52 protein-coding genes and 5 pseudogenes (2 of these 57 running past the window's edge) are annotated in these 57,671 nt (G+C 40.2%); 22 read left to right on the plus strand and 35 right to left on the minus strand.

Features of this window, described 5'->3' with window-relative positions:
* Positions 1-293, plus strand: partial view of an IS4 family transposase gene (locus tag AC6H44_RS17440; RefSeq protein ID WP_500735106.1) — the final stretch only. Its footprint begins 913 nt before the window's first position; the window shows 293 of its 1,206 coding nt (coding positions 914-1,206); the start codon falls outside the window, past its left edge; it ends in the stop codon at positions 291-293.
* A gap of 4 nt (positions 294-297) precedes the next feature.
* The gene (locus tag AC6H44_RS17445) at positions 298-1,071 is read left to right on the plus strand and encodes an ISAs1 family transposase (protein ID WP_500738475.1); all 774 of its coding nucleotides are present in this window, start codon (positions 298-300) and stop codon (positions 1,069-1,071) included.
* 21 nt (positions 1,072-1,092) lie between these two features.
* On the opposite strand, the pseudogene AC6H44_RS17450 reads toward AC6H44_RS17445, so the two are convergent.
* The 4 genes and pseudogenes from AC6H44_RS17450 to AC6H44_RS17465 form a co-directional block, all read right to left on the minus strand.
* A pseudogene (locus AC6H44_RS17450) lies at positions 1,093-2,097 on the minus strand (AMP-binding protein); the annotation flags it as partial.
* A complete protein-coding gene (locus AC6H44_RS17455; RefSeq protein ID WP_500738476.1) occupies positions 2,094-2,747 on the minus strand; it encodes a thermostable hemolysin in 654 nt (217 codons plus the stop codon). The gene AC6H44_RS17455 and the pseudogene AC6H44_RS17450, both read right to left, overlap by 4 nt.
* 86 nt (positions 2,748-2,833) lie before the next feature.
* Entirely contained in the window at positions 2,834-3,862 is a 1,029-nt protein-coding gene (locus AC6H44_RS17460) for a sensor domain-containing diguanylate cyclase (protein WP_500738478.1), read from the minus strand.
* A gap of 197 nt (positions 3,863-4,059) precedes the next feature.
* The gene (locus tag AC6H44_RS17465) at positions 4,060-4,401 is read right to left on the minus strand and encodes a hypothetical protein (RefSeq protein ID WP_500738479.1); all 342 of its coding nucleotides are present in this window, start codon (positions 4,399-4,401) and stop codon (positions 4,060-4,062) included.
* 263 nt (positions 4,402-4,664) lie between these two features.
* Between AC6H44_RS17465 and AC6H44_RS17470 the strand changes: the two genes are divergently transcribed.
* Genes AC6H44_RS17470 through AC6H44_RS17480 form a run of 3 tightly spaced genes read left to right on the plus strand, consistent with a single transcriptional unit; the run spans position 4,665 to position 7,553 of the window.
* On the plus strand, positions 4,665-6,476 hold the full coding sequence (locus tag AC6H44_RS17470; RefSeq protein ID WP_500738480.1) for a glycoside hydrolase family 3 protein: 1,812 nt from the start codon (positions 4,665-4,667) through the stop codon (positions 6,474-6,476).
* Position 6,477: 1 nt separating this feature from the next.
* Positions 6,478-7,209: a 5-oxoprolinase subunit PxpA gene (locus AC6H44_RS17475; RefSeq protein WP_500738482.1), complete on the plus strand. Its 732-nt coding sequence runs from the start codon at positions 6,478-6,480 to the stop codon at positions 7,207-7,209.
* A 5-nt stretch (positions 7,210-7,214) separates the two neighbouring features.
* Positions 7,215-7,553: a glutamate cyclase domain-containing protein gene (locus AC6H44_RS17480; protein ID WP_500738483.1), complete on the plus strand. Its 339-nt coding sequence runs from the start codon at positions 7,215-7,217 to the stop codon at positions 7,551-7,553.
* 101 nt (positions 7,554-7,654) lie between these two features.
* On the opposite strand, the gene AC6H44_RS17485 is transcribed toward AC6H44_RS17480, so the two are convergent.
* Both AC6H44_RS17485 and AC6H44_RS17490 read right to left on the minus strand, forming a co-directional pair.
* Positions 7,655-8,227 carry an NAD(P)H-dependent oxidoreductase gene (locus AC6H44_RS17485; RefSeq protein ID WP_500738484.1) on the minus strand — a complete coding sequence of 191 codons (573 nt, stop codon included), beginning with the start codon at positions 8,225-8,227 and terminating at the stop codon, positions 7,655-7,657.
* Between the two features lie 62 nt (positions 8,228-8,289).
* Positions 8,290-8,649 carry a MerR family DNA-binding transcriptional regulator gene (locus tag AC6H44_RS17490; protein ID WP_500738486.1) on the minus strand — a complete coding sequence of 120 codons (360 nt, stop codon included), beginning with the start codon at positions 8,647-8,649 and terminating at the stop codon, positions 8,290-8,292.
* A gap of 226 nt (positions 8,650-8,875) precedes the next feature.
* Between AC6H44_RS17490 and AC6H44_RS17495 the strand changes: the two genes are divergently transcribed.
* The gene (locus tag AC6H44_RS17495; protein WP_500738487.1) at positions 8,876-10,900 is read left to right on the plus strand and encodes a S9 family peptidase; all 2,025 of its coding nucleotides are present in this window, start codon (positions 8,876-8,878) and stop codon (positions 10,898-10,900) included.
* A gap of 549 nt (positions 10,901-11,449) precedes the next feature.
* On the opposite strand, the gene AC6H44_RS17500 is transcribed toward AC6H44_RS17495, so the two are convergent.
* Positions 11,450-13,051: an isocitrate lyase gene (locus AC6H44_RS17500; protein ID WP_500738489.1), complete on the minus strand. Its 1,602-nt coding sequence runs from the start codon at positions 13,049-13,051 to the stop codon at positions 11,450-11,452.
* Positions 13,052-13,289: 238 nt separating this feature from the next.
* On the opposite strand from AC6H44_RS17500, the gene AC6H44_RS17505 reads away from it, so the two are divergent.
* The gene (locus AC6H44_RS17505) at positions 13,290-15,467 is read left to right on the plus strand and encodes a malate synthase G (RefSeq protein ID WP_500738490.1); all 2,178 of its coding nucleotides are present in this window, start codon (positions 13,290-13,292) and stop codon (positions 15,465-15,467) included.
* A gap of 122 nt (positions 15,468-15,589) precedes the next feature.
* Here AC6H44_RS17505 and AC6H44_RS17510 read toward each other — a convergent pair whose 3' ends face one another.
* The 4 genes from AC6H44_RS17510 to AC6H44_RS17525 form a co-directional block, all read right to left on the minus strand.
* Positions 15,590-16,315: a YebC/PmpR family DNA-binding transcriptional regulator gene (locus AC6H44_RS17510; protein WP_500738491.1), complete on the minus strand. Its 726-nt coding sequence runs from the start codon at positions 16,313-16,315 to the stop codon at positions 15,590-15,592.
* Between the two features lie 463 nt (positions 16,316-16,778).
* Positions 16,779-17,396 carry an HAD family hydrolase gene (locus tag AC6H44_RS17515; protein ID WP_500738492.1) on the minus strand — a complete coding sequence of 206 codons (618 nt, stop codon included), beginning with the start codon at positions 17,394-17,396 and terminating at the stop codon, positions 16,779-16,781.
* A gap of 263 nt (positions 17,397-17,659) precedes the next feature.
* Positions 17,660-18,154, minus strand: coding sequence for a DUF6702 family protein (locus tag AC6H44_RS17520; protein ID WP_500738493.1), 495 nt, complete (start codon positions 18,152-18,154; stop codon positions 17,660-17,662).
* A 2-nt stretch (positions 18,155-18,156) separates the two neighbouring features.
* Positions 18,157-20,589, minus strand: a complete 2,433-nt coding sequence (locus AC6H44_RS17525; RefSeq protein ID WP_500738494.1) for a M1 family metallopeptidase — start codon at positions 20,587-20,589, stop codon at positions 18,157-18,159.
* A gap of 393 nt (positions 20,590-20,982) precedes the next feature.
* Between AC6H44_RS17525 and AC6H44_RS17530 the strand changes: the two genes are divergently transcribed.
* The 4 genes from AC6H44_RS17530 (at position 20,983) to AC6H44_RS17545 (ending at position 26,847) form a co-directional block, all read left to right on the plus strand.
* A complete protein-coding gene (locus tag AC6H44_RS17530) occupies positions 20,983-21,219 on the plus strand; it encodes a hypothetical protein (RefSeq protein ID WP_500738495.1) in 237 nt (78 codons plus the stop codon).
* Between the two features lie 67 nt (positions 21,220-21,286).
* Positions 21,287-22,534 carry an exonuclease SbcCD subunit D C-terminal domain-containing protein gene (locus AC6H44_RS17535; RefSeq protein ID WP_500738496.1) on the plus strand — a complete coding sequence of 416 codons (1,248 nt, stop codon included), beginning with the start codon at positions 21,287-21,289 and terminating at the stop codon, positions 22,532-22,534.
* Positions 22,531-26,181, plus strand: coding sequence for an SbcC/MukB-like Walker B domain-containing protein (locus AC6H44_RS17540; RefSeq protein ID WP_500738497.1), 3,651 nt, complete (start codon positions 22,531-22,533; stop codon positions 26,179-26,181). Before AC6H44_RS17535 ends, AC6H44_RS17540 begins: the two co-directional genes overlap by 4 nt.
* 9 nt (positions 26,182-26,190) lie before the next feature.
* Entirely contained in the window at positions 26,191-26,847 is a 657-nt protein-coding gene (locus AC6H44_RS17545) for a class I SAM-dependent methyltransferase (protein ID WP_500738499.1), read from the plus strand.
* 81 nt (positions 26,848-26,928) lie between these two features.
* On the opposite strand, the gene AC6H44_RS17550 is transcribed toward AC6H44_RS17545, so the two are convergent.
* The 5 genes and pseudogenes from AC6H44_RS17550 to AC6H44_RS17570 all read right to left on the minus strand — a co-directional run bounded on the left by AC6H44_RS17550 (position 26,929) and on the right by AC6H44_RS17570 (position 28,510).
* Positions 26,929-27,138 (minus strand): cold-shock protein, encoded by a 210-nt coding sequence (locus tag AC6H44_RS17550; protein ID WP_500738501.1) that lies wholly within the window; start codon positions 27,136-27,138, stop codon positions 26,929-26,931.
* Positions 27,139-27,319: 181 nt separating this feature from the next.
* The gene (locus AC6H44_RS17555; RefSeq protein ID WP_008463923.1) at positions 27,320-27,529 is read right to left on the minus strand and encodes a cold-shock protein; all 210 of its coding nucleotides are present in this window, start codon (positions 27,527-27,529) and stop codon (positions 27,320-27,322) included.
* Between the two features lie 234 nt (positions 27,530-27,763).
* Positions 27,764-27,831 (minus strand): annotated as a pseudogene (locus AC6H44_RS17560) (hypothetical protein); the annotation flags it as partial.
* Positions 27,832-27,855: 24 nt separating this feature from the next.
* Positions 27,856-28,053: pseudogene (locus AC6H44_RS17565) on the minus strand (DUF6942 family protein); the annotation flags it as partial.
* 1 nt (position 28,054) lies between these two features.
* Positions 28,055-28,510, minus strand: a complete 456-nt coding sequence (locus tag AC6H44_RS17570) for a YaiI/YqxD family protein (protein WP_500738503.1) — start codon at positions 28,508-28,510, stop codon at positions 28,055-28,057.
* 68 nt (positions 28,511-28,578) lie between these two features.
* On the opposite strand from AC6H44_RS17570, the gene AC6H44_RS17575 reads away from it, so the two are divergent.
* Positions 28,579-29,112: a lipocalin family protein gene (locus AC6H44_RS17575; protein ID WP_500738504.1), complete on the plus strand. Its 534-nt coding sequence runs from the start codon at positions 28,579-28,581 to the stop codon at positions 29,110-29,112.
* 229 nt (positions 29,113-29,341) lie between these two features.
* Here AC6H44_RS17575 and AC6H44_RS17580 read toward each other — a convergent pair whose 3' ends face one another.
* From AC6H44_RS17580 to AC6H44_RS17590, 3 genes are read right to left on the minus strand one after another with little or no spacing between them, the layout of a single operon-like run.
* Positions 29,342-29,683: a DUF3325 domain-containing protein gene (locus AC6H44_RS17580; RefSeq protein WP_500738506.1), complete on the minus strand. Its 342-nt coding sequence runs from the start codon at positions 29,681-29,683 to the stop codon at positions 29,342-29,344.
* Positions 29,680-31,269: a PepSY-associated TM helix domain-containing protein gene (locus AC6H44_RS17585; RefSeq protein ID WP_500738507.1), complete on the minus strand. Its 1,590-nt coding sequence runs from the start codon at positions 31,267-31,269 to the stop codon at positions 29,680-29,682. The genes AC6H44_RS17580 and AC6H44_RS17585 overlap by 4 nt, the downstream gene beginning before the upstream one ends.
* Positions 31,266-31,610, minus strand: coding sequence for a hypothetical protein (locus tag AC6H44_RS17590; RefSeq protein ID WP_500738508.1), 345 nt, complete (start codon positions 31,608-31,610; stop codon positions 31,266-31,268). The genes AC6H44_RS17585 and AC6H44_RS17590 overlap by 4 nt, the downstream gene beginning before the upstream one ends.
* A gap of 530 nt (positions 31,611-32,140) precedes the next feature.
* On the opposite strand from AC6H44_RS17590, the gene arfB reads away from it, so the two are divergent.
* Entirely contained in the window at positions 32,141-32,554 is a 414-nt protein-coding gene (gene arfB / locus AC6H44_RS17595) for an alternative ribosome rescue aminoacyl-tRNA hydrolase ArfB (protein ID WP_500738510.1), read from the plus strand.
* 57 nt (positions 32,555-32,611) lie between these two features.
* Here the strand turns inward: arfB and AC6H44_RS17600 are convergent, their stop codons facing one another.
* The 6 genes from AC6H44_RS17600 to AC6H44_RS17625 all read right to left on the minus strand — a co-directional run bounded on the left by AC6H44_RS17600 (position 32,612) and on the right by AC6H44_RS17625 (position 39,440).
* On the minus strand, positions 32,612-33,661 hold the full coding sequence (locus AC6H44_RS17600; protein WP_500738511.1) for a DUF2955 domain-containing protein: 1,050 nt from the start codon (positions 33,659-33,661) through the stop codon (positions 32,612-32,614).
* 11 nt (positions 33,662-33,672) lie between these two features.
* Positions 33,673-34,737: an HlyD family secretion protein gene (locus tag AC6H44_RS17605; RefSeq protein ID WP_500738512.1), complete on the minus strand. Its 1,065-nt coding sequence runs from the start codon at positions 34,735-34,737 to the stop codon at positions 33,673-33,675.
* Positions 34,738-34,739: 2 nt separating this feature from the next.
* Positions 34,740-35,216 carry a MarR family winged helix-turn-helix transcriptional regulator gene (locus tag AC6H44_RS17610; protein WP_500738513.1) on the minus strand — a complete coding sequence of 159 codons (477 nt, stop codon included), beginning with the start codon at positions 35,214-35,216 and terminating at the stop codon, positions 34,740-34,742.
* 298 nt (positions 35,217-35,514) lie between these two features.
* Positions 35,515-36,411: a spermidine synthase gene (locus tag AC6H44_RS17615; RefSeq protein ID WP_500738515.1), complete on the minus strand. Its 897-nt coding sequence runs from the start codon at positions 36,409-36,411 to the stop codon at positions 35,515-35,517.
* Positions 36,404-37,024 (minus strand): fused MFS/spermidine synthase, encoded by a 621-nt coding sequence (locus AC6H44_RS17620; protein WP_500738516.1) that lies wholly within the window; start codon positions 37,022-37,024, stop codon positions 36,404-36,406. Before AC6H44_RS17620 ends, AC6H44_RS17615 begins: the two co-directional genes overlap by 8 nt.
* A 334-nt stretch (positions 37,025-37,358) precedes the next feature.
* On the minus strand, positions 37,359-39,440 hold the full coding sequence (locus AC6H44_RS17625) for a TonB-dependent hemoglobin/transferrin/lactoferrin family receptor (protein ID WP_500738517.1): 2,082 nt from the start codon (positions 39,438-39,440) through the stop codon (positions 37,359-37,361).
* A 139-nt stretch (positions 39,441-39,579) separates the two neighbouring features.
* Here AC6H44_RS17625 and AC6H44_RS17630 point away from each other — a divergent pair, with 139 nt between their 5' ends.
* Genes AC6H44_RS17630 through azu form a run of 5 tightly spaced genes read left to right on the plus strand, consistent with a single transcriptional unit; the run spans position 39,580 to position 43,409 of the window.
* Positions 39,580-40,389: a heme/hemin ABC transporter substrate-binding protein gene (locus AC6H44_RS17630; RefSeq protein ID WP_500738518.1), complete on the plus strand. Its 810-nt coding sequence runs from the start codon at positions 39,580-39,582 to the stop codon at positions 40,387-40,389.
* Complete coding sequence (locus AC6H44_RS17635) at positions 40,386-41,438, plus strand: FecCD family ABC transporter permease (protein WP_500738520.1); 1,053 nt, start codon at positions 40,386-40,388, stop codon at positions 41,436-41,438. The genes AC6H44_RS17630 and AC6H44_RS17635 overlap by 4 nt, the downstream gene beginning before the upstream one ends.
* The gene (locus AC6H44_RS17640; protein ID WP_500738521.1) at positions 41,435-42,223 is read left to right on the plus strand and encodes a heme ABC transporter ATP-binding protein; all 789 of its coding nucleotides are present in this window, start codon (positions 41,435-41,437) and stop codon (positions 42,221-42,223) included. Before AC6H44_RS17635 ends, AC6H44_RS17640 begins: the two co-directional genes overlap by 4 nt.
* Positions 42,220-42,963 carry a HugZ family pyridoxamine 5'-phosphate oxidase gene (locus AC6H44_RS17645; RefSeq protein WP_500738522.1) on the plus strand — a complete coding sequence of 248 codons (744 nt, stop codon included), beginning with the start codon at positions 42,220-42,222 and terminating at the stop codon, positions 42,961-42,963. Before AC6H44_RS17640 ends, AC6H44_RS17645 begins: the two co-directional genes overlap by 4 nt.
* Positions 42,960-43,409, plus strand: coding sequence for an azurin (azu, locus tag AC6H44_RS17650; RefSeq protein WP_500738523.1), 450 nt, complete (start codon positions 42,960-42,962; stop codon positions 43,407-43,409). The genes AC6H44_RS17645 and azu overlap by 4 nt, the downstream gene beginning before the upstream one ends.
* A 48-nt stretch (positions 43,410-43,457) precedes the next feature.
* Here azu and AC6H44_RS17655 read toward each other — a convergent pair whose 3' ends face one another.
* Positions 43,458-44,387: a ChaN family lipoprotein gene (locus tag AC6H44_RS17655; protein WP_500738524.1), complete on the minus strand. Its 930-nt coding sequence runs from the start codon at positions 44,385-44,387 to the stop codon at positions 43,458-43,460.
* Between the two features lie 446 nt (positions 44,388-44,833).
* Between AC6H44_RS17655 and AC6H44_RS17660 the strand changes: the two are divergent.
* Positions 44,834-44,929 (plus strand): annotated as a pseudogene (locus AC6H44_RS17660) (LysR family transcriptional regulator); the annotation flags it as partial.
* A gap of 37 nt (positions 44,930-44,966) precedes the next feature.
* Here AC6H44_RS17660 and AC6H44_RS17665 read toward each other — a convergent pair.
* Genes AC6H44_RS17665 through AC6H44_RS17690 form a run of 6 tightly spaced genes read right to left on the minus strand, consistent with a single transcriptional unit; the run spans position 44,967 to position 53,066 of the window.
* Positions 44,967-46,046, minus strand: a complete 1,080-nt coding sequence (locus tag AC6H44_RS17665) for a heparan-alpha-glucosaminide N-acetyltransferase domain-containing protein (RefSeq protein ID WP_500738525.1) — start codon at positions 46,044-46,046, stop codon at positions 44,967-44,969.
* Positions 46,030-46,668, minus strand: a complete 639-nt coding sequence (locus AC6H44_RS17670; protein ID WP_500738526.1) for a hypothetical protein — start codon at positions 46,666-46,668, stop codon at positions 46,030-46,032. The genes AC6H44_RS17665 and AC6H44_RS17670 overlap by 17 nt, the downstream gene beginning before the upstream one ends.
* Positions 46,661-49,009: a GNAT family N-acetyltransferase gene (locus AC6H44_RS17675; protein WP_500738527.1), complete on the minus strand. Its 2,349-nt coding sequence runs from the start codon at positions 49,007-49,009 to the stop codon at positions 46,661-46,663. Before AC6H44_RS17675 ends, AC6H44_RS17670 begins: the two co-directional genes overlap by 8 nt.
* 24 nt (positions 49,010-49,033) lie before the next feature.
* Positions 49,034-50,212 (minus strand): MFS transporter, encoded by a 1,179-nt coding sequence (locus AC6H44_RS17680; protein WP_500738528.1) that lies wholly within the window; start codon positions 50,210-50,212, stop codon positions 49,034-49,036.
* The gene (locus tag AC6H44_RS17685) at positions 50,209-51,528 is read right to left on the minus strand and encodes a lysine N(6)-hydroxylase/L-ornithine N(5)-oxygenase family protein (protein ID WP_500738529.1); all 1,320 of its coding nucleotides are present in this window, start codon (positions 51,526-51,528) and stop codon (positions 50,209-50,211) included. The genes AC6H44_RS17680 and AC6H44_RS17685 overlap by 4 nt, the downstream gene beginning before the upstream one ends.
* Positions 51,528-53,066 carry a pyridoxal phosphate-dependent decarboxylase family protein gene (locus AC6H44_RS17690; protein ID WP_500738530.1) on the minus strand — a complete coding sequence of 513 codons (1,539 nt, stop codon included), beginning with the start codon at positions 53,064-53,066 and terminating at the stop codon, positions 51,528-51,530. Before AC6H44_RS17690 ends, AC6H44_RS17685 begins: the two co-directional genes overlap by 1 nt.
* 293 nt (positions 53,067-53,359) lie before the next feature.
* Here AC6H44_RS17690 and AC6H44_RS17695 point away from each other — a divergent pair, with 293 nt between their 5' ends.
* Positions 53,360-53,809: a GyrI-like domain-containing protein gene (locus AC6H44_RS17695; protein ID WP_500738531.1), complete on the plus strand. Its 450-nt coding sequence runs from the start codon at positions 53,360-53,362 to the stop codon at positions 53,807-53,809.
* Between the two features lie 109 nt (positions 53,810-53,918).
* On the opposite strand, the gene AC6H44_RS17700 is transcribed toward AC6H44_RS17695, so the two are convergent.
* Positions 53,919-54,479, minus strand: a complete 561-nt coding sequence (locus tag AC6H44_RS17700; RefSeq protein WP_500738532.1) for an NUDIX hydrolase — start codon at positions 54,477-54,479, stop codon at positions 53,919-53,921.
* A gap of 598 nt (positions 54,480-55,077) precedes the next feature.
* On the opposite strand from AC6H44_RS17700, the gene AC6H44_RS17705 reads away from it, so the two are divergent.
* Entirely contained in the window at positions 55,078-56,388 is a 1,311-nt protein-coding gene (locus AC6H44_RS17705; protein ID WP_500738533.1) for a DKNYY domain-containing protein, read from the plus strand.
* Positions 56,389-56,502: 114 nt separating this feature from the next.
* On the opposite strand, the pseudogene AC6H44_RS17710 reads toward AC6H44_RS17705, so the two are convergent.
* Positions 56,503-56,595: pseudogene (locus tag AC6H44_RS17710) on the minus strand (haloacid dehalogenase type II); the annotation flags it as partial.
* A gap of 287 nt (positions 56,596-56,882) precedes the next feature.
* Here AC6H44_RS17710 and AC6H44_RS17715 point away from each other — a divergent pair.
* Positions 56,883-57,425 carry an ISAs1 family transposase gene (locus tag AC6H44_RS17715; RefSeq protein ID WP_500738534.1) on the plus strand — a complete coding sequence of 181 codons (543 nt, stop codon included), beginning with the start codon at positions 56,883-56,885 and terminating at the stop codon, positions 57,423-57,425.
* A gap of 2 nt (positions 57,426-57,427) precedes the next feature.
* Here the strand turns inward: AC6H44_RS17715 and AC6H44_RS17720 are convergent, their stop codons facing one another.
* Positions 57,428-57,671, minus strand: partial view of an ISAs1 family transposase gene (locus AC6H44_RS17720; protein WP_500737093.1) — the 3' end only. It continues 890 nt past the right edge of the window; only the last 244 of its 1,134 coding nucleotides appear in the window; its start codon lies off the right edge, out of view — the gene reads right to left on this strand; it ends in the stop codon at positions 57,428-57,430.

The raw sequence follows: 57,671 nt of genomic DNA on the forward strand, positions 1-57,671 counted from the left end.
TTGGCATTAGTTTAGCCTTTGCAAATTCAAGAAGCGCAGAAAGGTTTGATAATTTATTGCTCATAGCGGCGTTAATGTTGTTTGTCTTATGGTGCATAGGGTACACCGTGTCGGCACAACAAGGGGATGCGGCATTACAAGCGAATACAGAGAAAAAACGACGAGTATTGTCCTATATTTATCTTGGCAAAGAAGTGGTTGATGATCCTAGGTATGAGCCTGATGGGCAGTTCATTATTTATGTGTATAGCCAGTTGTCACTTCTGACTATACAAATTGATAATTTAGGCTAAATTCGTGGGGATCTCTCAGCATTTAGTCAGTGCATGGTCTGTTGAGAATAATTTTTGTTTAGGACAAGTTAAGGTTGCTGATAAATCGAATGAAATAACCGCTATCCCCATTTTGCTTGAGCTCCTTGACATAAAAGGAGCAACAATTACAACAGATGCCATGGGATGCCAGTATAAAATCGGTGAGCAAATAATCTCTAACGAGGGTAACTATGTGCTTGGACTTAAGGGGAATCAAGGGGAGATTTATGATGACGTTAAACTACATTTAGATACCCAGCTCAACACGCAATTTAAAAATATCCCACACAGCGTGCATCGTTCACTAAATGGTGATCACGGGCGAATAGAAAATAGAGAGGTTTGGTTAACGACAGAAGTAGATTGGTTGGTAGCACGACATCCACGATGGAAAAGCTTAAAAAGTATTGCCGTAATATGCTCAACACGAGAGGTAAATGGTGTAAGTTCGAATGAGAAGCGGTATTATCTTAGTAGCCATAAAGATAAAGACGCTGCATTTATTGCTGATGCTATCCGTAGTCATTGGCATGTGGAGAATAAATTACATTGGCAACTCGACGTTAGCTTTAATGAAGACCAAAACCGTTTACGCAGTGGGTATGCAGCTCAAAACATCGCGTTAATTAATAAAATAGCACTTAATCTATTGAAGAACGAAAAAAGTGCAAAGGTTGGAGTGAAAAGCAAGCGGTTGAAAGCGGGTTGGGATAATGTTTATATGATGAAAGTGCTAACCGTTGGGCTAACTGTATAAAATCAACCCGTTTGCCCTGTCACCCTTTATGTACAGCTGGCCTTTTTCGACTTTGGTTTGTATGTGCGGGAGTACTGTGCCGGCACTCTTTAAATCATCATTTTTGGGCGTATTTAAACTTACAACAGATGCCGCCTCCGATAACCCATACCCCTGATAAACAGGTAAATTAAGCTCTCTAGCGGTGGCTATTAAAGTATCACTCACGAGCGCCCCACCAACCGCAATAAACTGTAATGACGTTGGTGGCTGCCAACCTTGTTTTGCAAAAGCAATTAAACAGGTTAACAACTCAGGTACTAAAATAAGGGTATTAGGCTTTACACTGTCGATTGCACTAATGAGTTTTTCAGGATTTTTTAATCCTGAACCAACAAAACCTAATTCGTTTAACGGCATTAAATGAACACAACCGCCACTTAATAATGGAGCATAAATACCTGCAATATTTTCCAGTAATACTGGCAGTGGCAGTAAACATAAATGAATTGGTTTGCTTATATTTATTCGTTCACACAACGACTGTGCAACTTGCATTTGACTATGCGTTGACAAACACACCCCTTTTGGCTCGCCTGTAGAGCCAGACGTAAAGGTAATTTTTTGCGTGCCCTCAAAGTAACTAATCGGTGCTTTAACGTCGAGCTGATAAATATACAAGGTGTAATGATCAAACAAAGTAATACATACTGTATACGCACCTAAAGAAAGCCTTGGCGTATCACTAATAAACAGCTGTGCACCACACTGCGCTAATACATATTGCGTTTGTTGCTGACTAAAAAAATGGGCAATCGGTACAGCCACTTTGTTGGCAACGCTTGTTGCTGCATCAAGCACTAACCAAGCAGGTGTATTATCAAGTTGAAATGCAATTGCATCGGCATTTGAATTTGCAAAAATCCCCGCTACTTTATTAATTTCTTTGAGTAGCTCAGCGCCTGTTAATTGGTGTGCTTGTTTTGCAAAATGCGCGACAACCGCCGGCTGAGTAGCTAAGTCATTTAAGCTATTTAATAGACTCATATCGCCTCCAGCGCACTGATTAATGCGGTAATTTCATTTTCATTTTGTTGTTTAATATCAAGTAGCGTTGGCGTATTAAGGACTTGTCGATGTGCTTGCTCTAAATTAACTATGCAGACTGTGGGCTGATTCGCGTAGTAGCTTCCCCAGCTTTTTGGTTGCTCAACAACACGGCTATTAGCTAATGCGATTTCATTACAGGTCACCCCTAATAAACGCAATAAGGCACGTACATGTTTGGTGGCACAAAAAACCAGGTTAGTAGCACCAATGGCACTTAAAGCTTCATTAACAATAATAAAGTGCGATAACGTGGCTTTTCTGTGTGTTGAATAAAGATTACCTAACTCAAACACGTTACTGCGCTGTGCGCCCGTTGGTAAAAACTGCTCAATGGGCGCTGCTAAATATTGTTCGATAAATAAAGGAGAAGTGGCGTTTCTAAGCCCTAATGTGCAATGCCCTTGCTGAGTTTTATACTGACAGAGTAATGGCATAAATGAAGTGAGACTTGCATTATAAGCAGCTAAGAAGCCTTGTTTTACTGTATTTTCAAGGCGCTGGCGGTGTTCATCACATTCTCTCGCGCTCACAAACTGTGTAAACGGTTGAAAAAGTGTTGATGATGACTGTTGTTGAGCTAATTGCATAAAAGCATCGCCTGTATTAAATCTATAGGTAGAATTTAATAGACGAAACTTAAATAAAACTTAAGGTAAGTTAAATTTTAAAAAAATTAACTAATATCTGCTACAACGCTTTTATTACGGCCTGTTTCTTTTGCATGATAGAGCGCTTTGTCAGCACATTTGTATACTTGATCAATAGTATCGCTATGCTGTGGCCAGGTTGCTATACCAATCGATACATTTACATAGCCTACTTTAGGCATAGTCGTTGTGGCTATTTGGTTACGTAACCGCTCTGCAATCACAAACGCGCTATCACTATTTTCATTGGGCAATACCAATAAAAATTCTTCGCCTCCGGTGCGCGCCACAATATCATCCTTACGTGATACTGTTTTTATAACATTAGTAAGCACTTTTAACACCTCATCACCTACATCATGGCCAAAAGTGTCATTAACACGCTTAAAAAAATCAATATCAATTTCCAAAACTGCAAACGGTATATTTTGGTGCATAAGCTTTTCAAGCAATCTGTTCAAACCGCGTCTATTATGAGCACCGGTTAGCGGATCGGTTATAGCGTCTTGGCGCAACTGTCCCATTTGCGATTGCAAAATGTGAACCCCCTCAAGCATTGCTGATTTGAGTTGCTGGCTTTCAAAATACCACGATTTAATGCGTTTAAGCTGAGCTACGCTCTCTTTATCTGTAGATAAATTACCGCTGTCAGCTAATAATCTAAGCGGTTTAGCAATAAGATGTGCCAGTAAGCCGATTAAAAAAAAGGTCACTAGTACAATAGGTAGCATGCGCTTAATAACCTGCCCCTGAAATGTGTCTAGTGTGGCAAGCGTTGCCGTTTCACTTCGCTGCGCTATTATGCCCCAATTAGCAAATTTAACGGGAGAAAAACCGGCAAGCATAAGCTCCCCCTGAGAGCTTAAAACGCGCGTATATCCGTCTTCACCTTTTAGAACACTTTCTATTACGGGGTTATTATCTACAACTTCACCAATACGCTTCGCAAGAGGATGATAAAGCAAGGTTTTATTATCAGAAACTACGTAAAAGTATGCCCCGCCTTCGTAACTATGCTGCTTTAACAACGCATTTAAAATACTTTGTTGTTCCAAATATAAGCTCCCCCCAATATAACCGTAATAATTTCCGGCTTTATCAAACAAGGGATAAGAAATAATCACCATTAAGTTATTTGCAAGCGATACAAAAGGGCGGCTAATAAGTGGATGTTGAAGCTTAAATGCGCGTTTAGAATGAGGTGAATCAACCGCTTTATCTATAATATTGAGCGAAACAGGTGAAGCTGCTTTTAAAATACTAACTTGTTAATCACAACAGAATTAAAACTATCCGTTTGCTTTAACAGGCGATCGGTTTCTGCTTGTAATAGCTCAGTATTATCGATATTTTTAGAAATAATATTGGCAGAAAATTGCAGCTGCTGCATTGCTGCAATTAAAAAATTATTTGTTGCTGAGGCGAGTTTACTGGCAAATACATGGTTGCTTTTGAGGGTGTCTTCAATTACGCGTTCTTTTTGTACTTGGTTACTTATGAACAACCCACTAAATAGAATAGTGGTAGCAGCAGGGACAGCTAACAGCAGAATTAATTGCCTAAGGTTAAAGGTAAATGGTAATTGAAAACGCAAATTAATATAATCCTCAGCAAATAAAAACAATTACATATAATTAATATAATACATAAATGAAACTAAGTAGCCTAATTTTTGTTGTTTGCAGGCTAACAAAGTAGTATTGGATTTTTATACGCTTTGCCAGTAAATATGCTTGGAGTTTTGCAGTTAAGCTCAATAATAGTTAAGCTGCATTTACTTTAATTTGTTTAGCCTTGAGGTGTATGTTGCTAAATAAGACCGTGTTGACGTTTTCTTTTTTTTTAATCGGATGTTTCATGCCAATAAAACCTTCATTTGCCGATTCTTCGCTGTCAATTGAGCAGCAACTTGGGCAAAAACTTATGCTTGATTTACGCTATTTTTGCCACCAAGGCAATAGTGAGCGCTGTAGAAAAGCGTTAACCGAGTTACCCGAAATACTTGCCAAAGCGATTAGCCGCTATGATATTGGTGGGGTGATTTTATTTTCTGAAAACACCCAAAGCATAGAACAAATAATTAGCCTTAATCAGCAACTGCAACACGCTGCCTCGAACTCAAAATCGGGTTTACCGCTTTTTATTTCAATTGACCAAGAAGGTGGTCGCGTAGCTCGGCTGCCTCGTGATATGGCCACTTCGTTTACCGGTAATATGTCAATTGGCGCAACCTACCCTGAGCATGGCACTTATTTTGCGACTCAAACAGCAAATGTATTGGCCACTGAACTCTTAGCATTGGGAATTAACGTAAATTACGCGCCAACCGTTGATGTTAATATGAACCCTGATAACCCTGTGATTAATGTACGCTCTTTTAGTGAAAACCCAGATGATGTAGCAGCACTAGGCGCAGCACAAGTGAGTGAATTTGAAAAAAACGGCCTGATTAGTGCGCTAAAACACTTTCCTGGCCATGGCGACACCAATGTAGATAGCCATACCGGCTTACCTAAAGTAATGCATTCAAAAGAGGTGATTTACGCGCAAGATTTAGCACCCTTTAAACACATTATTGAGCAACACAGCCCAGGGATGATAATGACCGCACATATTCAATATCCAGAGCTCGACAGCAGCACCTTGACTAATGTAGACGGTAAGCAAATGATCAAACCTGCGACCATGTCGCGTAAAATCATGACCGACATTCTTCGCAAAGAGCTTAACTATCAAGGTGTGATAGTAACCGATGCACTTGATATGGCGGGTATAAGTCACTTTTTTAGTCCAACGCAAGCGGTTATAAACACCTTTGCCGCTGGGGTTGATATTGCGCTTATGCCAATAGAAATTAGAACCCCAGATGACATTAATAAACTTGATGCGCTTATAAATTCTCTAGTCAGTGCGGTTAAAACAGGGCAACTAAACGCAGACGAAATTGCCTATTCGGCGCAGCGTATTACTTCACTTAAAAGTAAGTTTAAATTAAACGCTTTGCCTAATTCCATTAATGCATTAGCCAATGCCAAACACCTTATTGGTAATAAAGCACATCGCGAATTAGAAGCCTCACTCGCATTAGCAGCGATCACCCAAATAAAAAATAACAGCAACACTTTGCCACTTAAGCTCAATGCAGGCCAACATATTCATATTATTATGCCCGACACCCGCAAGTGTATGGCCATGCAACAAGCCATTACTGCGTTAAGTTCACAGCCATTAAATTTTAGTTGTAGCAGCTTACAAGGCTTTGACCCCGTCGATGCGCAGCGCAATATAAACTACGCTGATATTATTATTGCCGCACATGCGACGCCAAATCAAAGCGCGGTGGAAATTGGTGGCATGGACGATTTAGCCGATAACCCAAATTTTGCCCTTAATAATGCAGAGCAACCTAAGGCGCTTGAATCATTACTTAAAATGGCTAATAAGCAACAAAAGCCTACCGTGTTTATTAGTTTGCGTGCTCCTTATGACATTGCTCAATTTGGTGACGCTGCCGATGCAGTCTTAGCTTCATACGCTTATAATGTTGATGTAGACAAAAACGAGCAAGTATCTGGGCCTGCATTTACAGCACTGGCTAAAGTATTACTCGGTCAAGCCCCTGCTAAAGGCCAGTTACCGGTGACCATTAAACAATCAAAGAGCCACTAATATGAAGCTCAATTGTGATTTAGGTGAAAGCTTTGGTGCATGGAAAATGGGGCTTGATGAGCAGGTAATGCCACATATTGATATGGCAAATATCGCCTGTGGTTTTCATGGCGGTGATAGTGATGTGATGGCCAACACCTTAGCGCTTGCCAAACAACATAAGGTACTGATAGGCGCTCATCCAAGCTATCCTGATAAACAGGGCTTTGGCCGTCGCTCCATGGCGTTAACGCCGCAAGAGCTAACCAACTGCCTGCATTATCAAATAGCCGCAATTGAAGGCATGGCAAAAGTACAAGGCCTCACTTTAGAGTACGTAAAACCACATGGCGCGTTATATAACGATATGATGGTTGATGAGACAATTTTACATACCGTCATGCAGGCTGTTGCTAGTTATTGCGCAGATTTGCAACTAATGATTTTAGCTACAGCAGAAGCTGAACAACATAAGCAGCTTGCTCAGCAATATAAGCTAACCCTCATTTTAGAAGCGTTTGCTGATCGTCAATATACCGATAAAGGTTTACTCGTTTCTCGAAAAATGGCTGATAGTGTCCATGATAAACCCGCATTGCTCGCACAGGTTAAACAGTTACTCGCCACCGGCTGTGTAACAACCCGCTCAGGTAAGCAATTACCATTGCATGCAGATAGTTTATGCGTACACGGCGATAACGCCGCAGGTATTATGCTTATTCAAGAGATCAAAGCACTCTGTCACAGCAACTAAGTGATGTGCAATTAAGTCAAGCCATCGAAACCATAATGGTAGAACAAAACCTATGTGGTATGCAAAATCTCTTCGCCTATCAACAGACAGATACTTATCTGCGCGGGGCAAAGTCGTTATTTGCTGCTAAAAGCACGGGGCTCATTGGTACCGGTTTTGCCGTCAAGCAAACCTTTGAAACCGATGGCCCTGTTGGCGCCATTGCTTTATACAATGCTTTAATTGTGCTGGGTAAAAACCTTATTTTAGTTTGTGGCAACCCCCTTTACAGCGTCCTTAAAAATGACTTTAATTGCTTTGAGTTACCACTTAATAACTTTACTGAAGTACTGACATCCGGTTAGAAATATAAAAACGCACACCTACTCTCACTTATATTATTGTTATTAGGTGCGGCTCTAAACTCTTACAAGCTATAAAATACCGCGATAGCAACGCTATATTCTCATTTCATCGCCATTTTGGCCATCTGCTTTAACCATTTAGCCCGCTGCTCTGCTGTTGAACTGATAATTGGGCCAATATAGGTCATCGAAACAACTTTAATGCCACAAAAGCCTAAAATAGTATGCTTTAACTGCTTTGTTACACAGTCACCTTGCAGATAACGATAATAAAACGGCGGGGTATCAAGCGTTAAAACAACCTCTGCAGTGCGCCCTTTTAGCAGTTTATCGGGAATGGTCTTATTTGGTTGATATTTAAACGCAAAATCAGATAAAAAAGTACGGTCAATCAACCCCTTAAACTTAGCAGGCAAACCGCCCCACCATACGGGGATCACAAATACGATATGTTCAGCCCATTGTAGCTGCGCTTGAAAATCAACTAAGTCGGGTTCAAGCGCCTGTACGCTGTCATAACCATCACTTAAGTTAGGGTCAAACGACATAATACTAAGTGAAAGGCTGCGCACCTCACTCTCACTGCTACAGCTTTGACTATAAGTTGTTGCTAAAGCGTCACAAAAACTAGCTTGCTTGGGGTTTGCATCGATTACTAAAATGTGTTTTTTCATATTAACTACTCCTTTAAAAGCAGTAGCATACACCCTGCCCTAAAGGGTAGAGTCAAGTATAATTAACCGGCATTTTGGTTATCCAAACATATTTTTATATCGTGGTGATAAAACTCTAACAGCTCTTTTTGTTGCTCAAGTGCAATAATATCTATCAACACTTGCTGCTTCTTATTTTCAAGTAAAGCCATTACCGCAGGCCAATCCAAATCATGGCGAGCAATTTTTAGCTGTTTGAGTTGAGTTAAGCTTAACCCTAATAACTGTGCTCGTTTAATTAGCGTCACAAACTCCACATCAGCGTTTTCATAAATACGGTAACTTCCTTGTCGCTTAATATCACTCAATAGACCTATTTTTTCATAATGCCTAATTGCTTTAATTGACACTCCTGAACGCTTTGCCATCTCACCAATATACACCAGTCATTCCTTACTCTGTTTGCTCATAATATTAATAAACTTAACCATTAAAAAGATTGATGGCGGCTAGACTCATCTAACTAGCCACCATTTCGCTTACTCATGAAAAATAGAGTTTCATTATTAATTGCTATTCATTTTAAAGGTATTCATCGCATCATAGTGTACCTTTGGGTTTTGTTATTCTATAACGGTTAGGTGCGATAATTAATAACAAGGAATTAAAATGAAATTGATTGCCCCCGCAGTCCTACTAACCTCACTGTGCTTTTCAGTATTAGCCAATAATAACCTGCAGACTCTACAACTTGAAAACGTATTCAACCTTGAATATGCTAATCAAATTGAAATGACCAATGATGGTAAAACGGTGTACTTTGTTCGCAATCGCATGGATATTAAGAGCGATAGAAAAGTCAGTAATATTTGGTCTGTAGATAGTAAATCAAAGCAACTACAACCACTTACATCTGGCGTACATATGGACTATGCACCAGTACTTTCTCCAGATCAATCACGCTTAGCGTTTATTTCCACTCGCGATGGCAGTAGCCAAATTTACGTAAAGTGGCTAAAAACAGGCGCGCTTGCAAAAATTAGTAACCTGACCCAAAGCCCCTCTAATTTGCAATGGTCACCCAATGGTCGACAACTGCTGTTTAGCCAATTTGTCCCGAGCAAAGTTAGCTCCCCTATTAATTTACCAGGCAAGCCTGAAGGTGCCAGCTGGGCAGAGCCTGCTAAATTTATTGATGATGTTTATTATCGCGCCGATGGCGGCGGTTATACCAAGCCTGGTTTTCGTCATTTGTTTACACTTGATGCCAATGGCGGTAATGCTCGGCAGTTAACTTCTGGTGATTTTGACCATAGTGGGCCCGTTAGTTTTGCTGATGAGGGAAATACTCTCTATTTTTCGGCAAATCGACATGCTGAATTTAAGCTCAAACCAACTAACTCAGAAATTTATCAACTAACATTAAATGACTTACAGATTAGTGCAGTTACCGAGCGAGTTGGCCCCGATAACCAACCTCAAGTATCACCGAATGGCCGCTACCTCGCTTACACCGGCTATGATGATAAACTGACCAATTATGAAAATAGCCAATTGTATATTCGCGATTTAAAATCGGGGGAAACCACTAGCTTAACCCGTGATTTCGACCGTAGTGTTGGCCAAATAAAGTGGGCTGATAACTCCAATGGGGTATTTTTTAGTTATGCTAGCGAAGGGCAAACCGTGCTTGCTTATCAACCGCGCAGTGGCAAGCGTAAAGTTATTACCGAAAAAATAGGGAGCGTGTCTTTTGGTCGCCCGTATTCTGGTGGCGATTTTGATATCAGTGATGACGGTGATGTGGCAATTACCCTAGCTGATACCCAGCGCCCTGCAGATGTCGCCATAGTTAACAATGGCAAAACGCAGCGTTTGACCAATTTAAATTCAGATGCCTTAGGTAGCAAGCAACTCGCAAAAATTGAAGAGCTATGGCTTAAATCAAGCCACGATGAACTGCCCATTCAAGGCTGGGTTGCTTATCCTCCCGGTTTTGATAAATCAAAAAAATACCCACTGGTGCTTGAAATTCATGGTGGCCCTGTGGCTAATTATGGCCCGCACTTTAGTGCAGAAGTACAGTTATTTGCAGCCAGAGGGAATGTGGTTTTATATATGAATCCACGTGGCAGCGATTCATATGGTAAAGAGTTTGCGCAAACCATTCACCATAATTACCCAAGTAATGATTACGATGATTTAATGACGGGTGTTGATGCGCTCATTGCAAAAGGGTTTATTGATGAATCTAAATTATTTGTAACCGGTGGTTCTGGCGGCGGCGTATTAACAGCATGGATTGTAGGTCATACAGATCGTTTTGCTGCAGCCGTGGTGGCAAAACCGGTGATTAATTGGATCAGCTTTGTACTAACTGCCGACTTTTATCCATTCTTTGCTGACTACTGGTTCCCAGGCAAACCATGGGATCATATTGAACATTACATGCAGCGCTCACCTATTAGCTATGTCGGTAATGTAAAAACCCCTACAATGCTACTGACAGGTGAAGCTGATTATCGTACGCCAATATCTGAAACAGAGCAGTTTTACCAAGCACTGAAACTGCAAGGCGTTGATACCGCGATGGTACGTATTCCAAACGCAGCACACGGCATTACCGCTCGCCCATCTAACTTAATGACTAAAGTGGCATATATTCAATGGTGGTTTGATAAGCATTCGAAATAAAGCGCCGAGAAATGAGCGACGAGCTATTTTAGGCTCGAAGCTCGTTGCTCTTTGCTCTTTGCTCTTTGCTCGAAGCTCACAAGTGTAAACCCCCTTTACAGCAATAAAGTAAGTAACTCCTTACATACTTAAACTAAATATCGGACTTAGCCTCAAGTTGAGTTGGTAAAAAATCGGTTTATAACAAAAATGGCACTATGAGTTGGTAAAAAATCGGTTTGAGTCACTGTTTATAAGCCCTCAGTTAGTAAAAAAATGTTTTATAAACTGCAGCAGTTAGTAAAAAATCGGTTTATTACTCTTTCGATACCTGGTTAAAATCTTTAAATCAGTCGTTTATACGGCCAAATTGCAAGTTATGAAGGCAAATCCTCCCTTAATAATTAAAAAACGACCGTTATTAACATGGTTAGTTAAAACCTGATCTGTTTTATAGGGAGCTAGTTAAATCGTGATCTGTTTTAAAATACGTTAGTTAAATACTGATCTATTAAATTTTAAAGGCATAAAAAAAGGGCCTTACGGCCCTTAAGTAACACTATCAAGGAATTAAAATTGGTTCATGGTGTTAGCTTCACCACCGGCTTTAAGTGCGTTCTCGCCTGAGAAGTACCCTTTGTGTGTATCGCCAATGTTTGAGCCTGCAAGGTCTTGGTGTTTAACAGACGCTTGCTCACGACGGATTTCTTGGCGCTGTACATCACGCACATAAGCCAGCATACCTAAGTCACCAAAGTAACCTTCTGATAAAATATCTGTGCTTAATGCTGCTGTATGATACGTTGGTAATGTGATTAGGTGGTGGAAAATACCCGCTTCACGTGCACCATCGCGCTGGAAGTTTTGTACTAATAAATCAGCGGCTGCTGCAAGCTCTGTTGCATCCATTTGTGGAGCCATAAGCGCTTTGTTGTCATCAATACTTGGGTAAGCGCTCAGGTCACGACCCTCTTCTTGCCACTGTTGATATACTTGCTCACGAAACTTAAGCGTCCAGTTGAATGATGGTGAGTTGTTGTATACTAATTTAGCATCTGGCACTTGCTCTTTTACCCGATTAACAAGTTCAGCAATTTGTTTTACATGTGGTTTTTCTGTTTCAATCCACAGTAAATCAGCACCAGACTGTAGACTTGTTATACAATCGAGTACAACACGGTCTTTTTCAGTGCCTTCGCGGAACTGGTATAAACCATTGTCCAAGCGTGTTGGCTTACAGAGCTTACCATTAAGTTTCATTGCCGTTTCGCCTTCATTTAAATCATCAGCACTGTTTACTGGCGTTGTTTCTAGGAAGGCGTTGTATTGACTTGCTAAATCACCTGGTTTTTGTGAAACCGGAACTTTTTGCGTTAAGCTTGCACCTAACGAATCAGTACGGGCAACAATAATACCGTTATCAATACCTAGCTCAAGGAACGCATAACGGACTGCGTTAATTTTTGCTAAAAAGTCTTCATGAGGAACAGTCACTTTACCTGCTTGATGACCACATTGCTTTGCATCTGATACTTGGTTTTCGATTTGGATAGCGCACGCACCCGCTTCAATCATTTTTTTAGCAAGTAGGTAAGTTGCTTCTTCGTTACCAAAACCCGCGTCAATGTCAGCAATGATTGGTACAACATGGGTTTCAAAGTTATCAATTTTGTTAAGTACGGCTTGAACATCGCCACCATTTGCTTTTACGTCGTCTAGTTCGTTAAACAAATGGTCAAGTTCACGTGCATCTGCCTGTTTTAAGAAAGTGTAAATTTCTTCGATGAGCGCGGGAACAGAAGTTTTTTCGTGCATACTTTGATCTGGCAGCGGGCCAAACTCAGAACGAAGCGCTGCCACCATCCAACCACTTAAGTATACATAGCTGCGTTTAGTTGTTTTTTGATGACGTTTAATGGCCATCATCATTTGCTGTGCAGTAAAACCATGCCAACAACCTAAAGACTGAGTGTACTGGCTTGTGTCAGCGTCGTATGCGGCCATATCTTCACGCATAATGTCGGCAGTAAATTGTGCGATATCAACACCAGAACGAAAACGATTTTGTAAACGCATGCGTGTTGCATATTCAGGATTAATTGTTTTCCATGCACTGCCCTGTGATTGGCATAATGTTGTTAATGTATCTGTTTCGTTTTGATATGTTGTCATAATAAAATCCTTTGAACGGGTATTAGTATTTATTGTAAAGAGAGTGACTACATCACGTTAGCTCTGTAGCGCTTAATTAAACATTAGGCTTATTTTTTAGATTTAGTAAATTTATAGTTGTTATTGCGGCTATACATATAGTGAATGCCTAAAAAGCATTCAAAGTGACTTTTTTGCGATATGGTAGGTGTATGCATGTAAAAAATGCACATTACCGAACCGTTTAAGGATATTAATTATGAGCCACACTCTCACCCATTCAGGACTCAGCGTTGACAAGCAACTCGCTGAGTTTGTTAAAAAACAACTATTACCTGGTACGCACCTAGATGAACACCAGTTTTGGAAAAGTTTTGCCTACATAGTGCATACACTTACACCATTGAACAAATCACTGTTAGCTAAACGTGAACAGCTACAAAAGCAAATTGATGACTACCACCTTGCTAATAAAAATGCAGATCAGGCTCAATACCAAGCATTTTTAAAAGAGATTGGCTACCTAGTTGATGAGCCTGAAAATTTTACTATTGAAACGCAAAATGTAGAGCCTGAAATTGCGCTTAGCGCAGGGCCACAGCTAGTAGTACCAGTGAGTAATGCACGCTTTGCTTTAAATGCAGCCAATGCACGTTGGGGGTCATTGTATGATGCTTTATATGGAACCGATGTTTTAAGCGAAGACGATGGCGCCGAAAAAGGCAGTCAATATAATCCTGTTCGTGGCTTTAAGGTAATGGCTTATGCAAGGCAGTTTTTAGATAAAGCATTACCGCTTAAAAATGGCTCGCATATTGAAAGTACTAATTATTCTATTGTTGACGGCGCCCTTGCTATTACTCTACGCGACAGCTCATATACCTCGCTTAAAAACCCTGAGCAGCTTATTGGCTATCAAGGTGAAGCGCAAAATCCTAATATTATTTTACTTAAAAACAATGGATTACATGTTGAGCTGCAAATAGACCATCATCACCCTATTGGCCAAGCTGATAAAGCAGGGCTAAAAGATGTGGTACTTGAAGCTGCGCTAACAACGATTATGGACTGTGAAGACTCGGTTGCTGCAGTAGATGCAGAAGATAAAGTACATGTTTACAAAAATTGGCTGGGGTTAATGCAAGGCAACCTCGTTGAGACGTTTAGAAAAGGCGACAAAATGCTCGAGCGAACGTTACAAGCAGACCGTCAATACACAGGGCTTGATGGCCAAACAGTCACTCTCAAAGGTCGCAGTATGATGTTTGTGCGTAATGTTGGACATTTAATGACTAACCCAGCCATTACTGATGTTAGCGGTAATGACGTGTTTGAAGGCATTATGGATGCCATGTTCACTGCAACAGCCGCACTGCACGATTTAAATACTAAAAACGCCATTAAAAACTCCACTGCGCAAAGTATTAATATTGTAAAACCAAAAATGCATGGCCCTGATGAAGTCGCGTTTGCTAATACTTTGTTTAATATGGTTGAAGAAGCGCTGAGCTTGCCTAAAAACACCCTTAAAATGGGAATTATGGATGAAGAACGTCGCACATCAGCCAACTTAAAAGCGTGTATCCATGCAGCTAAAGAGCGTGTTGTGTTTATTAACACGGGCTTTTTAGACCGCACTGGCGATGAAATTCATACCTCAATGCAAGCGGGTGTTGTGCTGCCTAAAGCGGCTATTAAAGCACAGCCCTGGATCAGCGCTTATGAAGATCGCAACGTTGATATTGGCCTTGCCTGTGGCTTAAGCCATAAAGCGCAAATTGGTAAAGGTATGTGGGCAATGCCAGATAAAATGGCGATGATGATGGAGCAAAAAATAGCGCACCCTCAATCTGGCGCAAATACCGCTTGGGTGCCCTCCCCTACTGCCGCCACATTACACGCAATGCATTATCACGATGTGAATGTATTTAGCCTGCAGCAAAGCATTGCCACACGCCAAATAGCAAGCCTGGAGAGCCTACTTACACCGCCGCTCATGCCAAACCCAGAAACGCTATCAAAAGAAGATATTCAAAGTGAGCTTGAAAACAACGCGCAAGGTATTTTAGGTTACGTAGTACGCTGGATAGACCAAGGAATCGGCTGCTCTAAAGTGCCTGACATTAACCACATTGGCTTAATGGAAGACAGAGCCACCTTACGTATTTCAAGCCAACATATCGCCAACTGGCTACATCATGGTGTATGTAGCAAAGAACAAGTGCAAAAAGTGATGGCTAAAATGGCCAAGGTTGTTGATGACCAAAACGAGCATGACAGCCTTTACAACCCCATGGCAACTAATCAGCAAACATTGGCTAAAAGTATTGCCTATCAGGCGGCTTTAGCACTGGTATTTGAAGGGGTTAGCCAACCGAGCGGTTACACTGAACCACTACTACACAGCTACCGCTTAAAATATAAAGCGCAGCACTAATCAAAAAGAATCAAAAACAAAAAATCAGCTTACCAAGCTGATTTTTTTATAATTGTCGTGAATAACAACTATTCACTAGCGTTAAAAATAATCTTCAAATCTTTAATAAACAGCTATTTAAATTAATTTTTAATGGTCGCATTGTGATAAACATTTTGTACGTCGTCACAATCTTCAAGCATATTGATGAACTTATCAAAGTTAGCAATGACTTCTTCATCAGTAATTTCAACATGTACTTGTGGCACAAAGGTAATTTCATCAACCTCAAAGTTAATGCCATCAAATGCCTCTTCGAGCGCCGTTTTAGCTTTAAAGTACTCGGTATGCGGGGCAAACACCGATACTTTGCCGTCTTCGGCTTCTACATCGATTATATCTACATCTGCCATCATGAGGGCTTCTAGAACAACTTCGTCGTCATCACCTGCAAATCCCAACACAGCAAGGTGGTCAAACATATGGGCAACACACCCTGGCGTGCCTATTTTTGACTCTGTTTTAGTAAACGCTAAGCGTACATCTTTAATTGTGCGGTTTGGGTTGTCGGTTAAACAATCAGCAATCACCATGCAGTTACCTGGGCCATACCCCTCGTAACGCGCCGTTGCGTAATCTTCCCCTGCTCCACCGGCTGCTTTTTCAATTGCTTTTTCAATTACGTGCGCAGGAACTTGATCTTTTTTTGCTTTTTCAATTAAGCGGCGCAATGTTTGATTTACATCTGGGTTGGGTTCACCACTTTTGGCTGCAACGTAAATTTCTTTACCATACTTCGAATTTACTTTAGTTTTAGCGTTAGCTGTTTTAGCCATCGAACTTTTGCGGACTTCAAATGCTCTGCCCATCTTGTGCCTCTATTGAATACATTCGGTTTGCCATATTTTACCAATTCAAACCGTATTGGGCTAGTTCAACATGTTATACAGCGCAAAGGGTGTTGGGTATTAATTTAAATAATACCCATTATGTTATTAACAAAATAAAACAAAGCTCAATTTAACATAATTAGGGTCTGTTAACCTTTCCGGATTGCTATTTGTTCAAACTAGGGGCAATTTAATCGCGGCGCGAGGTTTGTAACCTAGTGGGCTAAGTCAAAACCGAGCAAAGCTTCCGCGTCCTGCTCACGCCCCTTACCTACATCCATGTAGGCAACAAAGAGTTAATTGCCCCTAGGCAGAACCCTCCGGGCAACGCCTGTTTGGCATTGATGCTGCGTTATCGCCTATTTATGGGGAATAACCACACCACATAGGCTCTGCCTTGCCAAAATACCAAACAGACTGCTGCAAATTAAACCTTGAAAGGTCAATAGACCCTCTCTTTTTCAGAGTAATTGTCAATTAATGACACTAATTCATAAAACGTATGGATCACAAAGTCTGCTTGCTTTGCATATACGGGAGTAACATCGGGGGCATATAGACAGGCACGCATTTTGGCATTATGCGCCGCTTGTATATCATATAAATAATCTCCCACGTAAATTACATTATCAACTGGCATGGCCCACTGAGTTGCGATAGCCAGTAAGGCACTAGGATCGGGTTTGGCTGGCGCATCAGTACGGGTTAAAACTGTGTCAATTGGCAGCGGATTATGTTGCAACTTTAACATGGCGGCTTTATCAAAATTACGAGTCACAATGGCCATGGGGATGTGTCTAGCTTGCAATGCGTTTACCGCCTCTACTACGCCCGGTAAAAATGTGGCAGTTTGTGCATCTAGTAACTCATGCTGATGCACTATATTCATCGCTTCTTCACGCATGTAGGGTGAAGGGAGTTGTTCGATATAGTCGAGTAAATCTTGCTCTGCGGGACAACCTACTTGAGCTTTAATTAATGAGAAATTTAACTCTGATGATACTAAGGTTCCATCTAAATCAAAAATAACACCTTTGATTGCCTCAATTTGCGTTTTCATTTCATTCCTTGCGCTAAAAGTTAGCTCATATACTGGGATTGGTTTAGATTATCTCTTTAATAAAAACTAAATCAATTAATTTATCATTCAACCCCCCATCCATTAGGGCTATGCTTAATCTATTTTATAAAATCAATTTCTATTATGTGCAATTTTTACGGTAAGCTTAGTTAGGTTTACGATGTGCTTAGTTAAGTCGATCAGCTAAAGAGAGGGTCTAAAGGAACATGCGCACCCTAAAAACGGATGCGCAGTCATTCTTGTTAATTTGGTTCAAATCGCGCTTCAAGCCAGGTATCGTCTTGGCTAAAGTTTAAGGTTTTGATCTGCCCTCGCCCCTCAACGTTCACCATATTCACTTGTGCTGGCCATAAATCACGCAGAGCACCGTTACTCATTCTAATGCCTTCAATTTCATCTGGTATGGCAGCCTCTTGATAAACCCAAAAAAACTTACCATCTACCTGCGCACCCACATAATTGAGTTTAAGTGGCTCACCAGATAAAGTTTGTAAAGCAACATGAGACTCGACGTACTCAGCAAAGTGCTTTTGGTCGCGCTTATTGTTTATAATATCAACTTTACCTTTAAATAAGTTACCAACAGCATGCTCTGTGTCATGTAAATAAAAGCGATGCATCAATTCAATATTGTGTGTACGTTGATTAAATAGCACGGTTGTAACAGATGATTTTAATTGATGCGCCATACTCGGCGCAACAATTAAAAAACAAACAATAATAAGCAAAAAACGCATTATTATTGCTCCTCATCATTATTTTTGTCGTCTTTTTTCAGCTCGGTTTTGATATCTTGCATAATATCGCGACTTACTTTTGCCTTACTCTTTTCGCGTTTATACACTTCAATACGCGAAGGAATAATACGACGTGGGTAGTGGTTATTTTCTACATCAACATCCGCGGTTTCCCAACGAGGGTCTACCGAAACAGACGCTAGCGGTTTGTTTTTGTCAGTAATAATCAGCTTTTGTAAGTTTTTGTGGTTACGACGCCAAATTTCTGCAGGAATGTAACGTTCCTCATTAGTGCCATCTTCATAGGTTAGCTCTAAAAGAATTGGCATGACTAAGCCACCTAGGTTTGAAAACTCCATCACGTAGTAGTTTTTGTCTTCTTCTAGCGCGCGATCTAGGGTTTTACGCTCCCACGGCTTTAAATCTTTTAAAAACGTGTTGTAGGTATTACGCTCTTTGTTGGTAACGGTAAAACGATCGTTTTCATCATAAAAATCTGTCACCTCTGGATTTTGTTCAACCCAGGTTTTTTTACCTTGGGCACGATTGCGCTCAACAAACAATGATGTTGGCTTATCAGCTTCTATATCGCGTAAACGTTTAAAGTCGATATCAGGATTCTTAGTGTCTAAACGTAATTGATACACTTTATCAAGCGAGATATCAACATGGTCTGTGGTGTAAAACCAACCACGCCAAAACCAATCTAAATCGACACCTGAGGCTTCTTCCATGGTACGGAAAAAGTCAGCGGGAGTAGGGCGTTTATATTTCCAGCGCTGGGCATATTCTTTAAATGCAAAATCAAATAATTCACGGCCTAAAATCACTTCACGTAAAATATTAAGTGCCGCCGCAGGTTTGGTATACGCATTAGGCCCTAAACGTAGCACGCTGTCTGATTGCGTCATGATAGGCACTTGCGTTTGTGACTTCATGTACGCAACTATGTCACGCGGCTCAACACCCCATGGAATGGTTGGATCCCATTCACGTCCAGCTACACCGTCTAAAAAGCTATTTAAACCTTCATCCATCCAAGTCCACTGGCGTTCATCTGAGTTTACAATCATTGGGAAGTAAATATGACCCACTTCGTGAATCACCACACCAATTAAAAAGCGTTTTTCTGCTTGCGAGTAAGTGCGCGTTCCATCGTCTTGTAAATCTGTACGCGGGCCGTTAAAAGTGATCATTGGGTATTCCATACCGCCTACCGGGCCATTAACTGATTGTGCGGTTGGGTAGGGGTAATCAAATGAATACTGTGAATACACTTCCATAGTGTGAACAACCGCTTCCGTTGAGTATTTCTTCCATAAGTCGCCCCCTTCTTTAGGGAAAAACGACATCGCCATAACGAGTGGTTGTTCATCGCCACCTTGCTGGTAACCTTTAGCATCCCACATAAATTTACGTGACGACGCCCAAGCAAAATCACGTACATTCTGTGCTTTAAAGTGCCATGTTTTAGTTTTGTCTGTACCGGCTTTTTCGTTTTCCAGTGCTTCTTCTTCTGTTACTACAAATACAGGGCGTTTTGCTGTTTCCGCTTCTTTTAAACGCTTACGCTGCGTACTGGTTAATACAGAGCTTGGATTATCAAGTTTGCCGGTTGCCGATACAATATGATCCGCAGGAACCGTAATTTCAACGTCGTAGTCACCAAACTCTAAGGCGAATTCACCACTGCCTAAAAACGGTTTATTTGTCCATGCTTCGTAATCGGTGTAAGCCGCTAAGCGAGGAAACCACTGTGCAACCAAGAAAATATCATTACCATCTTCTTCAAAATGCTCATAACCGGCACGTGCGCCTACCGCGTCTTCTTCAACTAGGTTAAACGCAAAGTCCATACTAAACTCAACATCTGTACCTGGTTTAAGTGGCGTATTTAAGTCAATACGCATTAAGGTATCAACCACAGTGATGCGCAGCGCTTTACCATCTTCATCTTTAACATTGCTGATGGTGTAACCGAGTTCGTTATCTTCCATAAACTGCTGACGACGTAAATCACCTAAGCTTAATTTAGCAGGCTTGGCATCTGGTTCATTTTGTAACGTACTTTTAAATGTTTGCGTAGCCTCTGCAATTGAATCATTTTTAAAAATATTTTGATCAAGCTGAAGCCATAAATACTTTAATGTGTGCGGAGAGTTATTTTTATATTCAATTGTTTGACTCCCCGTTAAACGACGTTTTTGCTCATCGAGTGTGACATCAATATCGTAGTCAACCCGTTGCTGCCAGTAATTTTCTGCAGGGGTACCTGCTGCATTGCGGTAAACGTTAGGGGTAGGTAAGGCTTCGTCTAGTTGACGAAACTTATCAACGAAACTGCCTTTAGTTTGCTCAACAGAGGAGGCAAGCGCAGAACTTGCTATTGCCAAAGGCAATACAAACGCACTGAATGTAAGTAAATTTTTCTTCATTGTTAATCCTGATCGAATTTAGTGACGCTACTGTGACAAATTTACACCTTAGCTTCAATAAAATAGCGATAAAACCCTGCTTTTGTGAGGTAATATTCCACGCTTTTATATAAATGTAATATGCAGAGTTTTATACAGCAAAATTGAACGGATACTTGTACATAAATTTAATAAAAAAACAAAACTGTAAAGGGGGTTTACATATCACTAAAAGTAGAGATAAAAGCAAAAAACACAGCTATTTTCATTAAAAAAGCTAAAAAACACAGTTTTATGTTGATCTTTACCCTGGTTTGTAATTAGAATCGTCCACTTTTTTAATTTGAGAGCATTTTTTAGCGTTTCTCTCAAATATTTTTTGTTCTAACAAGTCGTATCAAGTGTGGTGAGTTTATGGATTTTTATGTCCTGAAGAAGCAGCAAAAACTGATTGCAATACCAGCAGACGTGCAAAATTGTAAGCAGTATATTAGTTCAGGCTACTTGTATATTGATAAAGTAGCTGCTTGTAATGAAACAAACGCGCTTGAAGTATTACAGGCTAAAAAAGCCAGAGCATTGAAGTGGCCATTAACAATGGCATTCGCTGTATTACCTATTATTTTTATTGCTTGGTATATATTAACCTAAAGCGATACTTGCATCTTTAATTGCCTTGGGTATATTGGCGCTCTTATGGATTTTTTAAGAGCGCAAAATGAAAGTTCTTCACACCTCAGACTGGCACCTAGGTCAGCAATTTTATGAACATGATCGCCGTCATGAACACCAAGCTTTTTTCGCTTGGCTGCTAACTACCCTTGTTAGCCAACAAATTGACATACTGCTTGTTGCAGGCGACATTTATCATACTGCCACACCAAGTGCTAGCGCCGAAAACCAACTCTATCAATTTATAAAAAACGCTAAAGTCCAATGCCCACAATTACAGGTTGTAATTATTGCGGGCAATCATGACTCTGCAAATCGTATTTTGGCTGCACAACCGCTATTAGCCCAGTTTGATACCCATGTGGTAGGGCGGTTTGATCCTGCTAACCCCAGCGATGTTGTCATAACGATTAATAACAATGACAAACACGCTGTGATACTCGCTATGCCTTTTTTACGCACCAGTGACATAAGCACGCTTAGCCAAACAAAAGATGGCCCCAATTACGCACAAGGCGTTGCTAAGGCTTATGAGCTAGCACTTGAACATGCGTTAACGCTTCAAGCTGAAAATGCGCCTTTAATTGTAATGGGTCATTTACATGCAAAAGGCGGTAATATTTCCGGCGACTCTGAACGTAATTTAGTCATTGGCGGTGAAGAAGCGATTTCTGCAACGGTATTTGGCTCGCATGCCAATTACGTTGCACTAGGTCATTTACATAAAGCACAATTAGTGGCTAAAAATGAGCAAATTCGCTATAGCGGCACGCCAATTCCTATGTCGTTTTCTGAGAGAAATTACACCCACCAAGTAAATATTGTTGAATTTAACTCACAAAAAAACCAGCCATTAAACACCACTGTAAACCCCCTTTACATTCCACGCCTAGCTGAAGTGATTGTTCTACCAGAAGGGGAGTGTATCCCATTAACACAGCTGTGTGAGCAAATAAAAGCGCTCGATACAGAGCAATACGAGATAGCTCCCTACTTACGGGTAAAACTTAAATCCAGTGATATCGATACCACCTTTAGGGAACAAATTGAGCAAGCACTAAAAGGCAAACAGGTAAATTTTTGTGGTATAGAGCGAGTTCGCGACAAGCAAGTGAGTAATTCCTCAGAAACGGTATTTGAAGACTTAAGCTTTGTTGAAATGCTCAACCCAATTAACTTACTCGAACAAGCATTTAATAATGATAAAGATATGACCGCAGAAGCCGTGCCCAATCAATTAAAAGCACTGCTAACCGACGTAATAGAAGAGCTTGAACAGGAGCAATTGCTATGAAAATAACGGCTGTTCGTATTCACAACTTAGCCTCTATCGCCGATGCCGAAATCGACTTTTTAGCAGCGCCCCTCAAAGACGCTGGCCTCTTTGCCATTACAGGTGACACTGGGGCAGGGAAGAGCACCGTACTCGATGCTATTTGTTTGGCGCTTTATGCTAAAACAGCACGCTTAAAAGGCGATAAAGGTAATCTAATTGATTTTAATGGCGATAACATTAAGCTGAACGATGCCCGCAATTTATTGCGCCGTGGCAAATGGGAAGGCTACGCCGAAGTCGATTTTAGCGGCCAAGACCAACAACTGTACAGAGCACGCTATAGTATTGTACGCACGCATAAAAAAGTAACCGGCAAACTGAAAGTGGCTGAACATACTTTGCATAGCTTACCCGATGAAACTTTAATGGCAGACAAAAGTAGCACCATAAAAGCCATAGAAAATAAAATAGGTTTAACCTTTGAGCAGTTCTCGCGTGCCGTGTTACTCGCACAAAATGAATTTGCTGCTTTTTTAAAAGCCACCGGCGATGAGCGCGCACAGCTATTAGAATGCCTTACGGGCACCGATAAATTTAGCCGAATAGGGCAGCGTATATTTGAGCGCAACAAAGCAATTAAAGATCGATTTGAATTACTAACAGCCAATTTAGCCAGTTATACGGTATTGTCTGACGATGAGCTGAGTGAAAAAAAGCAAACGCTGGCTGATTTAAAGCAACAAATAGAGCACACAAAAGTCACTTTAGCGACCACAGAGCAAGGCGTAAATTGGTATAAGCAAGCGCATAGCTTAGAGCAAGCATTAAAAGCGGCTCAGCAAAGCGAACAACAAGCACATAAAGCACTTGATGCTATTAAAGCGCAAACTGAGCAGGCTAAACAAGCACAAAATGCGCTTGAAATTAAAGATAACCGCCAGCGTTTTGATAGTTTAACAGCGCAAAACAACCAATTAAGTACACAAATAAAAGAGTTAAACCAGCTTGATCATAATGCGTTGATCACCGAGCAAGCCAATAACGTTAAAAAACAGCAAAGCCAATTAGATACAACAAAACAACAAAAACAAACGACCGAGCCGCTAATTACAAAGGCACGAGAGCTCGACAGCCAATTAGCAATATATATCCAAACGATAAAAGGCTTGGCTCAGCAAAGCGCCAAAGAGCAGCAACAATTAAGCGATTTACACCAGCAGCTGCAACAAAACAAAATAAGCGCTGAGCAAGCAATAACACAAAGTGCTGCTCATCAACAGTGGTTAAAAAAGCAGTGCCAGTTAAAACCATTAGCAAACGATTGGAATTATTTTCATCATAGCCTAAAGCAATTTTTTGACACCCAGACACAACTAACAACGACCCAGCAGCAAAGTAAAACATTAGCAGAGCAACAAGCTAGACTCGCAGCAAAGCTAAGCGAGCAAAATAAACAACTCGAACAGGGCGAGCAAGCACTTGTTGCTGAGCAACAAAACCTGAATAAACTTAATCAGCAGCAAGCGCAATTTAATATTGAGCAATGCGACAATCAGCTTAAAAATATTGATTATTTAAAAGATCAGCGCACGCGTTATAAACAGTTTAATCAAGAATTAAAACAGGGTACTCAACAACAAAGTGATGTTGCAGAGAAGCTAAACCACAGTGAGCAAACTAAAACCACGTTACTTGCGCATTTAACCAGCAAAGAACAGGCACTTAAACACGCCGAGCAAGCACTTAATCAAGCTAGGCTGCGCGCTAGTGAACATGTTGAGCACTTACGCGCACAACTGGCACCAAGTGAACCGTGTGCGGTTTGCGGGGCTACTGAGCACCCGTTCGCAAGCAATCAAAGCGAATCTTTTATAAACTTAATAACCGACTTTGAAAATACATATAATAGCGCTAAGCAGCAACACCAAGATGCCCAAGTACAGCTTCATCAGCACCAAACACAACATGCGGTTTTGCTCGCAGAGCACAGCCAACTTAGCCAAGCCACCCAAGATGCACAGGCTAAGATGTTGGAAATTAAAAATACCATGCAAGCGGCTAAAACCGAGCTTAATGCCTTAACGACTGAGCAGCTTGATGAAACTTACAAACAACTAAGTGCGCAAAAAACAGCGTATTTTTCGACGCAAAAACAACAAAGTAATTTGCAAGAAACCGTTAACCAGCTACAAAATACGGTAAAAAAAGAACAAGTAGCACAGCAACAATTAAATAGCCAACATGTAGAGCTGAGCAATCAGCACACTCAGCTTAATAACAAATGCTATGAATTAAACACTCAGAGCGAAACGCTGATAAAAGAGCTCAATTCACATTTTGAGCACAGTGATTTTTGGCAAGCATTACAAGCGGGCTCGTTAACACTCAGTGATTTAGCTCAGCAGGTAGAGCAATACCAACACAATCAAGCACAGCTTGAGCAAAGTCAAAAACAACTCGACAACGCTAATCTACAGTTACAGCAGCTAACACCGCTTATCACTAAAACAGAGCATACAGTTAACATGCTTAGTGAAGAGTTAATTCAAACGCAGCAACAGTACGATAATACACAGCAACAGCGGTTAGCGTTATTTGATAATCAAAACATTAGCGCCGATGACTACCAAGCTAAACTGGCAGCACAACTAGAGCAATGCCAAAGTCAATTAAGGACAAGTCAACAGGCACACGACAGCGCCATAAAACAGCGTGATGAGCACGCTATTACGCTTAAAAATATTGAACATCGCCTGACAGATAACAACCAAGAGTTAGTTTTGCTTGAAACGCGTTACAACGACTGGTTTAAAGAATTTAACACCCTTTATGGCGATATAAGTCATGAACAAGTCACATTTTTACTAACTATTAGCAGCAACGACATTAAAACGCAGTTAAAGCAAAGCGAGCAACTAGCGCAAACATTAGTTGATGCCAGTGCGGCGTTAAAACAACAGCAACAAGCCACTTTACAGCATCAGCAAAATAATCAGCCAACACAAAGCGAAGCAAAGCTAATAGAGCAGCAAAGCCAATTAACTGCGCAGCAAACACAGTTGCAAAATAGCTTACTCACCATTAATACTGCAATAGAGCAGCACAACCAAAATGCAATAGCGCTTGAAGGCAAGCAAACAGAACTGAACAAGCTCAAGCAGCAAGTAGATCAATGGCATTTACTCAATAAAGTGCTTGGTGATGCTACTGGCAAAACAATGCGTAATTTAGCGCAAACACAAACGCTAAAAATACTGTTGCACTATGCTAATAGCCATTTAAAAACCCTTAATAAGCGTTATGAGCTCTCTGCTATTGCCCAGTCCCTTGATATAACGATTATTGACCGTGATATGGCAGATGAACAACGCTCGGTAAATACATTATCAGGCGGTGAATCATTTTTAGTGTCGTTGGCATTAGCATTAGGGCTTGCTTCTTTATCTTCCAACAAAGTACAAATTAACTCGTTATTTGTTGACGAGGGCTTTGGAACACTAGATAGTGAAACACTCAGTATTGCCATGGACGCATTAGATTCATTACAAGCGCAAGGTAGAAAGGTCGGTGTGATTTCACATGTAAGTGAAATGAGCGAGCGCGTAGCCACGCAAATTCATGTCGCTAAAAAACCGGGTGGATACTCCACCATAAATGTAATTTAAGGAAATAATATGCCCACTTTCACAGGCGAAGAAGCACAAGAGTATGATAATCGTATTACCCGTTTAGTCCCAGGATATGAGCTATTACATCAACTAACCAATGCACAGCTTGAAGCTACGTTAACAGATAACGCGCATATTTTAGTCGTTGGTGCAGGCACCGGCAAAGAAGTTGCTGCATTAGCAGGCATTAATTCAACTTGGCAATTTACCGCTCAAGATACCTCAGCTGATATGCTAGCAATTGCCAAGCAACGTTTTATAGAGCAAGGAATTGACGCGCGAGTCAACATTGAATGCCAATCAGTTGATAAATTAAAAGTACACGCTGATGCAGTATTGTGTTTACTGGTAATGCATTTTGTAGAAGATAACGGTGATAAAAAACAATTATTAAAAGGGATTAAAGGCAATCTTAAAAAGGCAGCGCCACTGTTTATTGCGGATTTAATGCGCCCCGAAACAACATTTGAACGAGAAGCACAACTTAATACCTGCGCACAGCTTGGTCTAAGCACAGCAGGAAAAACGCAAATGGCGCATAATTTAGATCGCGAGTTTTATCCGCTAGATCGTATGCGTTTTAGTGAATTGCTTAACGAGTGTGGTTTTGGCATCCCAAAACTGTACTTTAAAGCACTTGGCTTTAGTGGTTACGTGGTGTAAGTTTTTGGCAAAAAAAAAGCTAATATCAAATTGATATTAGCTTTATTGCTTAAATACGCTTTAAAACGTATTTAATCTAAATTAGATGCAAACAATACTATCAGCTTGCGGGCCTTTTTGGCCTTGCGTTACGTTAAACTGTACGCGTTGACCTTCAGCTAATGTTTTGAAACCGTCGCCAGAGATAGCACTGAAATGTGCAAAAACGTCTGCGCCAGATTCTTGCTCGATAAAGCCAAAACCTTTTGCTTCGTTAAACCATTTTACTGAACCAGTTGTTGAATTAGACATAATATGTATCCTAAAAATTAATTAAATGTGCCTGAAATAGGCGATTGAGCTGGAAAAAACGTTAACTTGAGGATAGCGTGCAGGATTATTACTAAAACAACTCGGTACTAACAAATAAAACAAATTTCTTTCAAACTTATAAATATTGATGGGTTAACATTAACCCATCAAATAAAACTATTTAGATGCAAACGATATTTTCAGCTTGCGGGCCTTTTTGACCTTGCGTTACAGTAAACTGTACTTTTTGGCCTTCAGCTAATGTTTTGAAACCGTCGCCAGAGATAGCACTGAAATGTGCAAAAACATCTGCGCCAGATTCTTGCTCAATAAAACCAAAACCTTTTGCTTCATTGAAAAATTTAACTGTACCAGTAGTAGTGTTAGACATAATAACATCCTAAAAAAATAATAATGTGCCTCAAATTGGGCGATTTAACAGGTAGAAAACGAACATTTAACTTGAGGATAACGCGAAGGATTATTACTAAAACAACGTGGTACTTACAAATAAATTGGGTTTTCCGTCAACCCGATGTGCACACAATAACAGTAATACACTTTATAACAAGCTTTATTTATACTTTATTTTAATAAACATACCCAAAGCCTGTTGTCATAGGCTTTACACCTTAATGCTAGTCACTTTTAGTTTTGCAACCAGTTCACTCACACGGGCAATTTTAATATTACTTAACTGCCTATAATCAAAATAAAGGCAAACAACACTTTAGCGTACACATTAAACACCTTTCGCCAGCCATTGCCGCAGTGCTGGTTTATGCTATTTATTTGCCCGTTATCCATAGGTGTTAACTGCTGTAATGTTTCAAAATAGGGCATAGGAGGGGCTTTTGCCACATACACCGCCACACTAAATGAGCCATCACCTAACCCTATTAACTGACTGCCCACCTTAGTTGCTCTTATTTTGCGCTAAAATTCGATCAAGATTATTAGCAAAATTTTGTCTGTCACTTTGACTTAACGGAGGCGGCCCACCACTCATCTCTACGCCACTTGAGCGCATAGTATCCATAAAGTCGCGTACATTCAGTATTGAACGGATATTTTCACTCGTATAAAGCTCACCACGAGGATTAAGTGCTTGGCCCCCGTTATCAATCACTTCACTGGCCAGTGGAATATCTCCGGTGATCACTAAATCGCCTTTTTCTATACGTTTTACTATTTCATCATCAGCCACATCAAACCCCGATGATACTTGTAAACGGCTAATAAACTTCGATGGTGGAATGCGCATGGCATGATTTGCAACTAATATTGTCTGTGTTTGCGAGCGCTGCGCGGCTCTAAAGATAATTTCTTTAATTACCACCGGACAAGCGTCAGCATCAACCCAAATTTTCATGCTAAGTTCTTTAAATTGCTTTAATATTAAAGCGATCCTATAGCAAATTCTGAAAAAAAGGAAACAGCATGAAATTCGTTTTTAAAACCGTGTTATTAATTACCACCGTGTTTTTACTCAGTGCCTGTACCAGTGCACCTGAGGGAATAACGCCGGTTAAAAACTTTGATTTAGAAAAATACCAAGGCAAGTGGTATGAAATAGCACGATTAAACCACTCTTTTGAACAAGGGATGGAGCAAGTAACAGCCACCTATTCAATTAATGATGATGGAACGGTGAAGGTTTTAAACAAAGGATTTATTAGTAAAGAGCAACAGTGGGACGATGCTGAAGGCTTAGCTAAGTTTGTAGAAAACACTGATACAGGGCATTTCAAAGTGTCATTTTTTGGCCCGTTTTATGGTGCCTATATTATTTTTGAGCTCGACCAACCTGATTATCAATATGCGTTTATTACCAGTTATAGCAAAGATTACTTATGGTTTTTATCGCGTACGCCAACAGTGAATAATGAGCTTAAGCAACATTTTTTAAACCAAGTAAAAGCGCTTGGTTTTGCAACTGATGAGATTATTTGGGTGAATCAGAAGTCACTGTAAAAGTATTTACATGTAACAGCTAAATCTGTAATAAAAGTATCATCTTATTGTAAGCTAAGTTAAACAAAGTGGGGTTATATTAGTCCCACTTGCAAAGAGACAGGCAAGTAAAAGACATAATGGTTATCCCCCTTTTTTATTGGCAAGTTATTAGGATCTTTTGACCCTAATAGCTCGCCATTTTTTATTTAATTTTATGGCCCATTTTTTGGGATCAGGTTTTTACTAACTAAAGCCCATTTAAGCCAAAAAATAACGTACTCACAGCCAATATCAGCAATACAAGTAGATTAAAAAGCTTACTGAATCCAACCAAAAAACTATAAAAAACCATTACAATTAAAGCACTTACGCTCATAAAGCCACAAAACTGCAAACCACCATATCCTTGTAATTCGCTAACACAAAGCAGTAAACTTAGTAAAATACTGATCCAAGCAACACTCAGTAAGATTAAACGCTGCTGATCAGTAGGGCGCTTATTAAAAACATCCTTAAAATGATTAAACTTAGCCAGTGCAAAGCAGTTAAAAGCCACCAAACATAAACTAAAAGGGAGCAATGCAATCATACTTTTTGCCCCTGAGTGTTTATTGGGCTAGGTTTTTTAGCTTGTAGCCCAGTACGTAATTTTTCGGTTTGTAACAAAAACAGCAAACCAAACAGTAAAAACAGGCTATCAAACATAAATAAAGCCCACTGCTCATTACGTAAATAACTGATTATATTACCTTGCGTTGTTAGCGCATTAACTACTGGTACACTAAAACACGCAATGCTGTTTACGGCAGCCATAACACACCATTGCAATTTGTCACGCTTTACAAAAGCGATAATAAGTACACACAGCCAAGTTAAAAAGAAGGCAAGTATCTCTTTATCCGCGCGCTCCATTGCGCGTGTGCTGATTAATCGGTTTGCTAAAAAGAAAGCACACGTTGCCAAGGGCAACCCCATTAAAGTTCCTAAATTAAGCGCTTCGACGAGTTTTAAACCCCATGATGGCTGGCTATTTTTCTTCATCCGCTCTCGAATACGCTTCGCCCACATAATACAGCCCGTGGCAATCATGATGCAGCCAGCAATGCCGCCTAAAAAATATAAACCGCGTAACAAGGGTTCTGCTAAACGCCCTGTGTGCATAGAGTTTAAAGACTCATACAACGCTTTGCTGGCGGTAAGTTCATCATCAGTTTGAGCAACAAGCTCACCACTAACACCATTAAAAATTAAACGCGGCGTTTGATCGCGTAATGCTTTACCTGCACTAACAAATACAGTGATAGACGCGGATGCTTTATTAGGATCACTGATGCTAACACGCGTTATATCACCGTTAGGCCACTTAGCATAAACTTGATCCAAAATGCGACTGAGAGATATTAAAGGCGCGTTTCCTATTGCTTTATCATTTATAGTATTGCTAGGTGAAACATCATTAAAAAAACCTCGCATCCCGTCTTCATAAACGGTTTGCGCTGGATAAGGAAATATCATAAATATCAGGGTAATAATACCAGTATAAGTAATCATTAAATGAAATGGTAAGGCAAACACCGAACTTAAATTATGCACATCTAACCAGCTACGGCTGCCTTTATTGGCTCTAAAAACAAACATATCTTTAAAAATACGTTTATGAATAACCACCCCTGATATCAACGCAATCAGCATAAACAAACTAGCAAAACAGACAATCCATCGCGCAGTTATTACATCGATATAATGTAAATCAAAGTGCAAGCGATAAAAGAAGTTTCCTCCTCGGGTGTCTACAAAAGGCGGTAAAGGCTGCATGGTATTTGGATTTAAACGGGTGTTTTCAAACGATGCCCTGCGCTGTCCAGGCTCTTTTGGTTTTGCATAACCATAGGTTAAATAAGGTACACGCTCTTCAGGAAGCGTTATACGCCAATTAGGCGCATTAGGTGCCTGAGCGTTTAAATACTCAACACCCGACATAATGTGTTGCTTTTGCGCACCAATACGGTCTGCTTGCTGCTTAACATTATGGATACTTGGCTGATTCCATAAGCTAACTTCATCTCTAAAGAAGCTAATGGTGCCTGCAAAAAATATTAAATACAGTAGCCAACACACGAGTAAACCCACCCACGTATGTAACCACGTCATTGAACGAAAAAAACTCCCTTTCATAACCATTCCTTCATTAGCGACAACATAACAAGTTGCGCTGCAATACTTAGTAAAATACTGATCCAAACTAGTTTTAACGACTGAATATAAAAACTATAAATAAACACCAAGGCATAAATTAAAATACTCGCAGACACACTTAAAAGCACCGCGTCAGCCTTCGGTAGTGGCACCGCAATACTTAACAATGACACACTCACGGCTGTAAAAATATACCCGCCAACAATGGCAATAAAAAAACGTAAAACAACCGCTAATTCATAACTAAAGCGCTGTATTAATTGCCTTAACTTAGAAAAAACAGCTATTGGAGAGTCTAAAAGACGGTTTGAGGCCTGCATAAACTGCAAACTCCTTTTAAACATAGCTAAAAAAAGATGGCCGTATTATATAGCCAACAAACACAAAAGATAGTAGTTCTTATTTGTATTTAGATAAAATTAGCCATTACTTACCTTGGCTTGGTAAAATACTGATCTGCAATAGTGAACATCACCAAAGCTATTATAAGCACTACAACACCCAGTTTTAGTTGCAGGATAATTTTATTTTAATCAAACAAATGCAAATTATAAGCAATTGATTTATAGTAACTTTTAATTGAAAACAGGCAAGATCACGATTTTACTAACTAACCACAAACTACGGCTAAAACAAACCGATTTTTTACTAACTCAATCTTAAAAAAATATAAAAAAGAATAAAAAACAAACAAAACAGACTTGTATAAGGCTAAAAAACGATGACTTCGTATTTATGTTGATAAATGACTGATCCGTACCCAATATTAAAAATATTGAGTTTTAGTTGGTTTACCACAAGTCAATTTACTGATGATATAATACATTTTTAACAAAAAGAGCTAAGCACCATGTTAACTATTTCAAATACCGTTACCATAGATGAATGGGAAGTAGAGCTCAGCGCTATTCGCTCGCAAGGCGCAGGCGGACAAAATGTTAATAAAGTAGCCAGTGCTATACACTTACGCTTTGATATTAATCGCTCTAAATTATCTGACTTTTATAAAGAACGATTACTTGCTTTAAACGATTCAAGGATTACCAAAGATGGGGTGTTAATTATTAAAGCGCAGAGCCATCGCACCCAAGATCTCAACAGAGAAGATGCGCTAAAGCGGCTAAAAGATTTAATTTTAAGTGCCACTAAAGTGGATAAAGCACGCCGTGCCACCAAACCTAGCCGCAATTCGCAGCGTAAACGTATGGATAAAAAAACCAAACACGGCCAAACTAAAGCCCTACGCGGTAATATTAAGCTATAATTTTAGTAACCTGTACTGTGGTTAAGTATATAAAAAGGCAGCCGATGCAGTCTTTATTTAGTCATAGGTATGATGGCGAGTAACGCTAAAACGGTTAAGAATTCGGTGTACTACGTATACCGCGCTTAAACTTATTGTCACCGCAACGGCCACCGAACTAAATCGATATAAGGCGCTGTATATTAAATCTTGCCCTGGGCCTAACGACTGGCCAAATAAAATGCCAAACGTGGTTAATACCCCAAACCCAACACCTGGGACGCCGCCCCCTAAAATATGAAAACGACTGAATATAAAAGACAAAATCCATAATATAGCCACCGGAAATAATAAGAAATCAGTATGGTTATATAAAAATAATTGTGAAACCAATGCGGCATTACAGCCTATTAAAGTGCCAATGATACGTTGCAAACTTGCGGTGCCCGCCGCTTTAAAACACAACGAAAACAAAATTAAAATAGACGCCGCTTGCGCCGAAATTGAATCTTGTAAATCAAGTACCTGAAAAACTACGAATGACAAAGTCGCAACGCTAGCGCATAGCAACACCTCATGACGAATACTCTCTTTGTCCTTGTGCGGCACAGCCCGCATGGGCCGCGCTGTCACATCAGGAAACACACCATGCATTAGTAATGCAATGATAATAGTAATAAATATAGCCATACCATTACTTAAAATAAGCGGATAAATACTGCTACCTTGATCAACATGACTGGCAAAGTGCAACTGAATCGATAAACTCACCGCCCCCAAAGCACCAAATAAAAACGCGCCGCCACTACTCATTAAGTAAAACAATATACAAAAGCTGGCAAAAATTATAAACGTCATTAACACTGGTAAGTGTGAAAATAAGCCCTGCAAAATAAGCACAATAAAGGCGCAATATGCGGCACTGGCAACAAATTGACGGATCACACCTTTGTTAATAGTCGGTACTAAACCCAGTAATAACATAGGGTAAACCGTAAAAAATATCCCATTTGGCCAATTCATTAACTTACATAAAGTAAAACCTATGGTACAGCCACCGGCAATACGTAAAGCTTGGCGTAAGCCATTTGAATCAAGTTGTGGCGTTTGGCTAACATGTTGTGTCATTACTCGCCCCATTAATAAATGTAATGTAACCAACTAATAAAACGGATCTGAACCGAGCCAAGCCATTGTCCAAATGCCGATTGTGGTAGTAATTGCACAGTGGCACGCGCACCACTGGGCATATTATTAATAAGCTGATTATTATTTGGTAGCACTAAATGAATACGTTGACGTTGCGCGTCACGAACCCAACGGTTACTGGTTTCGGTAGTACTGAGTAAACCATTTGCACTAAGTTGCCCGTCACTGACACCGGCTTCAAAGGTTTCAATTTTAGCGTCAAACACTTGCCCTGGTCGGCTATCAAACACCACTTTTGCTAAACTGCCTGGCTGCATATTTAAAAGTGATTTTTCACGAAAGTCAGCCACTAAATCTGCTTTTTTTGCCACAATAGCAAGTAATGGCTTACCCGCAACGGCATATGAGCCCTCAAGTAATTGCAAATTAGCCATAACGCCATCACTTAAAGCACGCACTTGCGTATACGATAAGTTAAGCTCGGCTTGCGCTAACTGATTGGCCGCATGGCGCAGCGCTAAATTATTTTGTCCCGAGTCGCCTCGCGCTAGCACAGCTTCAGCAAGCTGTGCTTCAAAGGCAGCTAAATTAGATTGGCTTGCGGCAAAATTAGCACGAATGCTTTCAAGCGCTTGCTCTGAAATAGAGTTTTGTTTATAAAGTGTTTCACCACGGTTTTTTAATAGCTGCTGCTCATGCAATTTAGCGTTAGCTGCAGTTATTTGTGCCTCAAGCGCTTTTACATTGGTATCAAGGCGTTTATTTTGCAGTTTGGCATCGTCAAGGGCAAGCTGTGCTTGTTCAAGTGCCAGCTGATAGGTGTTTTTGTCTATCTCAAATAAAACATCGCCCGCTTTAACCGCTTGATTATTACTGACCAATACATCGGTAACACGGCCATTTATTTGCGGCGATATTTGCACAACAGGGTGGTAAACCCGTGCTTGTGGCGTAACCGGCAACCATACATCGGCAACAATATAATAAAAAAAGACAACAATAAAACCAACAAGCGACACTTTAACGTAGCGGGCAAATTTTTGATCGGGTGTCATACTTATTTATCTCCAGATAAGCTTGCAATACAACGCCGCGCGTTTTCTTCCATTTGCACTAAACTGTGCGCCATACCATCAAGCTGCTCCGTGCTTAAACCTGCATATAAACGCTGTTTAATATCGCTTGTTAGCTCTTTTAAATGTTCTAATAACGTTATACCTTCTTGGGTAAAGTACAATTTTTTACTGCGTTTATCGTGTTCATCAACTTGTCGAATAACCAAGTTTTGCTGTTCTAACTGTTTAATAGTGCGTGTTAAAGAGGGCATTTCAATACCTAAACTGGTCGCCAGCGCTTGCTGCGTTGCCCCTAACGGTAAATGGTGTAAGTGGATCATTGCCGTCCAACGTGACTGCGTTAAACCTAGCGGCTCAACCGCCACGGTCACCGCTTCTCGACATAAGCGGTGCACTCGGCCCATATTGCCGCATAAAGTTAAATCGAGTGTTTCATGAAAAGGAATAGTGCTGCTCATAGGAACTCTTGCTTGTGAATATACGACAAATTTTAGCATTAGTTAGCAGGCTAAGTAAATACTTAGTGTTTTAATCTCACGTAAAAACGTTTTATTTGGATAGATAGTGTGCGCCAAGCTTGTCTAAAAAAGTATGTATCATAGCTATAGCTTAAAAGCTTTTCGGGTTGTTCAACAAGGCGGTAATTATGGGCATTGGTTAAATCATCGTTAGCAATAAAGGCTTGTTTTTTGCTATCAACACAAGCGCATTGCGCAGCGATGTAGCGGGCAATTGTGCCCGGACATCTTGCAATAATTAAAAATTAAGTAGGTTGGCAGGTGAATATTGATCGGTCAGCACCTTAGTATCACTCGGCCAATCTTTACCATCTTTAGTGAAAAATAGATGCTTGCTAATTGCCTCTATCTCCACATCATAAGGGGCAAGTAACGGAGCTAGCTGCTTAACCCGCAGTGCTATTTGTTGCTCTGTAGGGATGGTGTTATAACCGGCCAAAATAATACGATTACTGTTGTTATTGACTGCTACATTGATAAAATCGCCAAATACCGCATGATAGGTTGCCGACTCATGTTCATAGAGTTTACTTGATGAAAACGTGTTAGCTGCAACAATTCCGCCTTCGGCTAATACACTTTTTATCTCTTCAAAAAACTCTTTTGTGAGTAAGTGCTCAGGAATGTAGTCGCCATTAAACGCATCTAAAATAATCCAATCAAATTGCTGTTTTTTAAGCGCTGCACGTTTAACAAAAATACGTCCATCTTGCACTCTAGCCGTTACTTTATCAGTTTCTATAAAGTTAAAATAATCACGCGCCACCTTAATTACAGCGGGATCTATTTCAATATTTTCTATGTGCGCATTTGGATATAGCTCATGGATTGTGTTTGATAAGGTGCCACCCCCTAAACCAATAATGAGCACCTTTTTAGGGTTATTAATAAACAATAAACTAGAAAAAGCCAGCTTAGTGTAGTTAAACACCAGTTTTTTAGGCGCGCTTATATACATGCAACTTTGGCTGCTTTGTCGGGTTTTTTCATCAAACTTTAAACAGCGTAAATCACCGGTTTCTTCAACCAGTAAATTTCGATACAAGGAGCGCTCTTTATGCACAACATTACTCATACTGTGAGCAGAAAATAGCAGCGCCATTATACAAATAAACAACAATTTAAGCTTAAGCATAAACGGCCTCTCGTACTTTAAGTTTATCAAAGCTAATAGCAATTAGCCCAAGCGTGCCCAACACACCAGCAAAACCTAAAATAATCGCGTTAACATCAAACGCCAGTACCATATAAAATGAGGTAATAATGGTGCCCAGCGCGCTGCCTAAGGTACTGACAAAGTAAAGGCCGCCAGCCACTTGGCCACTGCGCTCACTATTGGTAACCAGTAAACGTACGGAGTAGGGCGAGATCATGCCTAAAATAATGGTGGGTATAAAAAACAACGCGGTTGAGGCGAGTAACGAGCCATAGCGGCTGTCTTCTACATGCGAAAAAATAAATGCCATAATGGGCTCAGCAAACAATGCAATAGGCACCACCATAATACTGGCGACTAAAAAAATTAACCCATACTTAGTGAGCGAAGGATGACGAATAGACAACTTACCACCCAGTAAATAACCAAATGATAAGCTAAGCATAAATACAGTAATTATACTGCCCCAAATATGCACGCTACTGCCAAAATAAGGGGCCAAAATGCGCCCACCTAACAGTTCTATTCCCATAATACTAAAGCCACTACTAAAGGCTAAAAAGTAAATTAATGCATTTGTTTTTGTTAACATTATATTGTTCTTATTGTGTTATTTTTATCCATCTTAACGTGATAGCTGCATAGCCGCCAGTGTAAATGTTAGACCCACACATGGAACGCAAAAACATTTTATTATGTATGCTTTAATATCATGAAGTACCCATTAATTTAGAACGTTTAGCCGATATCGTCGATTCAACATTTAACTTACCAATCTATCAATTAATGAGTGTTTTTATCCAAAGTGTCTTAATGTAGTGGTTAAGGCGCTTTTTTTAGCGACTGTTAACCCCCTTTACAGTTGCTCTTTAATTAAGATGAAGCCAATTAAAAAGCCGTATAATTTATATACGGCTTTTTTTCAGTTAGAACTGATAACTTATCCGGGCCGAAAAATTACGCCCTGGTTGGCTATATTGGCTAAAGTCTGTGCCTTTAGATTGACCGGCAATAAGTTCAAATGGTACGTATTCTTTATCAAGTAGATTTAATACACCAACATTGAGTTGCCAAGTTTGCCATTGGTAATTTGCATATAAATCAACAACACCATAACCATGGCCTGATGTTGTTTTATTACCATTGGCGTCAAAAACGACATCCGATTGTGACTTTGCAAAACGCCATGCAGCAGTCCAGTTTATATTTGCCATTTCACTGGTAATTAACACAGAGCCATTTAACGGGCTAATGCTAGTAAGCGGCTGATCCGATTCTTTGTTTTCACCATCAACATAAGCAGCATTTGCCTCTAGTAAAATATTATCGGTTGCATACACTGCAATACTAGCCTCTATGCCACTTATTTGTGTTTCACTTATATTTTGATATTGGTAAAAAGTTTTATTTACGTTTGGAATATAGCTTGGTTCAACACCGGCGATTGCAGTTTCAATAAAATCATTATACGCAGCATAAAATGCGCTTACATTTGCGCTAATATCGCCACTGGCGTATCTAAACCCGAGCTCAAATGAGTCGCTGCTTTCTGGGTCTAACTCTGCATTTGGTAATATTTGATAAAATGGCTCAACACCATGGCTTTGATACGCTTGGTCATGTGGTGGTATTTTAAAGCCACGCACATACTGCCCATACCAAGATAAATTATCGTCTACTTGGTAAATAACACCCAGCTTTGGTGAAAACGCAGACTCGGTAATATCATCAAGCTCAGCATCAACATATAGCGCGTCTTTTTTAGCTTCAAGTGCATAGTAATCATAACGAATACCCGCGATTAAAGACCACGCTGTGTTTTTAAAGGCAATACTGTCTTGCATATAGACACCGATTAAAGAAGTATCGGCGCCAGGAAATGCTTTTTGTTTTTCGTTTGTAAAATTAACTGTACCGTCCTCTAGTATTCGGGTTTTTAAACGAGGCCGTGTGGTATCATATACATCAAAATCAACCCCATACACCAGTGCATGGTTAGCACTTTCCCCTTTAAGCTCTTTACTAAATACCGCTTTTAAACCTACTATATCTTGTTCAAATCGGTAGTCATTGTAGTCAACATATCCTCTGCCAGCGCTTATTTGGTCACTTTGTTGCTCAAAACGGCTAAACGATATTTGCCCGTGCCACTTATCAAAGGCAGCCGTTTGCAACGTTGAATCATAATCGAGCGCGAGCGACCAGTTAGTGTCTTTATCTTGCGTTTCTTGGCTGGCAGGGGTGATTATTTGGTCTGTGCTTTGGTTAAAATAATCAAGAGTGTATTTAAGGGTGCGTTTTTCATCGAGCTGTTGTTCAAGCTTGAAAAGTAAAGCATCCGATTGTGCCTCATAGCCGGGTAAATCCTCTGCAAAGTTTTGTACTTCTGCACTATCACGATGGCTATAAACGGCACTAATAGCAAAATTATCGAACTCTTTTGCGCCAGTTAAATCCATGGCCACTTGATTGTTTTGACCTTGGTAACCTAATCCAACTTTAATGAAGCTGTCTTTGCTTTGTAAGTAATCACTTGGATCTTTAGTAGTGATTACCACAATGCCGCCCAATGCATCAGAACCATATAATGATGATGCAGCCCCTTTTGCAACTTCAACTTGTTTAACGCCTGCAACATCAAAATAATTACGCCCCACCAAATAACCACCGCCGCCAGCATAGCCATCATTAGTACGTTTACCATCTTTAATAAATACCACACGATTACCACCTACCCCGCGCACAGTCAGTGTTTGTGCGCCTGCGCCACTGCCAGTCGTTGAGATACTTGGGTCGTATTTAAACATGCTTTGTAAGTCTACCGCTAACTGACGCTCAATATCCTGATCGGTTATAACGGTTACTGAGCCGGTTACATCTTCTAGTTTTTGCTCAAAGCGCGAGCCACTTACTACGATATGTTCATCAAAAATGTCCTCAGCAAATACACTTCCAGATCCAGCTAATAAGGTTGCTATAGCTGTAAGTTTAAAACAAAAAGGGGTCATCTCCACTCCAAATGATAATAGTTATTATTTATTTCGAGGATAGTACAACCAACAGAAAATAAGATCAAATAATTATGATAACCATTCTCATTTAGATTTATTTGGTTATAATACCGGTAAAATAAAATTGGAGTTTGTTATGAAATACCTTATTTGTTTACTTATTTTGGCCACTCAACCCGCATTTGCAAAAGAGAGAGTAATAAGTGCCGGCGGCACCTTAACAGAAATAATTTACGCATTAGGAAAGCAAGAATTGCTCGTTGGCGTTGACCAATCCAGTATGTACCCACAGCAAGCAACGCAATTGCCGCAAGTAGGTTATTACCGAGATTTAGCCGCAGAAGGCGTGCTTTCTATACGCCCAACTACTTTATTAGCCTTAGAGGGAGCAGGGCGAGAACAAGCACTAAAACAAATAGAAGTAACAGGGGTAAATGTTATTAAATATAAAAAACCAACCTCGGTCGATGAACTGTTTTTACTTATTAAAGACCTTGCAAAGGATTTAAATGCAGAGCGACAGGCACAAAATCTGATCAGTGAAATAAAAGAAACACTGCCTAAAAAAGCCAATATTCAGACTCATAGCGCACTGTTTTTACTGTCTGCAAATGAGCGTGGACTCGTTGCAGCAGGACAAGAAACAGTACCTAATTTATTATTTAACTACGCTGGTATTAGTAATATCGCTGCCACACATTCAGGTTTTAAAGCTATTAACACTGAAGTACTTGCAGTACAGCAGCCTCAATTTTTAGTTGCACCTGCGCATGTTGTTTATAGCGCGGGAGGAAAACAAGCCTTTTGCGATCAACCGCAGCTGCGCTTGTTAACCGCAGCACAACAATGTCATTTACTCGTAATGGATAGCTTACTTTCACTTGGCATGTCGCCACGCATTGCAACTGCGGTTAACGCGCTCAGTGAGTATAAAGTTAATCTATGAATACCTTACTCTTTAGTCGCTTAGCTCCTTTTACGCTTAACAAAACCCAAAAATGGATGCTATTGAGCTATGGCTGTGTTCTTGTATTATCCCTGCTGAGTATTGGGTATGGGCCAGCGGGGTGGGATTGGCGCTTAGCGATAGCGTGGCTCGCACCTGAACATTTTAATCAGTTTGACGCGCTACAAATTAATGTGGTTATGCAAATTCGCTTACCTCGTTTTGTACTGGCTGTTTTGGTAGGGTTAGTGCTCGCACAAACAGGAGCTGCAACTCAAGCACTGTGTCGTAATCCGCTAGCAGATCCCTCTATTATTGGTATTAGCGCAGGAGCCGCCATGGTAGCGGTGGCTTTTATAGCATTGAGCGAACAACTAAACTTTAATGCTCAGCAATATTTACCTTACGCCTCTTTTTTAGGCGCATTATCCGTCACCTCATTAATTTATTTAATAGCCCAGCAGCAAAAACAAATTAATATAACCACCCTTATTTTAGTGGGCGTAGCAATTAACGCGTTAGCATTTGCGGTGATTGGCTTATTAAGTTTTTATGCTGATGACAGTGCGCTGCGTTTAATTAATTATTGGACCATGGGTTCATTAGGTGGTGCAAGCTGGGATGCAACATTACAAGCTATTCCTTTACTTTTACTAAGCTTAGTTGGTTTATGGAAACTAAAAGATAAAATGAATTTATTGCTCATAGGTGAATCACAAGCACAATATTTAGGCGTAAATACCAGCAAACTCAAATTGCATGTAATTATATTAGTTGCTTTGGGTGTCGGCGCAGTCGTTGCTTTAACTGGTTTAATCGGTTTTGTTGGTTTGGTGGTGCCACATATTGCTCGGTTGATGGTCGGGCCACATTTACGAAATATGCTGCCACTTTGCATGGTGCTAGGTGTTGTTGTTTTACTGCTTTCTGATTGGTTAGCCCGTTTAGTGGTAATGCCTGCGGAGCTCCCAATCGGTATTATAACGGCATTACTTGGCGCGCCGTTGTTTATTTATTTAATTATTAAAAATAAGCGAGATTGGTCATGATCACCTTTAACAATCTTCACGTTAGCTTTGGTGATCATCCTGTTTTAAGCGATGTTAACGGCAATATTCAAAAGGGGCAACTGGTTGCTCTGTTAGGCGAAAATGGCGCTGGTAAATCTACCTTGTTGCATACTTTAGCAGGCATGTACTCCTTTACTGGGGATATACTTTTTAAACATCAGCCATTGCATTACTTTGCTAAACATAAATTAGCCACGCAACGTGCAGTGATGATGCAAAGTAACCACGTTGGGTTTGACTTTAGTGTTTTTGAGCTTATTGCTATGGGGCGTTATCCTTATATCGAACCCCTTAAAATACAGGCCCAAAAAGTGCACAAATATGCCGCATTGATGGATTTAACGCATTACCTAACACGCAGAATGAGTGCACTTTCAGGTGGCGAGCAACAACGTGTGCATATGGCACGTACATTAGCGCAATTAAACGCTTTTTCTGCCAATACTGAACCTAAGTTAATGCTACTTGACGAGCCGACATCAGCACTCGATATGCGTCATCAACATACTTTACTTAGCTGTGTGAAAACCTTTGTTGAGCAAGGAAATTGCGCCATCATTGCAATACATGACCTGAATTTAGCAAGCTTGTACGCAACCGATGCAATTTTATTACATAAGCAAAAAATACTGCAAAGTGGGCCAATCAAAACTGTATTAACTGAACAAAATTTACAACAAATGTACGCCATGAAATTGCATGTTAACCCTCACCCTTATAACGATGCCCCCATGGTTTTTTCTCAACGTCAGGAGTTTTCATGAGAGAACAAGCATTAAACGATGCACGTAACCTAGTTTTTAAAACGAACGCAGGTGTAATGTCAACTATTTCTAATAATTTGCGAGGTTACCCATTTGGCTCTGTTACCCCCTATATGAGTGACGAGCAAGGCCGCATTTACTTTTTTATTAGTGATATAGCTCAGCACACTAAAAACTTAAAACACGATTCACGTATGAGTTTAACTGTTTTTGATGCAGCAGATTATGGCGACCAAAACGAACATGGCCGAGTAACGCTTATCGGCGATGGCAGTGTGGTGCCTAATGAGCAAGCCGAAATACTAGTTAATAAATATATCGCTTTATACCCTGAAGCTGCAAGCTATCGTAATGCCCACGATTTTAATTTATGGCGGTTAGATGTAGTTCGTGTTCGTTATATTGGTGGCTTTGGGAAAATATTTTGGTTAGAACAAAATGAATGGCAATGCGCGCCAAAAAACTGGGACGAAAACCAGCAACAAAGCATGATCACTCATATGAACGAAGATCATCAAGACGCGATGTCACTGATCTTAATGCAGCATTACAACGTTTCAAACAAAAAGCCAATTATGAGTGGTTTACTCCCTCACGGTTTTTACATACAAAGCCAAAAACGCAACTACTTTATTAATTTTACAACCGAGTGTGAAAGCCCACTTGCAGTGCGCAAATCGCTCGTAGCTTTAACTAATCATGCTAGAAATAGCATCCACACTTTAGAGGAAACAGTATGAAAAAGTCAGCGTTATTAACCGGTGCCATATTTTTATTGAGTGCAAATATAGCTTATGCCGACGAGTGTAAGTTAAGCCTAGATTCAAACGATATGATGCAATTTTCAACAAAATCTCTTAGTGCCCCTAAAAGCTGCAAAGAAGTAACCGTTAAACTTAATCACACCGGTAAATTACCTGCCAATGTTATGGGTCATAACTGGGTGCTTTCTACCGAGCAAAACATGCAAGGTATAATAACTGACGGTAACGCTGCTGGGCTGAGTAACAACTATGTAAAGCCAAACGATCCTCGTGTTATTGCAGCAACAAAAGTGATTGGTGGCGGTGAAACAACCGAAATCACATTTGATACCAGCTTGTTAAAAGCAGAAAATGATTACACCTTCTTTTGTTCTTTCCCTGGGCATTTTGCCATGATGAAGGGTACATTTACGCTTAAATAAATAACAAAGGGTGTATTGCACTAACACAGTGTAATACACCTTATTTTACTATTGGCAATGTGTTTGCTCACCTCGTTTGCTGAGCTTTTTAAACGCCGCTTTTTGGTGCGCTTTTTGTACATAACGAACAGGTAAAGGGTTAAGCAGTAACTGATAGCCACTTTGCTGTGGTTGTACTTTTGTAACCGGCGATATCCATACAACATTAAGCTGTGGCGCAATTCGGTTAATTACCCGCGCAATGCCTTCACCATTTTTTACATGAAAATCACCTGCTATATGCATAACCTGCGAGCCTTTATTCTCTGCAATGTAATCTACAATAGATTCCGCCATCGTTTCGTCCCATATGACTTGTGCAGCATAAAAATGTTCATTTTGAATTTGAGTCCCATGATGCATTGATTGCATAAAACGTTCTTTATAAGGGCTCGCAGATGTATCTATCTCTTTTGCAATAAAACGTCGCTGTTGTACATCAAGCTTATTAAGGTAGTTAATACCTTGGTGGCCAACACACGTTACAACATGTTTAGGCGCATTTGCCGCAATAATCTTTGCATTATTTACAATTGCTAACTCAACCAGCGCACGATAATCGCTTTGATAATTAGGCCAAGCCTGAGTGTTTTCAATTAAGTATTGTTCGCCTATTTTGCCTTCAACATAGCGATTAAGTGTTTGTTGATCAGCACGACTAAATTGCTCTAGTGATAATGCAATAGGCTTATTTTGTGTACTTAATTGCTGAAATAGCTCAGCCTGAAATAAGTGCACGCCAGGGTGGGTATGCCATTCACCCACCAATACTACATCGGCATTTAAAAGCGTAGGCTCTGAAAAGGAACTCACCAGCATGCCATCAGCATTGTAAAGCGCTGAATTATATAGCGATGACCCAAGAGATGGAGGCGCTGTGTTTATGCTACAACCCGCTAATCCGCTCACTAGCGCAAATATTACAAATGGTGCTTTCATGTTGCTCCTTCAATAGTGGTATAAGTCTGTTAACTTTTAACAATTAAAACACGTTCAAATTTAGGGGCGTTTAAAACAAATAGACTCGATAACTGTGCTTGAGTTATTCTACACAATTAACTATACAAAACCCAATAAATACAAATAAAAACAATTATCATTTGATAAATATTAATTTCTAACAACTGAAATACTTACCTGTATTACACAACTAAAAAAGTTAGCATTACAATCTACCAGCCAGCTTACTGAACACTAAGTTGGCTGGTAGGAAACGATTAATAAGCAAAGCCTGTATAAACAACTAGCCAATAACGCTTAAAATTAATTATATGTGTATAAAATTAATTGAGGTTTGATATATGAGGTTTGATATAAGTCGCACCCCTGCTCGAGTTAATATTAAGCCAGAAGTGTTTTTTACAAAGCAACGCGATAAATAAACAAACCCAATTAGCGAAAATATTTATGTGTGCCATCACCGAAATAGGCCGTTAGCAAAGCGTATGCATAGCGTTATTGACGCGATAAAAGCAGGCTAGGGCACCCAAATCAGCACCCGTAAAGCCCCTTTACAGCTTAAGCTGTACGTTTATTTTTTTGCGTAATGTCTGTGAGACTCTGTTTGCTTTTTAAATAAACCTTGTGCACAGCAAAAGTCAGTAAAGTCATCAGTACCATCATACAAAGTATCGGCCAAAGGCTGAGGGTATGATAACCAAGCGCCCCCATAAACCAGCAAATAAGCACCCATTGAATAACATAGAGCGCGGTTACATGTTTACTGGCATATAAAAGAGCACGTGTAATAGGGCCATTATATTTATTAGCAAAAATATACTGTATTGCCGCTAGGGCACATAAATTTAAGCCAATTAAATAGCTAATACCGCCACCATTTAAATGAAAAAAGTTGCCAAACTGACCTTTAAAGTCAATGGCTAACCATATGCCGCCAATAACTAGTAAAGCAGTGCCAAGTTGTGCACATACTTTGTAAAGGTAATCGGCACTTTGTTGATTACTAAGGTATAAACGACCGAGTACATACCCTGTTAATATCGCACTTATCCACGGAAATACAGGAAAATACACCTGATAGTTATTAGCAAAAAACAAATCGCTAAAATAAGGTGAAAGCGTAAATTGCTGCCCCCTTACAAACTGGCTCAAAACTGCAATTGCAATGGCTAAAACCGCGATCCATGGTGTTTTCCAACGGGCAATATTAAGTGCCCCAAACAGCAATAAGCTAACTCCAGCCAGTTGTAGGATATCACCCGTGAGCACCATAAATTGTAACTGCCCAGCACTTAACGGACTTTGCCAGCCATACGCATTTATAAACGCCTCGGGCATGGTGTTAAACACCTCAATAGGTAGCCAAAACTTGGCCGCATTCATTAAATAGCCAAGCAGCAACAGCTGTAAACCTCGTTTAATTAACAGCAATGGTGTTTGCCTACGCGAAAGTGCCATAGATAGCCCCATTGCCACTAAAAACGAGGCGGTGCCTTTGCCAAGTATATGCACAACCGTACCAAATGCGCTTTCACTTTGAAGCGTTGTGCTGGCATACATCCATAAAGTATGCACAATAATCATAATGAAAACGCTCGCACCACGCGCAAGATCAATCGTTTTAAGACGTGTGTTCATTGGTTTTAATGTCCTTTTTAGGGCAGGTTTGGCATTTGCTGTAACCGGCTAAATAATAGCGGCAACAGGTTAAACGTTGGGGGTTTTCAGTAAATGGCGCATCAAGGTCAAAGTGCTGACAAATAAGGGTGTGCAGCTGACGATGGCAATTATTGATATGTAAAGTAGTAGCAAGGGCTAAGCTATGAGCTCGCTCAATAGCGCTACTTAATGAATCGAGTAATAACCGTGCTTGTTCTTTTTTACCCAGCGCGTAGTCGGTATTTACCCATTCACCAACTTGCCTTATAAAATGAGTAAACGCTTGGATTTGCTCAGCTTTACTTACTAACACGCCATCATTCAGGTTAAACCCGCGACAATAAGCGCCATTTATCGCTAACGGCATGTTGATGGGATCCGCTGTATTTTGCTTACAAGCAAACCAATAGCAATAAGCGTAAATAGCTTGCCAACAAAGCTGCAAATACAAATGCCGACTAATAAATTGCTTAGGCGCAGTAGGGTACTGCGCCTTACAACGAACAGTTAAAGCGCGCACTAATAATAAGCTCGGTTTAAAAGTTTGTTGCGCGGGTTGTTGGCAATATAAAAACTGCGCAAGGGTAATCGGTTTAGCCATACAACTTTGCCGATACGGGATTGTTTAAGCTACCAGCAAACTGCAAACTCCCTGCCGGATCCGTTAAATCAACCATTTGCTCATTATTACCTAGCTGTAAGCGGTTTAAACAAGAGTGAGCAAACTCATCACTAAAAAAGTCATACTCTTTAAATCGCTCATTTAAAGCAGGGTTAGCATGTTGATATGCCCTAACATTTTGCGTAACACACTGCCAAAAGTCATGCTCTGTAATACGCTCTTCTCGTACTAAAATTGCGACTAAGTATCTAAAGAAGCAGTCAAATACATCGGTAAATATACTTAATAGCTCAAGCTCTTTAGGCATAGAAACATGAATACGGTCAACCCCTGTTGGCAATACTTCAGTGCTATTAAGTAAGGCAACCTCTTCTCCTATGTCTTTCATATATGCGCCCACAGGCACCGAATTTTTAAGCTTTAAAATGAGGTTTTCGCCGTGAGGCATAAACACTAATTTATGCGCGTAAAAACAATGTATCAGCGGAATTAAATAGGCATTAAAGTAGGCATGTAACCACTGCGGCGTACTCAAACCACTTTGCGTTATCCATTCGCCCACTAAACTTTGGCCATTATTATCTAAGTGTAATAACGCCGCCATAGTGGTTAGTTGTTCATCACTATTTAAATTATGGTTTGGGTTTTCACGCCATAAACAGGCAAACATTTTACGATAGGGTGTATCACCTAGCGCGTGTTGCTCAAACGTATGGTGGGCATAGCCTAAGGTGGCGTACTCTCTAAGCGCTGTAAAATTAGCGCCTGCGAGTTGTTGATCTTGGCTAACCTTAGCAAATACCCAATCGTTAATGGCAGGAGTCACCGCCATGTAAGCACGCGATAGGCCACGCATAAACCCCATATTTAAAATAGACAACGCCACTTTTAAATACGGTTTATGCGGATGCGAGCAGTTATATAAGGTACGAATTGATTGTTGCGCTTGATATAAATCGTCACCTTCACCTAAATACACTAATCGCTGATTTGCCAACTCATTTGCAAATACCACACTCAATTTGTGTTGGTACTGCCAAGGGTGAGCAGGAATAAGTAAGTAATCATCGGGGTTTAGGTTTTGAGCTTTTAGCGCTTTGTTAAACGCATCAAGGGTGGTTAAATCTAGTTCACCATTTATATGGCTTGGGTAATCGGCAAAGTATTCACTATGGGCAAAGTCGCATACCGCTTTATGTGCTGCTAACCACAATACTTTAAACGGTTTGCCTACTTCTGGTGCATAGCGTAAAAAGTCAGCTTTACTAAAACCAATGCGACCATTATTAGCAACAAACGCAGGATGCCCTTCACTCATTGCGGCTTCTATTTTTTGCAGCCCTAAATTAGCTAACTGCGCCGCTGTTAAGGTGTTATTTTCGCGTTTAAAGCACGCACTGGCTAAAGTAGCATTTAGCTCTTCAAGGTAGGTGGCAAGGCGCTTACCCGTTAAACCTAGCGCAGGCCCCTGCATACTAAAAAAGTGCAACACATCGAGCGGTTGCAGCTCTTCGTTAAGGTTATAAAAGCATAAGCTAGGCTCGTCTATATCTATATGATTCAGTGCCATAGCCCGACCATTAAAAACAAAATAACCGCCTTCAACATTCACTTTAAAGCCTTGCTTTGTTGTCTCTGCGGCCAATAAACGCTCATGCACTAGCTCAGTCAGTGCTTTAGCTTGTAAATGCCGGTTTGCCCATTGCCAATGAGGCTGTATCACGTAATCAGTTTGCAAAGGTACTAACGAATCAGTAAATAGCTGGCTGTGCCTATCAAAGGCTGCTTTATTACAAAAGCCTAAATAAGCGGCTTTTTCGCCGAGTTGAATTTGCTGGGTGTGCACAAATCCCAAACGCTTATTTAACGTATGAATTTTAACATTAGTAATGTCAGGCTCAACCACAACACGGGCGGCGCTGTTTTGAGCAAAAATACTTTGCAGTACACACTGCATCATTTCAAAACTAAAATGGCGCTTAGGTGCCGTGTTAGGCGCTAATAAAATATGCATACCCACATCATTAGGTTCAACCTCGTACGCCGCTTTCATTAAGCTTTCGTGCGCTGGGCTATAAAGCTCAACTAAAGCTAATACGTTATTATTTTGCTCGATCACGTATGCCTGATGATGAGGCGTATCAATAATAGCTTGATACGCTTTAATTATTTGTTGCTCGGTTTGCTGCTGCATACCCCAAAAGTGCGCATACGGTTGCTTAAGCCAATCGTATATTGTTGGCATATCTGTTTGTTGTAATAACCGCATAGCCACTTTGCCGGTATGCTGTAGCGTGGTTACAAAAGATGAAAAATACATAAAAACTCCAATAAATCTTAAAAACTAAGACGCTGAACGCGCAGTTCGAGCAACAGCCTTAACTCGCCAAAGCAAAATAAAGGCAAGGCTTGCAAAGCCAATGGCTGCAAAGTAAAACACAACCGTTGTTGAAAGATGCTCTACACTCATACCCACTAATAACGACGCTAAAATAACCCCGATATTTTGCGCAATGTGCACTTTGGCAAAGTCGCTGCCGTAATGTGCAGGCTCACTTTTAGCAAATAGCATTACCTCTAGCAGTACCATCACTTGGAATAGCGCAAAACCATATAAAACACGCGATAAAATCACTAACCCCACCGACTCCTGCGCTTGTAAATAAAGTCCAAGCGCCCCCAAAATAAGTGCACATAACAAAGTGCTAGTGCGGCTTAACGTTGGCAGTGGTAAATGCTGCCTGAAATGGTTAAAAACCAGCATAACAAGCGCTGCAAAAGCAGGAATGGCGTATACAACAGCGCTTTGCAAGGTGCTGCTTTGTGCGTTTAATGCTTGCCAATGAGTAGTAAAGAAGGGGCGAATTAAAAACGCGCTAAAATAAACCACCACACTTAAAAAGCAAAATTGCCAAATAAAATAGGGAATACGTTCTCGCGGTTTTTCAGTCGCTATTGCTTGCTGATAAATACCTGTTTTTAATGAATACATTAAGTAGGCACATAATAAAACCTGAACTAGATCACCCGCACTACTGAGTAATAACGCATAGCGTGGCTCTGCTAAACTAAAGAAATAACCACCAATAATAGCGCCACCAATCGCACCAAAATGCATCAATACAGAAAACAAACCAATAATAGATAAGTGCTTAGTTTGTTGCTCTAACCGCAGTGCAAATGGGTATATAAGTAGATAACTTGCCTTTAGCACCAACATAAGTTGGTAGTAAATCCAAAACTCCCACACATTGGTAGCATAGTAGCAAAGCACGCCAAAACCAGCGGCTACCACTTGGGTTACTAACCACAAAGCCAACTCATTGTATTTTTTTGCAACTTTAGCCCACAGCGGTAAAGCCAGCATCACAGTAATACAACAGTTAGCCACAAATAGGCCGATTAAAGTGGCGTTACTAATAGCAAATTCACTAGCAAAAAATTGCGGATAAAACGGCAGGAGTAAGGTATCGCACACCACCGAAATAACCGTCAGCAAAATTAGCACTAAACGAAGACTCATGCGGCGCTACTCTGTTGTTGTGTTGATAGAGTGACATCGCTTAAATCAAAGTTTTGAAAAGCAATTTTTTGCTCTACCTGATAAGGCGCATAACCTAAAATTTCGCGCAAAATAATGCTGTTTCTATAACAAGCCATGCCTAAATCAGGAGTTACAAAACCATGCGTATGCTGCTCAGCATTTTGTACAAAAATACGTTTTTGTTCGCTATCTACCGCATATTCACGGCTCACAATATAGCGGCCTTGCTCATCTTGGGGTAATTGCTGGGCAATATGATTTAAAAAAGCAGGGCGCTGATATTTAAAGCCCGTAGCGCAAATTAAAAAGTCCGTTTCTATTGAAAAAGACTGGTCAAGCTCCTGATGAAAAAACTCAGTCAGTAAACGCTTACCTACTTTTTGAGTGTTAGTTAGCTTGCTGTTAGTTTTAAATGTAGTAGAAATTGGCCCCTCAAGGCTTTGCGCGTAGAGGGTGTCGAAAATATCGTTAATTAAATCGCCATTAATGCCCTTAAATAGATTTTTTTGGTTTTGATTGAGCCAATCTCGCTGCTCAGTTTTTAAATTATAGAAGTAATCAACATACTCAGGAGAGGTCATTTCAAGGGTGAGCTTAGTATACTCAAGCGGAAAATAACGCGGTGAGCGTGCTATCCAATCTAACTGCAAGCCTTGCGGTACGGCTTGCTGCAATAAAGTGTGATAAATTTCTGCTGCACTTTGCCCAGCCCCTACCACAGTGACCCGTTTAGCTGCCTTTAATTCATCAAGCCGATGGCAAAAGTCGCTACTGTGCATTACGTTATTTGAGTTACTTTGCATAGCGCAATCAGGAATATACGGTGCAGGGCCTGTTCCCAAAACAATATGGCGAGTCACATAATGTTGCATGCCATTAGGGGTATTACAGCTAACGGTATAACACTCGCTTTGCGGACAAAACTCAACTTGAGTGACTGTTTGTTCAAAATTAATATTTGAAAGCTGCGAGCAAACCCATTGGCAATATAAGTTGTATTCACGGCGCAATAAAAAAAAGCTTTCGCGAATATAAAACGGGTATATCCGATTATTTAGTTTGGCATAATTTAAAAAACTATACCTGCTGGTTGGATCAGCCATGGTTACCAAGTCTGACATAAACGGCGTTTGTAATGTAACGCCCTCCAGCATCATTCCTGGGTGCCAATCAAATTCACTGCGTTGTTCTAAAAACAGGCTTTTTACATCTTTGAGCGGTTCACTTAAACACGCTAAAGATAAGTTAAATGGACCAAGGCCAATAGCTATAAAATCGTAAGGTTGATTATCCATTATGCAATTTCCTTATAAGCTTGCCATGCAATGTGGCTAATTTGATCAATAACAGCGCGTACATCAGTTAATTGGCACTGCGCATTAAGCAATGTAAATTTAAGATAGTGACGGCCATTTATTTTTGTACGGGCAACCATAGCGTCACCGGTTTTTAAAAACGTTTGTCGTACATGCAGGTTTAAAGTGTCGAGTAAATCGAGATCATGCTTTAAATCATCAGGGGCAAATCTAAACACTAACGCGCTTAGCTCAGGGTAGTTAACCACTTCAAAGTCGGGGTGGTCGTTCAGTACAATATGCGTTTGGCGGGCAAGCCCTATTACTTTGTCAAACGCGCGGCCAAGCGGTGCTTCTCCCATAGTGCGTAAGGTAAGCCATAGTTTTAAAGCATCAAAGCGGCGAGTAGTTTGTAGGCTTTTATCAACCAAGTTAGGGGTGCCATTACCGGCCTCTGCTAATGGATTTAAATAATCGGCATAAAGGGTAATGTGGCTAAAATGACGTTTATCGCTTAATAAAAAGGCACTACAACTAACCGGTTGCATAAACGATTTGTGATAATCAATGGTTATAGAATCAACCAACTCAATGCCATTTAGCGCATTGCGGTGATGTTCGCTCACCAACAAACCGCCACCATAAGCGCCATCTACGTGGCACCATAGCTGCTCTTCTTTGGCTAATAGGGCAATATTATGAATTGGATCAATTGAGCCGAAATCGGTTGTACCTGCCGTAATTACTACCGCAATCGGTAAATCACCTTGCGCTTTGCTGGTTGCAATTGCGGCTTTAAGCGAGTCTATGTCCATTTGCATTTTGCTGTTTGTAGTCACCGGTACCACGGCGTTGTAACCTAATCCTAATAACGCCGCCGCTTTTTGAATACTAAAATGGGCAACCTCAGAGCAATAAATTTTAAAACGCGATGCAACAGCCGGTAAGCCCTGAAGTTTTACCTGATGTTCGGGTGCATAGCGACTAACAGCCACTTCACGGGCAACCAACATAGCCATTAAGTTTGACTGTGTACCACCACTGGTAAATACGCCATCAGCAGAGCTTGGCAGTGAAGCTTTTTGGCATGTCCAATCAATCAGCTTTTGCTCAATTAATGTCGCGCCAGCGCTTTGATCCCACGTATCTACCGAGGTATTAATCGCAGCAATAATGTGTTCTGCCACCACAGCAGGGTAGGTTACAGGGCAGTTTAAATGCGCCATATAGCGAGGGTGATGAAAATACACGGCATGATCTAAATACACGCCTTTTAATTCCTCAAGCACCGCCGGAAAATCAGCCAAAGGCTGCGATAAATCAACATCGTTTACTACTTTTGCTAACGCATTTACCGACACCCCTGAAAAAGGGTTTTGCGCTTTAGCCATAGCTTGCTGTACCGCCGACAACCCTTGCAATGACGCTATTTGATAATTAATGAATTGTTCTAAATTAAATTGAGGGGGTAGGCCGCTTTGTACAAACACGGCCTGTTTTTCAATGGTATTAACATTTAACATTTGAGATTGAGACACACCAACATTCCTTGAGTACACTTTTTAGGTGCAAGGATCTTAATGATAATAATTTCTATTTACAATAATGAAAAAGAGTGAGATGTTCATCTTTTTATAAAATAGATGTAAATTTATTAGAGGAAATACAACGATAATTAACTTGAGTTTGAGTTATATCCAGCTCAGCTGGTACATTATTTATTCAATAGTGTGTAATAAATACAATTTATGAAATATTTAATACAAAACTTAAAATATTTCTGCTTTTTCTGTTACGTTAGTGTCTGTATTAACGCTAAAGGACAGTCACTATGGAAGTAAAACAACTCGCAAGTCAGACCTTAATCGGCTTAAAAGTAAGAACCTGCAACGCCAATGAAATGAACGCTGGCACTGCAAATATAGCTGAACTTTGGCAAAATTTTAGTGAAAAGTTTGCAAGTAACCTTACTGAAAACACCAAAGTGTATGGTGTGTATACTAACTACGAAAGCGATCTTACTGGCGATTTTGATGTCATTGCCTGCTGTGATAATTTATCAATCACGCACCCTGAAGCTAAAAAAGTAACCACCCAAGCAGGGCGTTACTTAGTATTTAAAGGCAAAGGTGAGATGCCTGATGCCGTTATCGATTTATGGGGAGAGGTTTGGCAATATTTCAGCTCAGACGATTGCCGTTATGCCCGCACCTACACCAGTGATTTTGAGTACTACAAAAGCAGTAACGAGATAGAAATTGCCATTGCAATTGAAGACTAAAAAAACGGCTAGGTTTGTAAATACAAACCTAGCCGCCCTGTTTATGTCAGTCACGTTTAGTTACCTGTTATTTACGCTGCACGCAAAAAAGTGATTACTAAAAACAGGTTTATTGATATTTTCTAAACGCTTGTAAAGCGCACATTGTGCCTTGATCCCAAAGTAGTTCGTGGTTATCTAACATTTTTTGAAACTCAGCTTGATTTACCCATTTAGTCGCTGTGATATAGTCTTCATCAGGATTTTCAGGCGGATTCTCCATCATAATAGGGTTTTCTGCGATAAAATAATGCATGGGTCGGTTCCCAAAAACAGGCTCTGATGAGTATAAATGATGAAACTCATTTGCCTGCATACCCGCTTCCTCTTCAAGTTCTTCAATGGCATGCGCTTTTACACTTTTACCTACTTTATCTATTCCCCCACTGACAAATTTCCAAAATTTTCTATCATAGCCATGTATGTATTCTTGTATGATAAAAATTTCTTTTGTTTTTGTATTAAAAGGATAAACAATAACTACTTTTCGATCTTTTTTACTGGGCTTTTCTACCAATACTTCTTCAATTTCTTTTAAAAACATTTTGCTGGAGCTTAACTTTATTGATAATAATCTGGTTGCAATTTTATCATAAGTAGAAGAAGTATGGTAATGCCCATCTTTTACCATTTTGATGTAGCATCACAACTCGTCTTTACCATGGAGGCATTACCGAGGTAGTCGATTGGTTTTAAAATACGTAGACCCGCTGTCAAATCTATAATTGCTGAGTTAACAATCAAGTAATAGCTAAAAGTAGGGATTATCAAAATAACTGGTCAGTCATAAATATGATATCTGAAGTCAGGTTTGACCTCTTTGGTTCTTTGGCTGACTCCTTTAGCTCCCAAGATTCTAAACGCCCTCTTCATCTAGGGTCTGTTGACCTTTGCGGATTACAATTTGTTCAAACTAGGGGCGGTTTAATCGCGGCGCGAGGTTTGTAACCTAGTGGGCTAAGTAAAAACCGAGCAACAAAGAGTAAATCGCCCCTAGGCAGAACCCGAAGGGCAGCGCCTGTTTGGCATTGATGCTGCGTTATCGCCTATTTATGGGGAATAACCACACTACATAGGCTCTGCCTTGCCTAAATACCAAACAGACTGCTGCAAATTTAACCTTGAAAGGTCAACAGACCCTAAAGTTAGTCATTAGCAGTGCGTTAAACAAGGCGCTATAAATATGTTACTTTATTCGCTGATATATTTAATCGCGATGGAATAGATAAATGAAAATACTCATATGGATTGGAATTATATTTTTAGTCATACCCCTTGTTGGTGCCTTAATCGCTCTTATTCTTGGCTTATATGTTAATAACCCAAGCACGCATAACGCGACTGCTTTTGATAGTAAACTTAGCAATCAATATTACCTACGAGACGGTAAAGTTGTTTATGTTTTAGATGGCAATTTTTTCCAGATTGGAGGCTCCCCAATAGAAGGAGCTGACCCTGATACGTTCAGTGTGATTAGTCAGTCTTACGCTAAAGATAGTAATAGTATTTATTACGACGGAAGACGAGTTGAGGGTGCAGATCCTAGCTCAATTCAGTTGTTAACATCGGGTATTAATGCAAGTAAAGAAGAATCTGGTTATCTTATTAGTGATGGCAAGGTTTTTTGTTATGGGCAAATGATAGAAGGTGCAGACGCCGCTTCGTTCTCTTATTTATTAGGCTCATACGCCATGGATAAAGAATATTTATATTATTACATTGATGTTAAATTGCCACGTAAAGCAGTGCCAGAAGCAATGAAAAATGCAAACGAGCGTTATATTCGCCATGACGAGCAGGTGATTTACCAAGGAAAAATAATTAGTAACAACGCGAGTCGTTTTAAAATTATTAATGATGAATATGCCGTAGATGAACAGCATGTTTATTCACATGGTGATGTTGTTGAGGGTATGGTGGCCGATGGTTTTAAGGTGATTACGCCCTACTACAGAAAAGATAAAAACCAAGCCTACTACTTTAATACACCCATTCCAGAAAGTGATCCGTCTATATTTAAAGTATTAAATGATTCTGTTGCCAAAGATGATAAGCATGTTTATTACAACGGTTATATTGTTGACAATAGAACGGTGGCAGAAGTGAGCCGTTCTGATGCCAGCGAGCTTGAGAAGATGTGGAAATGGAAGTCGCTTCACTTAAGCCCAACGCGGGTGATTCTGGTTCCTACTGATGATGTTAAAGATATTACAAATAATTTTTATGCTTACAATAACGAAGTGTATGGCAGAAATAATAAATTGATCGATGTTAAACCTGAAGATGTGGTTATTCTTGATGAAGATGAAAAAATATTTGTTCGTATAGGGGCTGAGATTTTTTATTATAGTATAGCCATTGAGGACGCTGATCCCGAAACCTTCACCGTAATAGCCGATCGTTTCTCAAAAGATGCTAAGCATGTTTATTGGGAAGAGTATAAGGTAATCGACGCCGATCCGTTAACCTTTGAATATGAAGAAAATTTATATGCTGACGAAAACGATGCGGGCGAGTACTATTTGAAAATTTCGGAATAAACACGCAAAGATACAGAGTATGATTATTTACACTGTATCTTTATTGTGTATTCGACTATGGCTTTCAAACAGCCTGAGAAAACCCCCACGACAATAGAGGCGTTTGATGATCTTGCCGCGTCTAAATGAATATTCTAACTGCTTATTGCGCCAAGTATTCAAAAATGCGTGCGCGCTATCGCCAACCATGCTTTCAAGTAACGACACAACGCGATTACATTATTCAGTATTAATTACTTTATTAGGTAATAAAGTACAGTAACAGCGCCCGTGTTTTAAGCAGTTACTGTAAACCCCCGTTACGGTTTGGTTAAAAATACCGCATGGTAAGGTGGGGTTTGATCAAGTAATTAATAAGCAGCGCTTTCAAACCAGAAACATTCGCGTTGCTTTAGGAAGGGCAGGGCAAACGGGTAAAAAACATACAAGTACTTTTTGATCATTTGACCGATCCTAATGATCGTGGTTTATAATAGTCTTTGCCTGTACAAAACATGAAAGAAACGACTATCAGCCAAGCTTTTAATCAACTAACCGATCCAAGAAACTCTGCCAGTGTCCGCCATCCACTTATTAATATTCTGAGTATCGCTATTTGCGCTATTATCAGCGGTTGCAATAATTTTAACGAGATAGAAGAATACGGAAAGTCAAAAGTAAAGTGGTTACGGAAATTTTTAGACCTGAAAAATGGTATTCCTAGTCATGACACTTTTAATGACGTACTCAATCGCCTCAACCCAACTGAATTTAATAGCGCATTTACCAAATGGGTCACTGAAATAAGTAAGAATAAAGAAGGAGTGATTGCTCTGGATGGTAAAGTAATGCGCCGTACATTAGATAAAGCCTCAGGTATGCCCGCAACTCACTTAGTCAGTGCATGGTCTGTTGAGAATAATTTTTGTTTAGGACAAGTTAAGGTTGCTGATAAATCGAATGAAATAACCGCTATCCCCATTTTGCTTGAGCTCCTTGACATAAAAGGAGCAACAATTACAACAGATGCCATGGGATGCCCAGGGCAAACGGGTTGATTTTATACAGTTAGCCCAACGGTTAGCACTTTCATCATATAAACATTATCCCAACCCGCTTTCAAGCGCTTGCTTTTCACTCCAACCTTTGCACTTTTTTCGTTCTTCAATAGATTAAGTGCTATTTTATTAATTAACGCGATGTTTTGAGCTGCATACCCACTGCGTAAACGGTTTTGGTCTTCATTAAAGCTAACGTCGAGTTGCCAATGTAATTTATTCTCCACATGCCAATGACTACGGATA

This window comes from Pseudoalteromonas sp. TAP-3C (assembly GCF_059888565.1).

Bases quoted from the DNA above. Each gene is read 5' to 3' on its own strand.
- AC6H44_RS17620 (WP_500738516.1), bottom strand. From the start codon at position 37,024: ATGTTAACAAAAACAAATGCATTAATTTACTTTTTAGCCTTTAGTAGT.
- AC6H44_RS17675 (WP_500738527.1), bottom strand. From the start codon at position 49,009: ATGTATTTTTCATCTTTTGTAACCACGCTACAGCATACCGGCAAAGTG.
- AC6H44_RS17605 (WP_500738512.1), bottom strand. From the start codon at position 34,737: ATGACACCCGATCAAAAATTTGCCCGCTACGTTAAAGTGTCGCTTGTT.
- AC6H44_RS17455 (WP_500738476.1), bottom strand. From the start codon at position 2,747: ATGCAATTAGCTCAACAACAGTCATCATCAACACTTTTTCAACCGTTT.
- AC6H44_RS17630 (WP_500738518.1), top strand. From the start codon at position 39,580: ATGAAATACCTTATTTGTTTACTTATTTTGGCCACTCAACCCGCATTT.
- azu (WP_500738523.1), top strand. From the start codon at position 42,960: ATGAAAAAGTCAGCGTTATTAACCGGTGCCATATTTTTATTGAGTGCA.
- AC6H44_RS17570 (WP_500738503.1), bottom strand. From the start codon at position 28,510: ATGAAAATTTGGGTTGATGCTGACGCTTGTCCGGTGGTAATTAAAGAA.
- AC6H44_RS17555 (WP_008463923.1), bottom strand. From the start codon at position 27,529: ATGTCTAACACTACTACTGGTACAGTTAAATTTTTCAATGAAGCAAAA.
- AC6H44_RS17475 (WP_500738482.1), top strand. From the start codon at position 6,478: ATGAAGCTCAATTGTGATTTAGGTGAAAGCTTTGGTGCATGGAAAATG.
- AC6H44_RS17615 (WP_500738515.1), bottom strand. From the start codon at position 36,411: ATGCTTAAGCTTAAATTGTTGTTTATTTGTATAATGGCGCTGCTATTT.
- AC6H44_RS17545 (WP_500738499.1), top strand. From the start codon at position 26,191: ATGCCCACTTTCACAGGCGAAGAAGCACAAGAGTATGATAATCGTATT.
- AC6H44_RS17540 (WP_500738497.1), top strand. From the start codon at position 22,531: ATGAAAATAACGGCTGTTCGTATTCACAACTTAGCCTCTATCGCCGAT.
- AC6H44_RS17655 (WP_500738524.1), bottom strand. From the start codon at position 44,387: ATGAAAGCACCATTTGTAATATTTGCGCTAGTGAGCGGATTAGCGGGT.
- AC6H44_RS17500 (WP_500738489.1), bottom strand. From the start codon at position 13,051: ATGACAACATATCAAAACGAAACAGATACATTAACAACATTATGCCAA.
- AC6H44_RS17590 (WP_500738508.1), bottom strand. From the start codon at position 31,610: ATGCAGGCCTCAAACCGTCTTTTAGACTCTCCAATAGCTGTTTTTTCT.
- AC6H44_RS17700 (WP_500738532.1), bottom strand. From the start codon at position 54,479: ATGGTAAAAGATGGGCATTACCATACTTCTTCTACTTATGATAAAATT.
- AC6H44_RS17495 (WP_500738487.1), top strand. From the start codon at position 8,876: ATGAAATTGATTGCCCCCGCAGTCCTACTAACCTCACTGTGCTTTTCA.
- AC6H44_RS17670 (WP_500738526.1), bottom strand. From the start codon at position 46,668: ATGGCTAAACCGATTACCCTTGCGCAGTTTTTATATTGCCAACAACCC.
- AC6H44_RS17645 (WP_500738522.1), top strand. From the start codon at position 42,220: ATGAGAGAACAAGCATTAAACGATGCACGTAACCTAGTTTTTAAAACG.
- AC6H44_RS17695 (WP_500738531.1), top strand. From the start codon at position 53,360: ATGGAAGTAAAACAACTCGCAAGTCAGACCTTAATCGGCTTAAAAGTA.
- AC6H44_RS17515 (WP_500738492.1), bottom strand. From the start codon at position 17,396: ATGAAAACGCAAATTGAGGCAATCAAAGGTGTTATTTTTGATTTAGAT.
- AC6H44_RS17470 (WP_500738480.1), top strand. From the start codon at position 4,665: ATGCCAATAAAACCTTCATTTGCCGATTCTTCGCTGTCAATTGAGCAG.
- AC6H44_RS17610 (WP_500738513.1), bottom strand. From the start codon at position 35,216: ATGAGCAGCACTATTCCTTTTCATGAAACACTCGATTTAACTTTATGC.
- AC6H44_RS17525 (WP_500738494.1), bottom strand. From the start codon at position 20,589: ATGAAGAAAAATTTACTTACATTCAGTGCGTTTGTATTGCCTTTGGCA.
- AC6H44_RS17550 (WP_500738501.1), bottom strand. From the start codon at position 27,138: ATGTCTAATTCAACAACTGGTTCAGTAAAATGGTTTAACGAAGCAAAA.
- AC6H44_RS17575 (WP_500738504.1), top strand. From the start codon at position 28,579: ATGAAATTCGTTTTTAAAACCGTGTTATTAATTACCACCGTGTTTTTA.
- AC6H44_RS17625 (WP_500738517.1), bottom strand. From the start codon at position 39,440: ATGACCCCTTTTTGTTTTAAACTTACAGCTATAGCAACCTTATTAGCT.
- AC6H44_RS17685 (WP_500738529.1), bottom strand. From the start codon at position 51,528: ATGGATAATCAACCTTACGATTTTATAGCTATTGGCCTTGGTCCATTT.
- AC6H44_RS17585 (WP_500738507.1), bottom strand. From the start codon at position 31,269: ATGAAAGGGAGTTTTTTTCGTTCAATGACGTGGTTACATACGTGGGTG.
- AC6H44_RS17510 (WP_500738491.1), bottom strand. From the start codon at position 16,315: ATGGGCAGAGCATTTGAAGTCCGCAAAAGTTCGATGGCTAAAACAGCT.
- AC6H44_RS17580 (WP_500738506.1), bottom strand. From the start codon at position 29,683: ATGATTGCATTGCTCCCTTTTAGTTTATGTTTGGTGGCTTTTAACTGC.
- AC6H44_RS17715 (WP_500738534.1), top strand. From the start codon at position 56,883: ATGAAAGAAACGACTATCAGCCAAGCTTTTAATCAACTAACCGATCCA.
- AC6H44_RS17640 (WP_500738521.1), top strand. From the start codon at position 41,435: ATGATCACCTTTAACAATCTTCACGTTAGCTTTGGTGATCATCCTGTT.
- AC6H44_RS17530 (WP_500738495.1), top strand. From the start codon at position 20,983: ATGGATTTTTATGTCCTGAAGAAGCAGCAAAAACTGATTGCAATACCA.
- AC6H44_RS17635 (WP_500738520.1), top strand. From the start codon at position 40,386: ATGAATACCTTACTCTTTAGTCGCTTAGCTCCTTTTACGCTTAACAAA.
- AC6H44_RS17705 (WP_500738533.1), top strand. From the start codon at position 55,078: ATGAAAATACTCATATGGATTGGAATTATATTTTTAGTCATACCCCTT.
- AC6H44_RS17665 (WP_500738525.1), bottom strand. From the start codon at position 46,046: ATGAACACACGTCTTAAAACGATTGATCTTGCGCGTGGTGCGAGCGTT.
- AC6H44_RS17485 (WP_500738484.1), bottom strand. From the start codon at position 8,227: ATGAAAAAACACATTTTAGTAATCGATGCAAACCCCAAGCAAGCTAGT.
- AC6H44_RS17680 (WP_500738528.1), bottom strand. From the start codon at position 50,212: ATGAGTCTTCGTTTAGTGCTAATTTTGCTGACGGTTATTTCGGTGGTG.
- AC6H44_RS17600 (WP_500738511.1), bottom strand. From the start codon at position 33,661: ATGACACAACATGTTAGCCAAACGCCACAACTTGATTCAAATGGCTTA.
- AC6H44_RS17505 (WP_500738490.1), top strand. From the start codon at position 13,290: ATGAGCCACACTCTCACCCATTCAGGACTCAGCGTTGACAAGCAACTC.
- AC6H44_RS17520 (WP_500738493.1), bottom strand. From the start codon at position 18,154: ATGCGTTTTTTGCTTATTATTGTTTGTTTTTTAATTGTTGCGCCGAGT.
- AC6H44_RS17535 (WP_500738496.1), top strand. From the start codon at position 21,287: ATGAAAGTTCTTCACACCTCAGACTGGCACCTAGGTCAGCAATTTTAT.
- arfB (WP_500738510.1), top strand. From the start codon at position 32,141: ATGTTAACTATTTCAAATACCGTTACCATAGATGAATGGGAAGTAGAG.